Below are 57,671 nucleotides of genomic sequence, written 5' to 3'. Positions count from 1 at the left end.
GCACAGCGAGGTGAGCTGGTCGGGGGCCGCGTCCATCCACTGCGACCAGGCGCGCAGCACCCGGGACGTGCGGGCGGCCGGGAAGCGCAGCGTGAAGACCGTGACCGTGGGCGCCGGCACGGTGCCGAAGGTGAAGCTGGTGACGATGCCGCCGTTGCCGCCTCCGCCGCCGCGCAGCGCCCAGAGCAGGTCGGCGTCGTGGTTGCCGTCGACCGTGTGCACGGCGCCGTCAGCGGTGACGACGGTGGCCGCCCGCAAGTGGTCGCAGGTGAGGCCGTACGTCCGGGCGACCACGCCGATGCCGCCGCCGAGGGTGCTGCCGGCCACGCCGACCGTCGGGCAGGAGCCGGCCGGCAGCGCCCGGCCGTGTGCGGCCAGCGCCGAGTAGAGGTCGATGAGCCGCACCCCGGCGCCGACCACGGCCGTGCCGTCGCCCCGGATCGTGATGCCCTTGAGGGCGGAGAGGTCGACGACGACGCCGTTGTTCGGCGTGGAGAAGCCGGCGTAGCTGTGCCCGCCGGCGCGGGCGGCGAGCGGGACGCCGTGCCCGCGCACCCGCCGCACGCAGGTCCGCACGTCGTCGACGCCGGCCACCTTGGCGATCGCGGCCGGCCGGCGGACACCCAGGGCGCTGTTGTACGGCCGGGCCGCCACCGCGTAACCGGCGTCGCCGGGCCGCAGCAGCGGACCCTTGAGGGCGCGCTTGAGCCCGGCGTAGTCGACCGTGGAGGTGGCCGCGGCGACCGGCTCACCGAGCAGGGCCGCGCTCGCGGCCGCCGCGCCGGCCGCCGCCGTCAGACCGAGAAACCGCCGCCGCCCCATCGAAAACTCGTTCATGTACCGGACGCTACGGACCGGCGGTCCCCGTTACGTCCCACATTCGCGCCATCACGCGCGGAGGAACTTCAGGACCGCCAGGACGCGGCGGTGTTCGCGCTCGTGCTGGACCAGGCCGAGCTTGGTGAAGATCGAGGTGACGTACGCCTCGACGGTCTTGGCGGCCAGATGGAGGTCGGCCGCGACGGCCGCGTTGGACAGGCCCTGCGCCATCAGGGCCAGCACCGCCCGTTCGCGGCCGGTCAGCGTGGTCAGCGGATCGCGCTCGCGGCGGCGGGCGACCAGGCGGGCCACCAGGTCGGCGTCGACGACGGTCTGGCCGTGCGCCACCTTCCGCAGGTCGGCCCCGAACGCGGCCAGGTCGGAGACACGGTCCTTGAGCAGGTAACCCACGCCGCCGTCGAAGTCGGTCATCAGCCGCAGCGCGTGGTGGGCCTCCACGTACTGCGACAGCAGCATCAGCCCGACCTCCGGCGCCTCCCGGCGGATGGCCGCCGCCGTGTCGATGCCCTCGGCCGAGAAGCCCGGCGGCATCCGCAGGTCGATCACGGTGACGTCGGGCGGGTCGGCGCGCACCAGGCCGAGCAGCTCGGCGCCGTCGCGGGCCTGCCCGGTCACGGTGAACCCGACGTCGGTGAGGATGCGGGCCAGCCCCTCCCGGAACAGCACCGCGTCGTCGGCCAGCATCACCCGCACGGGATCACCGTCCGCAACCGGGTGCCGGCCGGGCCGCTCTCGACCGTCAGCCGGGCGTCGAGGGTGGCCAGCCGGTCGGCCAGCCCCTCCAACCCGCTGCCGGCCCGCACCACAGCCGCGCCTTCGCCGTCGTCGCACACCTCGACGAGCAGGCCCGCGCCGTCCAGGGTGACCTCGACCGTCACGGTCGCGGCGCCGGAATGCCGGGCGGCGTTGGTCAGCCCCTCGCTGACGACGAAGTACGCCGTGGCCTCGACCTCGGCCGGCAGCCGCCGCGGCACCGCCAGGCTCAGCCGCACCGGCAGAGCAGACCGGTCGGCCAGGAACCCGACGGCGGCCTCGAGCCCGTCCTGGGTGAGCACGGCCGGATGCAGCCCCCGCGCCATCTCACGCAGCTCGGCCGTGGCCTCGAGCAATTGCCGCCGTACGCCGTCGGCCCGCTCCGCCACCTCGGCCGCGCCCGACGTCGTGGCCAGCCGCACCACCGCGCCGAGCTCCATCGCCACGGTCACCAGCCGTTGCTGGGCGCCGTCGTGCAGATCCCGCTCCAGCCGCCGCCGGGCCGCGTCACCGGCCGCGACCAGGCGCTGGGCGGTCGCCCGGAGCTCCAGGACCAGACCGGCCTGCGCGGCCAGGTCGCCGAGCACGCGCTGCTCCGCGACCGACATGGTCTCGCCGGGCGCTCTGGTCACGGTGAGAGCCCCCTGAAACCGGCCGTCGTGCACCACCGGCGCAACGGCCGGCCCGCCCGGTGTGCCGGGCTCGTCCGGCGGGTTGTGCTCGCCCGGCAGTGGGGTCCCGGGTGGCCAGATCGCCACGGCACGCAGGTCGTCGGCCGGGCCGGTCCAGAGCACCACTTCCCGGGCGCCGACAGCGTCGGCCACGGTGGCGCAGATGCCGTCGAGCAGGCCGCCGGCCGGCGCCGTCAAGTGGGCCGACAGCCGGGACAGGGCCTCGTACGGCGTGGTCCGCCGCCCGTAGACCAGTCGGTCGGCCAGCCGTTGCACACGTTCGCGCACCGGCTGGAACGCGACCGCCACGACACCCGTGGCCACCAGCGACAGCAGCGTGCCGTGCCCGTCGACGAGGCGGCCCGCGCCGACGACGATGACGGCGTAGCCCACTGTCACCACGGCCGCCATCGCGCCGACGACCAGCGACTTGTTGATGACGGGGTCGATGTCGTAGAGGCGGTGGCGCAGGATCGCCGCACCGGCTGCCACGGCCAACAGCGGCGCCGTCAGCGTGCCGGGCAGCGGCGACCGCCACACCGCCAGGCCGGCCACCATCACGGCGGCCGACACCGTCGCCGCGTACAGGAACCAGCGCAGCTGCCGGGCCTCGTCGCCGCGCGCCCGCCGCACCCGCACCACCACGCAGGCGACCCACACCAGTTGAAACAGCAGATAGCCGGCCGGTCGGGCGACACTGTAGAAGGCGTCCGCCGCCGGGAATCCGGCCAGACGGAACGGCGGACCGGCGACCAGGCCCACCCGGGCGTACTCGACCGGCCACAGTGCCGAGACGGCCGAGAGGACGAAACCGACAGCGGCCAGGACGGCGACGACCGGCCGCCAGCCCGGCGACGGGAGACGACCGGCCGGGAAGCACATCACGGCGGCGCCGACCAGCACGAGCACCAGCGGAAGCGGCCAGATCCCCAACCAGCCGATCCAGGAGGCGCCCGGCAGCGGCCCGGCGTGCAGTCCGTACTGCCGTCCGGCGAACATCACCGCGTGGGCGGCGCCGACCGCGACGAACAGCAGGGCTTCCCGGTGGCCCGGGCGGCGGCCGGCCACGTAGAGCCCGACCGCGGTGAACGACACGGCGATCAGCCCGTTGTGGAGGTTGCCGGGGTGCGGCCCGAGCGCGAACCCGCCGGCCACCAGCACGATGGCCGCCGCGCCCACACCCCGGATCACTTCCGTATCGTGGCAGACCCGGGCCGTCTGGGGACCAGGGCTAACCCTGCCGAATGAGCAGGGCCGGCCCCGATGTGCCGCGCCGGGCGCGCGACGACGGTGAAGGCATGGACTCCACACCGCTCAACCGCGTGCTCACCGCGTCGCTGGCCGTCGCGCCCGCCGTCTATCTGCTGGCCGATCTGCTGTACGCGACCCGGGGCTGGGACGATCCCACCGCCGCCGTGGTCCACGTGCTCGGCGCCACCGGCTACCTCGTCGTCCTGGTCCGCCTGGTGACCCTCGGCGACGGCGTCCTGGCCGCCACCCTGCTGCTGGTGGGCGCCCTCGGCGCGGCCGGCAACGTCGCCTACGGCTTCAACACCATCCACGTCGCACTGGGCGGCGCCGACCTGGTCGACGCGTCCGGGGCGGCCACGCTCATCAAGCCGCTCGGCCTCTGCTTCCCGCTCACCCTGCTGATCGGCGCCGCCGTCCTGCGCGGCCGGGCCCCGGCCTGGGCCGTGACGCTGCTCGCGGTGGCTTCGCTCGCCTGGCCGGTGGCCCACATCGCCGACATCGGCTGGCTGGCCGTGCTCGTCAACGCCTCCCTGGTCGTCGTGTTCGGCGCCGTCGCCGTGGCCCGGCCCGGCACCGGGCCGGCCCACGCGCGGGTGGGCCGGCCCGGTGCGCCCGGGGCGGTTCCTACTCCTTGACCGGGATGGACTGCGACTTCAGGGTGGCGATCGTGCCGGCCTGGGCGTCCTCGAGGGCCTTGGTCAGGGTCTCCTGGCCGGTGACGGCCTTCTTGAAGCCGTCGGACGCGTCGGCGTACGTCTTGGTCATCGTCGGGCCCCAGGTGAAGTCGGGCTTGACCTGGGTCGAGGCCTCGGCGAAGACGTCGTAGATCTTCTGGCCGCCGTAGAACTCGACGCCCTCCTTCAGGGCCGGCAGCGACGCGCCCTCCTTCGTGGCCGGGTAGAGCTGGGCCTCCTTGTTGAGCAGGGTCAGAGCCTCGGTCGAGGTGTTCAGCCACAGCGCGAACTTGGCCGCCTCGTACGGGTGCTTCGAGTTCTTGAAGACCGCCGTCGACGAGCCGCCCCAGTTGCCGGCGACCTTCTCACCGGCGTTCCACTGCGGCATCGGGGCGACCGCCCACTTGCCCGAGGTCTTGGGCGCGCCGGCCAGGATCGAGTTGGCCCCCCAGACGGCCGAGACCCAGGTCCAGGCACTGCTTGAGTTGTACGCGTTGTCCCACTCCGGCGTCCACGGCGGCACCGACGACACCAGCTTCTTGTCGATCAGTTTCTGCCAGTAGCCGGCGACCTTCTTGGTCGGCTCGTCGGCCATGGTGACGGTCCAGTTGGTGCCGTCGTTGCCGAACCAGTGGCCGCCCGCCTGCCAGACGAAGCCGGCGAACTGGTTGATGTCGCTCTGCGAGAAGTTGGTGATGTAGCCGCCGGCGGCCTTCACCTTCTCGGCCGCCGCCGCGTACTCGTCCCAGGTCGTCGGGACCGGGATGTTGTTCTTCTCGAACAGGTCCTTGCGGTAGAACAGCCCCATCGGGCCGGCGTCCTGCGGGATGCCGTACACGTGACCCTGCTCGCCGAAGGTGACCTGGTTCCAGGTCCAGTCGACGAACTTGCTCTGCGACTGGGTGACGATGTCGCAGCTTCCGAGGTCGGTCAGGCCGTCCTGGACACGGAAGCTGGGCAGCGCGTCGTACTCGATGTGGCCCAGGTCGGGCGCGTTGCCGGCCTTGAGCTGGTTGAAGAAGTTGGCGTAGGTGCCGCCGTTGCCGTTCGGGCCGGTCTGCACCTTGACCTGGATGTCGGGGTTGGCCTTGTTCCAGACGTCGACGACCTTCTCGATGCCGGGGATCCAGGTGGTGTACGAGAGGGTGACCGGGCCGCCGGCCGGGGCGCACGAGGACGCCGCGGCCGTGGAGTCCGACGAGGAGTCGTTCGACGAACAGGCGGCCAGGGAGACCGCGAGTAATACAGCGATGGAGCCAGCGCGTACGCGCATCAGTCCTCCTACTTAATAGAGCCAGCGCCGAGGCCGCTACGCCAGAAGCGCTGGAGTGAGAGAAATGCGATGACCATCGGGACGATCGAGACGAACGCTCCGACCAGGACCAGGGCGCGCAGCTCCGGATGCTGATTGACCTGGGAGTTCCATGAGTAGAGGCCGAGGGTCACGGGGAACAGCCGCTCGTTGCCGAGCATGATCAGCGGCAGCATGAAGTTGTTCCAGACCGCGACGAAGTGGAACAGGAAGATGGTGACGAAGGCCGGCGCCATCAGCCGTACGGAAATGGTGAAGAACGACCGCACCTCGCCCGAACCGTCGATCCGGGCCGCCTCCAGGATCTCGTCCGGCACGCTGGCCGCCGCGTAGATCCGGCCCAGGTAGACGCCGAACGGGTTGACCAGGCTGGGCAGGAAGACCGACCAGAAGGTGTTGGCCAGCTCGGCCTTGCTGAACATGAGGAACAGCGGCAGCGCGAGCGCGGTGGCCGGCACGAGCACACCGCCGAGCACGATGTTGAAGATCAGTTCCCGGCCGCGGAACACGTACTTGGCCAGGGCGTAGCCGCACATGCCGGCCAGCAGGGTGCCGAGCAGGGCGGCGCCGACGGTGTAGCCGACCGAGTTGAGCAGCCAGCGCAGGAAGACGCCGTCGTTGTAGCGGAACAGGTCGGACAGGTTCGTGCCGAGCGCGAAGTCGTCCGGCAGCAGCGCGTGACCCTCGGTGACCTGCCCGTCCTGCTTGCCGGAGGCGATGAACAGCCACCACAGGGGCGTGAGGAAGTAGAGCGTGAAGACGGCCATGACCAGCATGGCGGCGTACCGCGGGACCTTGAATCCGGTCATCACTGCACGCCCTTGCGCTGGGTGAACTTGAGGAACGAGAACGAGAGCACGAAGGTGGCCAGCGCCAGCACGACCGAGAACGCGGCCGCCAGATGGAAGTTGGGGATGCCGGCGGTGCTGAGCACGGTCAGGTTCGGGGTGTAGGTGCTGGACACCGCGGAGCTGAAGCTGCGGAACACCTGCGGCTCGGCCAGCAACTGGAGCGTTCCGATGATCGAGAACACGGTGGTCAGGACGATCGCCGGCATGACCATCGGGATCTTGATGGACCAGGCCGTACGGAACACGCCGGCCCCGTCGATCTTGGCGGCCTCGTAGATCTCGGTCGGCACGGCCAGCAGCGCCGAGTAGATGATCAGCATGTTGTAGCCGACGTAGACCCAGGTCACGACGTTGGCCATGGCCCACAGGACCAGGCTCGGCGAGAGCAGGTCGACGGCCGAGGTGACTGCGGTGAACGGCGACAGGTTGGGCGAGTACAGGTAGCCCCACATGATGGCCGCGACCACGCCCGGCACCGCGTACGGCAGGAAGTAGACGAGCCGGAAGAACCGGCGGCCCTTGACCAGGCCGGAATCGAGCAGCAGGGCCAGGAACAGGGCCAGGCCGAGCATGACCGGCACCTGCACGGCCCCGAACAGCAGGACCCGGCCGATCGACTCCCAGAACGGCCCGTCGCTGAAGACCTGCTTGTACTGGGTGAGGCCGCCGAAGACGTCGGTGGCCGGGCCGAACGTGCCCTTGCGCTCCACGGTGAACAGCGACTGCCAGACCGCGTACCCGATGGGAATCAGGTAGAAGAGCGTGAACAGGACGCCGAACGGCGCCACGAAGAACAGGATGGCCTTCTTCACGGCTCACGCACCACCCGGACGGCGCCGGCCGGCACCCGCAGCCGTCCGGCCACCGGCTCGCCGGCGATCAGTTCGTGACCGGTGACCGCGTACTCGATCTCGCGCTCGCCGTGGTTGATGACGAAGGCGTACGGCCCTCGCCGCACCACCTCGACCGACTCGTCGTTCGTTTCGGGGGCTCCGGTGACCCGGCTCAGCAGCGTTCGCATCGAGTCCCGGTCGAGCGCGGTCGCGACGTACCACGCGTTGCCGTTGCGGGTGACGGCCGGCACGCCGGGCAACGGGCCGTCGGTGTAGCGGGCCACGACCTCGGCGCCGGTGGTCCGCAGCCGCTCCGTCCACAGCGCGCCGTGGCCGCCGTCGTCGAGCGTCACCGTCGCGCCCGGGGCCAGCGGCATGAACTCCTCGACGGTGACGCCGAGCAGGTCACGGAACGCGCCCGGGTAGCCGCCGGGCCGGATCCGGTCGTCCCGGTCGGCGATTCCGCTGAAGAAGGTGACCAGGATGCGGCCGCCCCTCTCGACGTACTTCTGGATCGCCGCCGCCTGCTCGTCGGAGACGAGATAGAGGCACGGGATGATGACGAGGCCGTACGCTGACAGGTCGCCGTCCGGGCTGATGACATCCGCCGTGACGCCGAGGTCACGCAGTCCACCGTGGACGGCGTGCACCTGGTCGAGGTAGTTGACGGCGGTCGACGGCCGGCCCTCCTGCTCGGCCGCCCACCAGGCCTCCCAGCTGAAGAGGACCGCGGTTTCGGTACGGACCCGGGTCCCGGCCACCTCGGCCAGCTTGCCGAGCACGGACGACAGCTGAAGGACCTCGCGCCACTGCTCGGTCTCGGTGCCCGCATGCGGCAGCAGCGCCGAGTGGAACTTCTCGCTGCCCTGCGACGAGGCCCGCCACTGGAAGAAGCAGACCGCGTCGGCGCCGCGGGCCACGTGGGTCAGGGTGTTGCGCAGCATCTCGCCGGGCGCCTTGGCCAGGTTGACCGGCTGCCAGTTGACCGCGCCGGTGGACTGCTCCATCAGCATCCACGGCTTGCCACCGGCCAGACCGCGGGTCAGGTCGGCGGCGAAGCTGAGCTCGGCCGCCGGATGGCCGAGGCGGTGGTCCAGGTAGTGGTCGTTGGCGATCACGTCCATCCGCGGGGCCCAGCGCCAGTAGTCCAGGTTGCGGATGTGCGCGGTGACCATGAAGTTCGTGGTGACCGGGACGCTCGAGTGCCGGCGCAGCACGGCCGCCTCGGCCTCGTAGTGCCCGAGCAGCTCGTCCGACGAGAACCGGTGGAAGTCGAGCATCTGCGCCGGGTTGCGCAGCGACAGCGCGGTCCGCGGCGGCAGCACCTCGGACCACTCGCCGTACCGCTGACTCCAGAACGACGTGCCCCAGGCCGCGTTCAGGGCCTCCACGGTCTCGTACCGGTCGGTCAGCCAGGCCCGGAAACGCTCGGCGCTGGCGTCGCAGTAGCAGAGCGCGTTGTGGCAGCCCAGCTCGTTGGAGACGTGCCAGAGGGCCAGGGCCGGATGGTTGCCGTAGCGCTGGGCGACCCGCTCGACCAGGGCCAGCGCGTGCTCGCGGAAGACCGGCGAACTCGGGCACCAGGCCTGCCGGCCGCCCGGATAGCGCCGGGTGCCGTCGGCCGCCATCGGCAGGATCTCCGGATGGCGGGCGGCCAGCCACGGCGGGGGCGACGCGGTGGCCGTACCCAAATTGATTTTTATGTCGTTGTCGTGCAGTAGCCCGATGATGCGGTCGAGCCGTTCGAAGTCGTATTCACCGGCTCGCGGCTCGAGGTCGGACCAGCCGAAAATATTGATCGCCACCAGGTTGATCCCGGCGGTCCGCATCAACGCGACGTCCTCGGCCCACACCTCGGCCGGCCACTGCTCCGGGTTGTAGTCGCACCCCAGAGTGATCACAGGCTCTCCTCGTCTGTGCACGTGCACACATTTCTGCTGCGTAAAACCCGCAGGTCAGATGTGTGAACGTGCACACATTAGGTTTCCTCGATAGGGACGTCAAGACCAAAAGATAAGGTCGTTGCGTGAGCGCGACCGAACAGCCGAACAAGCCGGGCAAAAGGGCGACCGTGCACGACATCGCGGCCGCGGCCGGGGTCTCCCGGGGCACGGTGAGCCGCGTGCTCAACGGCGGCTACGTGTCGGTGACCGCTCGCACCGCCATCGAGCGGGCCATCCGCGAGGTCGGCTACGTGCCCAACACGGCCGCCCGCAACCTGGTGATGCAGCGCTCGCAGGCGGTCGGCTTCATCGTCCTCGAACCGCACACGCTGTTCCTGGAGGACCCCAACATCGGCGGCATCCTGCTCGGCGCCAACGCGACCCTGTCCGGCGCCGACTACCAGATGGTCAACCTGGTCGTCGACTCCGAACGCGACACGGCCCGCATCACCCGGTACCTGAGCGGCGGCTTCGTCGACGGCGCGATCATCGTCTCGGCCCGCAGCCACGACCCGATCATCCAGGTGGTCGGCAGCCTCTCCTTGCCCTCGGCCTTCGTCGGCCACCCGCGCGACCTGCGCCCCGAGATCCCGTACGTGGGCATCGACAACCTCAGCTCGGCCGAGGAGATCACCCGCCGCCTGCTGGCCGGCGGGCGCCGCCGGGTCGGCATGATCGCCGCCGCCGTCGACCGCGACTCCGGCGCCGACCGCCTGGCCGGCTTCCGGCGCGCCCTGGGCCCCCTGTTCGACGAGAGCCTGGTGGCCGAGGTCCCGCTGTACGACTTCTCCTGCGGGGCCAAGGGCATGCGGACGCTCCTGGAGCGCGAGCCGAGGATCGACGGCGTCTTCGCCGCCTCCGACGCGGTCGCCGCCGGCGCCCTGGAGGCCCTGCGGGAGGCCGGCCGCTCCGTGCCCGAGGAGGTGGGGGTGGTCGGCTTCGACGACAGCTCGTGGGCCACCCGCACCCGCCCGCACCTGTCCACCGTGCACCAGCCGGCCACCGACATCGGCGCCTACGCGGCCGACATGGTGCTGCGGCAGCTCCGGGGCGAGCAGATCCCGCGGGGTGGCCGGCTGCTCCCCTCCCCCGTCGTCTGGCGCGACTCGGCCTGATCGGTCATCGCGCCGTCAGGGGACGGCGGTGATGATCAGCCGGCCCGCCCGGTGGCGCAGGGCCGAACGGCCGGCGCGGCACAGGCCCTCGTCGGTGACCACCACCTCGGCCGCCTCGAGCGGTGCGATCACGGCTCCGCCGCCGGCCTCCCAGGCGGTGTGATCGGCCAGCACCACGACCCGCCGGGCGGCGGCGATCAGGGCGGCCCCGACGCGCGCCTCGGCCGCACCGGGCGCGGCGAAGCCGCGACGCGCGTCCATGCTGGACACGCCGGCGAAGACGACGTCCACGTTGAGCCCGGCCGCGGCCCGTTCGGCCACCGGACCGGTGAGTGCGCCCGACCGGCTGCGGACACCGCCCAGCAACAGCACCATCCGGCCGGAGCGTTCGTCGAAGGCATCGGCGATCGGGATGGCGTTGGTGACCACGCTGAGGCCCGGCACCCCGGAGAGCTCCCGCGCCAGCAGCAGCGTGATGTCACCGGCGAGCAGCCCGATCACCTCGCCGGGCCGCACGAGCCGGGCCGAGGTACGGGCGATGGCCGCCTTCGCCCGTAGGCCGGCCCCGTGGTCCGGCCCCGGCCCGGCGGCCCGCCGCATCGCCCCGCCCCGCACCCGCCGGACGAGCCCCCGTTCGGCGAGGTTCTCCACGTCGCGCCGGGCTGTCACGTCGGAGACGCCGACCAGCGATCCGAGCCCGGTGATCCGGACCCCGCCGGCCCGGTCGATCTCCGCGAGGATCCGGGCCCGCCGCTGTTCGACCGTCAGGATCGCGGCCATGACTCAGGTCCCGCCCCTCGGGCCCGCGTCACACCGCGGCGAGCCGGGTCGCGTCGGCGCTCTCGTCATCGGGCTGTTCCTGGGCGGCCAGTTCGGCCGCCACCCGGGACTCGTACCGGCCGATCTCGGTCTCCCGCTCGGCCGGGGACCAGCCCAGCGGGGCGGCGATCAGGGCCGCCGTGGCCCGGGCCGCCGTCACGCCGCGATCGGGAGTCTCGATGGAGATGCGGGTACGGCGGGTCAGCACGTCGTCCAGGTGGCGGGCGCCCTCGTGGGTCACCGCGTACACCACCTCGGCCGCCAGGTAGTCGCCGGCGCCGGCCAGCGGCTCCCCCAGCGCCGGCTCCGCGTCGATCAGCGCGAGTACTTCCTCGGCCAGCGTCCCGTAGCGCTGGAGCAGGTGTTCGATCCGGGACACCGGCAGGCCGGCGCGGCGGGCCAGCTGGGACCGGCGGTTCCAGGCCGCCCGGTAGCCGGCCGCGCCGAGCAGCGGAACCTGGTCGGTGCAGGACTCCGGCACACGGGTGTCGAGGTCGGCCACGGCGGCGTCGACCGCGTCGGCCGCCATCACCCGGTACGTCGTGTACTTGCCGCCCGCCACCAGGACCAGGCCGGGGGCGAGCCGGTCGACCGCGTGCTCGCGGGACAGCTTGGCCGTGGTCGCCGCGTCGGCCGACAGCAGCGGGCGCAGGCCGGCGTAGACGCCCTGCACGTCGTCGCGGGTCAGCGGGGTGGCCAGGGCCTTGTTGACCTCGTCGAGCAGGTAGCCGACGTCCTGGGCCGAGACCGACGGGTGGGCCTTGTCGAGGTTCCACGGGGTGTCGGTGGTGCCGATGATCCAGTGCCGGTCCCACGGGATCACGAAGAGCACGCTGGTCGCGGTCCGCAGGATCATGCCGGTACTGCCGGTGATCTTCTCGCGCGGGACGACCAGGTGGATGCCCTTGGAGGCAGTGATCTTGAACTGGCCGCGTTCGCCCTTCATCAGGGACTGGATGTCGCTGGTCCAGACGCCGGTCGCGTTGATCACCGTACGGGCGCGGATCTCCATCTCGGCCCCGGTCTCGGCGTCGCGGGCGCGGACGCCGACGACCCGGCGGCCCTCGCGCAGGAAGGCGATCACCTCGGTCCGGGGTGCGATCTGGGCGCCGTACGCGGCGGCCGTGCGGACCAGGAACATGGTGTGCCGGGCGTCGTCGACCTGGGCGTCGAAGTAGCGGATGGCGCCGACCAGCGACTCGGGCCGCAGCGCCGGGAACGCCTTGAGCGCCTCGGTGCGGCTCAGGTGCCGGTGACGGGGCAGCCCCGCGCCCCAGCCGGAGAGCGCGAGCGTGTCGTACAGGGCGATGCCGGCTCCGACGTACAACCGCTCCCACGCCCGGTGTTGCAGCGGGTAGAGGAACGGCACGGGGCGTACCAGGTGCGGCGCGAGCCGCTGGATGAGCAGGCCGCGCTCGCGCAGCGCCTCGCGCACCAGGCCGAAGTCGAGCATCTCGAGGTAGCGCAGGCCGCCGTGGATGAGCTTGCTGGACCGGCTGGACGTGCCGCTGGCGAAGTCGCGGGCCTCGAGCAGGCCGACGGAGAGCCCGCGGGTGGCCGCGTCGAGGGCCGCGCCCGCGCCGACCACGCCGCCGCCGACGACCAGCACGTCGAGTTCCGGGCCGGCCGACATCGCGGTCAGGGCCGCCGCGCGGGTGGCGGACGACAGTATTCCGGTGTTCATGATGATCTCCGATTTCAGCCGAGGCCGGCCCAGTCGAGGCTGCGGTCGATGGCCGCTCGCCAGCGGGTGGTTCCTTCGTCGCGCCGCCGCTGGGTCCAGGACGGCTGCCAGCGCCGGTCCTCCCGCCAGTTGGCGCGCAGTTCGTCCGGTGAGGTCCAGAAGCCGACGGCCAGGCCGGCCGCGTAGGCGGCGCCGAGCGCGGTGGTCTCGGCGACGGCGGGCCGGCTCACCGGCACGCCGAGGATGTCGGCCTGCAGCTGCATGCACAGCGCGTTGGCGGTGACGCCGCCGTCGACCTGGAGGCAGTCCAGCTCGGTGCCGGAGTCCTGGGCCATGGCCGCCACGACGTCGCGGGTCTGATAGCAGATGGCCTCGAGCGCGGCCCGGGTGATGTGGGCCGCGGTGTGGTAGCGGGAGAGCCCGACGATCGCGGCCCGGGCGTCGGGGCGCCAGTACGGCGCGAACAGCCCGGAGAAGGCCGGCACGAAGCAGACACCCTCGCTGTCGTCCACCTGGGCCGCCAGCTGCTCGCTCTCGCCGGCCGAGTCGATGACGCCGAGCTGGTCGCGCAGCCACTGCACGGCCGAGCCGGTGGCCGCGATCGACCCTTCGAGCGCGTAGACCGGCGCGTCCGCCCCGAACCGGTAGGCCACGGTCGTGAGCAGCCCGTGCGTCGAGCGCACCGGTGTCGTCCCGGTGTTCAGCAAGACGAAGTTCCCGGTCCCGTACGTACATTTCGCGTCACCGGGCGCGAAACACGTCTGCCCGAAGAGCGCGGCCTGCTGGTCGCCGATGGCGGCCGCGATGGGCACACCGGGCAGGACCGAGGACGCGTGCCCGTACGTCTCGGCCGAGGACCTGATCTCGGGGAGGAGGGCCCGCGGGATGCCGAACAGCCGCAGCAGCTCGTCGTCCCAGTCGAGGGTGTGCAGGTTCATCAGCTGGGTGCGGCTGGCGTTGGTGACGTCGGTCAGGTGCAGCGCGCCGTCGGTCAGGTTCCAGATCAGCCAGCTGTCCAGGGTGCCGAACACGACCTCGCCGTTCTCGGCGCGGGCCCGCAGGCCGGGAACGTGGTCGAGCATCCACTGGATCTTGGTGGCGGAGAAGTACGTGGCCGGCGGCAGTCCGGTCCGCTCGCGCAGGAACTCGGCGTCGAGCGAGGAGATGACCGGCGCCGTCCGGGTGTCCTGCCAGACGATGACGTTGTGGCACGGCCGGCCGGTCGCGCGGTCCCAGATCAGGACGCTCTCGCGCTGGTTGGTGATGCCCACGGCGGCCAGGTCGGCCGGGGTCAGGCCGGCGCCGGCCAGCGCGACGTCGACGACCTTGAGGGTGTTCTCCCAGATCTCGGTCGCGTCGTGCTCGACCAGCCCGGCGCCGGGCAGGATCTGCCGGTGCTCCAGCTGGTGACGGCCGATCTCGTGACCGGCCCGGTCGAAGATCATGAAGCGCGTGCTGGTGGTGCCCTGATCGATCGCTCCGACGAAGTCCGCCACATCGCCCCCTTCTCGTGGGAGCGACGCTAGGCAGCGATGTGATCCGGATCAACGCCGACCGTGCGACAATGTCGCACGGTCGGCGCCGTCGTCAGCGCACCGGCGGTGCGGCGCTGCGCAAAGCCGCCTTGAGGCTGCCGCTACCGGTGGAGGCGAGGGACTTGGCCGCCGCCGCCGTCGGGTCCGGCTGCGGAACCGGGTCGCACTTCTTGTCGGAGCGGTTGCCGTGGACCCGGCTCGGCAGGGCGCCGGACTCCAGGTAGGCCGCGATCGTGTCGTCGGTGCAGGCGACGCCGCTGAGCGAGCCGGCGTGCGTGGTGCCGCCGACACCCTCGATCAGGACCGAGCGGGGGAACCGCTTACGGATCTCGAGACTGCCCGCGTACGGCGTGGCGGCGTCGTTGGTCTCGCTGATCAGCAGGATCGGCGGGGCCTTCTTGCCGTTGACGTTCACCGGCTTGCCGACGTCGCCCTTCCAGAACAGGCAGGGCGCGTTGTACCAGGCGTTGTTCCAGGTGATGAACGGGTACTTGCGGTAGATCCGCCAGTTGTCCCGCTTCCACTTGTCCCAGCTGGACGGCCACCGCACGTCGGTGCACTGGGTGCCCAGGTAGACCGCGTAGCCGTTGTCCGCGCCGGGGCCGGGCTCGGAGTACAGCTCCAGCAGTCCGGAGGCGTCCCCGCTGTTGACATAGGCCGAGAACGCGGTGGCCACGTCCTCCCAGCCGTACACGTAGTACCCGGCCGAGACGAAGATGTCGTTCCACTCGTCCGGGCCGATCTTGCCCTCGGCCGGCGCCACGCGGAGCTTCTGGAGCGTGGCGTAGTACTTGGCCTTCACCGCCTTGCCGGTGGTGCCCAGGTGGTACACCGCGTCGTACTTGGCCACCCAGGCGAAGTAGGTGTCCATGTTCTTGTCGAACTGGACGTCCTGGCTGAGGTTGGCGTCGTACCAGACGCCGCGCGGGTCGACGACCCCGTCGAAGACCATCCGCCGGACCTGGGCCGGGTGCAATGTGGCGTAGACCTGGCCGAGGTACGTGCCGTACGAGAAGCCGTAAAAGTTGATCTGCTTCTGGCCCAGCGCCTTACGGATGCTCTCCATGTCGGCCACGTTGTCGGTGGTCTTCAGGTGATCGAGCAGCGGGCCGCCGGCGCGGGCACACGCCTGGGCGTACGCCTTGGACCGGGCCAGCCAGGTCTTCTCGAGCTGCCGGTTGACCGGTACGTAGTACGGCCGGTTGTAGCCGGCGACGTTTCCGTCGCAGCTCAGCGACGGCACGCTGGAGCCGACCCCGCGCGGGTCGAAGCCGATCCAGTCGTAGTCGAGGCCCGCGTTGTCCGGGATCGCGCTCTGGAACACCGAGTAGATGAGGCCGGATCCGCCCGGGCCGCCCGGGTTGACCAGCATGACGCCCTGATAGTCGGCGGCCGGCGACTTGGCCTTGATCCTCGACACGGCGATCTTGATTTTGGTGCCGCCCGGGCGCGCGTAGTCGAGCGGGACGATCACGAATCCGCACTCGGCGCCGCGCGCCTTCAGGGTGGCGTTGGTGCACGCGCCCCAGGCGATGGGAGGCGGCGTGTAACTGGGGGTCCCACTGTGGGCCTGCGCCGCGGACGGGATCATGCTGCCGCCGAGCGCCAGTCCGACAGTCGTGGCGACGGCAGCCGCCAGAAGTCGTCTCATTCCCGGAGACTAGTCATCCAGACCCGGCGATGAAGATGCCCGTTAGGACAGACCTCACGCGGCGATTTCTGGCTGTTCAGGGGGTGGTGATCATGCCGGGTCATTCGGTGCGCAGGGCCACCGCCGTGCGCGTCCGGGCCGCCCACCCCGCCGGGAGCAGAGCGCCGGCCGCGGCCAGGATCAGGCCGGCCAGGGCCAGGGTCAGGAGCAGGGCCGGGGCGTAGACGTCGATGGTGCTGCCGGGCAGGCGGATGCCGGCGCCGCGGGCCATCGCCGGCACCGCCCAGCGATGCACGAGGTAGCCGGCCGGGACGCCGGCGGCGCCGCCGATCAGACCGGCCACGCCGACCGAGGCGATGACCATGACGGCGGTCTGCTTCGGAGTCATACCGATCGATTTCTGTACGCCGATGTCGTGCACCCGGTCGCGGGAGTCGAGGACCACCGCGTTCAGCACCCCCAGCGCCGCCACGGACACCAGCAGGGCCGTGAGCAGGGCGGTGAGGGAGTCGAGCACGATCAGCGTGCCGTCGGCGCTCTCGGCCTCGCTGGCCTGGGCCTCCAGGTGGCGGCTGGTCAGGGAGTCGAGGTACGCGGCGCGGTCGGTGCCCGGCGTGAGCTTGACGTACCACTCGAACGGCGATCGGAGGCCGGGCATGCTGGCGACGTCGGTGTAGAGGTGGTTGTTGGCGCTGCCGTCGAACACCTCGCCCACAATGGTGAACGGCTCGTGGCCGGCGCCGGTGACCGTGTCGCCGACGTGCTTGCCGGTGGCGGTGAGCAACCCGGTCGTGACGACCACCTCGCCCGGAGCGGCATACCAGCGGCCGTCGAGCATCTCGTACCCGGCGGCGCCGGCGTCCCCGATGGTGACGGTGCCGTGGGCGGCCTCGCGCAGGCCGTCGATGGTGATGTCGGCCGGCCCGCGGCCGTAGTAGCTCCCGGTTCCCGGCGTGGCCGCGATGACCGCGCCCGCGTCCGTTCCGATGCCGTCCGGTCCCGGGTACACGACCACGTCGGCCGAGGTGGCGGGCTTCTGGTCGGCCGCCTGGACCAGGCGCAGCGAACTGGCCAGCCCGATGGCGAAGGTGGCCGCGGCCGTGCCGAACGCGATCGTCAGCAGCATGGCCACCAGCCGGGCGGGGCGGGTGAACGGCTGGGCCAGGCCGAGGCTGAGCGGCCTCGGCAGCCGGGACCGGCCGGCCAGACGGGCGGCCCGGCGGCCCCGGCCACTGAGCGGGGTGCGGCCGACCGCGAGCGCGTCGACGGTGCGCAGCCGGGCCGCCCGCCACGCGGCCGGGGCCGCGGTCGCCGAGAGGACCAGCACCGCGGCCACGATCGCGGCGGCGTCGACCCAGGGGGTGACCGACATCGGGACGGTGCCGAACAGGTCGGCCACGTCGGCGGTCAGCGGCACCGCGAGCAGGTCACCGGCGACGATGCCGAGGACGGCGCCGATCATTCCCGGGATCAGCGCCTGGACCAGGCAGGCCCGCACCACCTGGGCCGGGGTCAGCCCGAGCGCCTTCATGACGCCGATGCGGCGGGTGGCCGAGGCGACGGTGCCCGCGGCGACGTTGCCGATGACCAGGGCGGCCAGGGCCAGGCCGATCAGCCCGAACGCGCTCAGCAGGGGCACGAACAGCTGGGTGCGGTGCGCGGCGTCGGCGCGGACGCCCAGCCAGGACTGCGTCCGGGCGTTCGGGCCGAGGGCGGCCTGGTGTGCGCTCATCGCGGCCTCGGTGCCGGCGTCGGCGTACCGGTAGAGCATCTGCCAGCCGGCCGGGCCGAGCGCGGTCGCCTGATCGGGTGTCACCCACCCCTGCGAGGTCTGGCTGATCGACCGGGCCTCGCCGACGACCCTCAGGGTGGGCCCGTCCTTCAGCCTCAGGACGCTTCCGGGCGGAATCCGCAGATGGCCGCGGGCCACCACGACCTCGCCCGTGGCCCGCGCCCAGCGCCCGGACAGCAGGGTCACCTTGTCGACCGGGTCGCGGGCCGGGTCGGCCCGCCCGGCCACCCTGAGGTCCATGAACGGTATGCCCGGCAGGCCCTCGGGACGGACGGCGGCCGTGGCCACCGGGAACGGTCCGGCCGCCCGCTCGGCTTGCGACGCGGTGGCCGCGGCCTGCTCGCTGGTGGTCGTCGAGGCGTCGAAGAACGCGGTGAGGTGCGCGCCGCGCTGGCCGGCGAACGCGGTGGCGAACGGCGCCGAGGAGGCGGCCAGCAGCAGGCCGGCCAGGACGGTCGCGGTGACGGCCATCGCCGTGGCGGCGACGATCACGATGGTGGAGACGCGGCGCCGCTGGGCGCCGCGCACGACGGTCCGGACGGCGCTCATGCGGTCGCCACCCGCCCGTCGACGAGCCGGACGGTGCGGGTGGCGACGGCCTCGGCCAGCACCTCGTCGTGGGTGACCAACACGATGGTCTGACCGTCGGTGTGCAGGTCGATCAGGAGTTTGCGCACCTCCGCGCCCGAGGCGGTGTCGAGGGCGCCGGTCGGCTCGTCCGCGAGCAGCAGCGGCGGCCGGTTCATCAGCGCCCGGGCGACGGCGACCCGCTGCCGCTCCCCGCCGGACAGGCGGCCGGGGTAGGCGCCGGCGTGCCGGTCGATGCCGAGCGTCTCCAGAAGCTCGCCCGCGCGCCGGCGTGACGCGCCGGCCGGGCGGCCGGCGATCTGCGCCGGCAGCAGCACGTTGTCCAGGACGGTCAGGTCGTCGAGCAGGTTGAAGAACTGGAAGACCAGGCCGATGGTCGCCCGGCGGTACCGGGCGGCCGCGGCCTCACCGAGCCGGTCGACCCGGGTGCCGCCGACCGTCACGCTGCCCTCGGTGGGCCGGTCGAGGCCGGCGATCAGGTTGAGCAGTGTCGACTTGCCGCTGCCGGACGGGCCGAGCAGCGCCAGGCATTCCCCCTCGGCGACCTCGAGGCTCAGGTGGTCGAGGGCGGCCCGGTCGCCCTCGTAACGGCGGCTCACATCTACGACGTCAATCATGGCCGGGACACTATGGACGGCCGCGTACCCGGGTCGTCGGCCGTGAGAGCCCCTTTCCGGGCCGGGGTCATCCTCGCGGCGTAGTCCGGAGGTGGATGCGTACGGCCGGCCCGCCCCGACACAATGAGCGGATGCCGCTCCTGCTCGCGCGGGCCCTGCGCCGCTCCGGCCCGCAGCCGCGGATGACCCGCCGCAACTGGGTCTTCGACGCGCTGCTCGTCGTGGTGTTCGTCGCGGTGGCGCTCGGCGGCACCAACATCACCGAGCACCTGTTCGACACCACGAACGACGTGGCGATGATGGTGCCGCCACCGGATCTTCCTGATCTCCCGGACATCCCACCCTCGCACGGGGCTCCGGTCACCCCGTACGAGAATGATCTTCGCGACCCCCAGAGCCCGGGCTGGATCGCCATCGCCGCGATCCTGCCGTTGCTCCTGCGGCGCCGCTATCCGCTGGCCACCCTCTCGGTCATCCTCGGCATCACTGTGCTGTCGCTGCACGGCGTCGAGCCGAGCACCGACATCCTGCGCGTCTCCTTCTACGCCTGCGTGATCGCCGCCTACACCGCCGCCGCGTACAGCCCCTACCGGATGTGGGCCCTGGCCACGCTGCCGGTGGCGGCGCTGCTGTACAGCTCGTTCCCCGACCTGGCGGTGCCGATCGTGCCGGTGGCCTGGGTACCGTTCCTGGTGCTGCTGCCCATCGGGCTGGCCGTCAACGGCATGCGCACCTGGCGGGAACGGGCCGACCGGCTGCGCCAGGAACGCGCCGACGCGCTGCGGGAGGCCGCCCGGCAGGAACGGGCCCGGATCGCCCGCGAGCTGCACGACATCGTCACGCACAACGTGTCCATGATGGTCATCCAGGCCGGAGCCGCCCGGAAGGTCCTCGACAACGCGCCCGAGGCGGCCCGCGACGCGCTGCTCGCGGTCGAGGAGGGCGGCCGGGCCGCGCTCGGCGAGCTCCGTGGGGTGATGGGCCTGCTGTCCGCGGCCGACGACGAGGACGACCTCGCCCCGCAGCCCGGCCTGGCCCAGCTTCCGCCGCTGATCGACCGGGTCCGCGACGCCGGCGTCGACGTCACGGTCACCACCAGCGGCGAGAAGTACCCGCTGCCGGCCGGCCTGGAACTCGCGGCGTACCGCGTCGTGCAGGAGGCGCTCACCAACACGGTGAAGCATGCGGCCGGCGCCAGCGCCACGGTCGACGTCGCGTACGCGCCGGACGGCCTGCGGATCACGGTCACCGACACCGGCGGCCGGCCGACCCCGGAATCGGCCCGGTCCACCGGCCGTGGGCTGGCCGGCCTGCGGGAACGACTCGCCGTCTACGGCGGCACCCTCCAGGCGGCGGCCCGCCTGACCGGCGGTTACCGCGTCCAGGCCCGACTACCGCTGGAGACCCCATGAGCGCAGTGCCGTTACGGGTGGTGATCGCCGACGATCAGGCGCTCGTGCGGGCCGGCTTCCGGATGATCCTGGCCGCGGACGGCATCGACGTGGTGGCCGAGGCCGAGAACGGCGCCGAGGCGGTCGAGGCGGTCCGCCGTACCGGCCCCGACGTGGTCCTCATGGACATCCGGATGCCGGAGATGGACGGGCTCGAGGCCACCCGCCGCATCCTGGCCGTCGCCGCACCGCCCCGGGTCATCATGCTGACCACGTTCGACCTCGACAACTACGTCTACTCGGCCCTGGGCATGGGCGCGAGCGGCTTCCTGCTGAAGGACGTCACCCCGGAGTACCTGGTCGCCGCGGTGCGCATCGTCCGCGACGGCGACGCGCTGCTCGCCCCGGGCATCACCCGGCGCCTGGTCGAACGGTTCACCACGCCGGCGCCCCGCGACGCCCTCCCGCACCGCGACCTGGCCGCTCTGACACCGCGCGAGCGCGAGGTGCTGACCCTGGTCGCGCAGGGCCTGAGCAACGTCGAGATCGCCGGCCGCCTGTTCCTGTCCGAGGCGACGGTGAAGACCCACGTGGCCCGGGTGCTGGCCAAGCTCGGCCTCCGCGACCGGGTCCAGGCGGTGGTCGTGGCCTTCGAGACCCGGCTGGTCACGCCGTCCTGACCCGGGCCCGTGTGACAATGGCGCACGTGCCCGGCATGATTCAGTCCGTCGAGCGGTCGTCGGCCGTGTTACGCCTGCTGGCGGCCGGTCCCGACCGTCTGCGGGTCAAGGAGATCGCCGACGCGCTGGGTCTGCCCAAGTCGACAGCGCACAGCATCCTGCGGACCCTGGAACACATCGGCTTCGCCGAGCAGGACCCGCGGACCGCCCGCTACCGGCTCGGCCGGGGCCTGCTCGAGCTGGGCCGGGGCGGCCTCGACGTGAACGAGTTGCGCTCCCGGGCCCTGGACTGGGCCGACGCCCTGGCCTCCCGCACGGTCGAGTCGGTGCGCATCGGCGTCCTGGACGGCGCGGCGGTCAAGGTCGTCCACCACGTCTTCCGCCCGGACGACACCACGCAGACCATGGAGATCGGGCTGGTCGTTCCGGCGCACGCGACGTCGCTGGGCAAGGTCCTCCTGGCGTACGACGCCCCGGCCGCCGACGCCGTGGTCCGGGGCGGCCTCGACCCGTACACCCGCAAGACCTTGACCCATCGGCGGGACCTCACCGCCGCCCTGGCCGAGATCCGCCGCCAGGGCTGGGGGTACGCGGTCGAGGAATGGGAGCCGGGCCGGGCGGGCATAGCGGCGCCGACCCGGGGCATCGGCGGCCTGGTGGTGGGCGCGATCGGCATCTACGGCCCGGTCGAGCGCGTCTGCGACTCGCGGCTGCGCCCCCGCGCGGCCCTCGTCGAGCAGGTGCGCGCCACCGCCGAGTCGATCTCCCGGGATCTGAGTGGGCGCCCATGATCCTCGCGATCGATCAGGGCACCACCTCGACCCGGTGCATTCTCTTCGACCGGCGGGCGACCGTCGTCGCGGTCGCGCGGGCCGAGCATCCGCAGAGTTATCCCCGGCCCGGGTGGGTCGAGCACGACGCGGCGCGGATCTGGCGGGACACCCAGAAACTCATCAAGCGGGTGATGGCCTCGGCCGGGATCGGGCCCGCCCAGGTGGCCGCGATCGGCATCGCCAACCAGCGCGAGACCGTCGTGGTGTGGGACCGGAAGACCGGGGTGCCGGTGGCGCCGGCGATCGTCTGGCAGGACACCCGCACCTCGGAACTCGTCTCCGCTCTCGACGCGGACTTCGTCCGGGAGAGGACGGGCCTGCCGCCGGCCACCTACTTCTCCGCGCCCAAGGTGCGCTGGCTGCTCGACCACACGCCGGGGCTGCGGGAGCGCGCCGAGAAGGGCGAGGTGCTGTTCGGGACGATGGACAGCTGGCTGATCTGGAACCTGACCGGCGGCAAGCACCACCTCACCGACGTCACCAACGCCAGCCGCACGATGCTGATGGACCTGACGACGCTGCGCTGGGACGCCTCGCTCGTCGATGTGTGCACGATCCCACACGCGATGCTGCCGGAGATTCGCTCCTCGTCCGAGGTCTACGGGGCCGCCGACTCGGTGCTGCCCGGGGTGCCCATCGCGGCGGCCATGGGCGATCAGCAGGCCGCGCTCTTCGGGCAGACGTGCTTCGCGCCCGGCGACGTCAAATGCACGTACGGAACCGGCGGTTTTCTGCTCATGAACACCGGCGCCACACCGGTCCGTTCCACGCACGGGCTGCTCACCACGGTCGGCTACCGGATCGGGAACGAGCCCGTCGCGTACGCCCTGGAAGGGTCCATCGCCATCGCCGGATCGCTGGTGCAGTGGGTGCGCGACGGGCTCGGGCTGATCGGCACCGCGTCGGAGATCGAGACCCTGGCCGGCACCGTCGCCGACAACGGCGGCTGCTACATCGTGCCCGCCTTCTCCGGGCTGTTCGCGCCGCGCTGGCGGAGCGAGGCGCGCGGCGTGATCGTGGGCCTCACCTCGTACATCACCAAGGGTCATCTGGCCCGGGCCGTGCTCGAGGCCACCGGCTGGCAGACCCGCGAGGTGGTCGACGCGATGAACGCCGACTCCGGGCTCGCGCTGACCGCCCTCAACGTGGACGGCGGCATGACCTCCGACAACCTGCTCATGCAGATCGTGGCCGACGTGCTCGACGTGCCGGTCGTCCGGCCGATGGTCGCCGAGACCGTGTCGCTCGGCGCCGCCTACGCGGCCGGGCTGGCCGTCGGATACTGGTCCGACCTGCAGGACCTGCGCAACAACCGGCACCGGGCCGGCCGGTGGCTCTCGGCCATGGACGCCGGCCGGCGCGCCGCCGAATACCAGAGGTGGCGGCGCGCCGTCGACTGCGCGGTGTTGTTCAGCTCCTGAACTGCTCGCTGTGCAGGGCGAAGGAACGATCCAGCTTCGGCATCCAGTACGAGTCCGCGTGGTTGCCGGGGCCGAGCTGGTAGTCGTGCTTCACGCCCTTCGAGGCCAGGGCCACGCTCATGTTCCGGGCCGCCGTGCCGAACCCGTACTCGTCGGAATCGCCGCCGTCGAAGTAGTAGGTGTGCCGGTTGAGCTCGGCCGCCGTCATCGACTGCACGAGCTTGATCGGCTGCAGGTGGGCGTTGGCGGCGCGCTCCTCGGCCGTGCCGACCAGCGGAGCCAGGCTCAGGGCGCCGATGTGGCTGGCGATCGAGCTGAACAGCTCCGGGTGGGTGAGGCCGAGCGTGAAGGCGCCCTGCCCGCCCATCGACACGCCGGTGAGGCCGCGGTGCTCCCGATCGGGAATCGTGCGGTAGACCCGGTCGACCATCGGCAGCACCTCCTTGACGATCATCGACCGGTAGTTGCCGGCCGAGGTGTCGACGTACCAGCCGCTGCCGCCGTCCGGGAAGATCACGATCATCTCGGCCAGGCCCTTGTCCTTGATCAGCTTGTCGAGGACGGTGCCCATGTTGCGGGCCTCCCACTCGATGTTGCTGCCGTTGAACCCGTTGAGCATGTAGACGACCGGGAAACGCTTGGCTGTCGTACGGGTGTAGCTCGCCGGCAGGTACACGTTGAACTGCACCCGCTTGTTCATCGCGGTCGAGACGTAGCTGTCACGGAAGAAGCGGGACTGGTCGCCGAGTTCGACGCCTCTGCGCGGGTCGAAGTGCAGCAGTTCGCGGGTGGGCGGCTCGCCGGCCGCCCAGCTCCGGAGCGTGTCGACCACGATGCGGCCCCGGTCGTCGACGAAGACCTCGGCCTGGGCGTCGGTCAGCGTGACGTTCCGGCCCCGGGCCCTGATCTCGGACAGCCGGCGGGCCGCGGTGTCGCCCTGATGGAAGAAATCCTTGGCCAGGGTCGACGCGTACGCCCGCAGGTCGCCCGCGGCGAGGGCCCGGTGTTGCTTGGTGAGCAGCGCGCAGGCGTACGCCAATTGGCTCTTCGTCGCCGCTTTGCCCCCGCGGAAATGGGCCTTGGTGTAAAGGCCGACCGGCCCGGCGTAGAAACCACCGCCGCCGGTTCCGTCGTACACCCGGACCGCGATGGTGTTGGCGCCGCCCCAATGCAACAGGCCGTCGGCCGGGTAATACTCGCGCGGCACTTCCCAGGTGGAATCGAAATCGGGCGGGAATCCGCCGGTCCGGCCGATTTCGGTGCCGTTGAGGAACGTCTGGTCGGCGTCGTCGATCTGGCCGAGGGTGGCCATGACCGCCGAATCGGTGACGCCGGACGGGCGCGCCGGCAGCGTGAAGGTCTTGCGATACCACGCGAAGCCGTCGTAATTCTTGAGATCGGCCTCATTGTTCCAGTTGTCGGGCACGCTCCACGATTTCCACGCGGCGTCGTCGAACCCGGCGGCCGAGAAGGCCGGGTCGTCGCCGGTGGTGAACTTCCAGCCGCCGCCGGCCAGATCGAATCCATAGTCGACCGAGCCGGTGGTGGCGCACGAGGTGTCGCCGGCCAGCGCGGGCTCGCCCACCGCGACCGCGGCGCCGGCGACGAGGGCCACGGCCAGGAACGCCCGAGAGATCTTGCGTGACATATGACCGCCTGAACAAAGTCAAACACGAAACATGATGGACGCACACTCGCAACATTCCCTTCTTCCTGTCAATACGCTGATACAAGATGACAATCTATGTTCGGTTGTGTTTGGAACCGTTTTCGGAACGGCGGGCGGCTCACCGTTTTAGCATGTCGTGGTGGACAGCACCGAAATTCAGAAACTGGTCGCTCTGGAAGATCGGCATTGGTGGTACCGGGAAAGGCGGGCCCTTCTCGCCCGCAACCTGCGCCGCCTGCCCGGGCCCCCGTCCAAGGCCCTGGACATCGGCGCCGCGGGCGGCGGGAACACCCGCGTCCTGCAGAAACACGGCTGGTCGCCGATCGCCGTCGAATACGGTCACGACGGTGCCGTGGCCGCCCGGAAACGCGCATTGACCACCGTGCGCGGAGATGGCCGGCATCTCCCCTTCAGTTCCGCATCGGTGGACCTTGTCGTCGCATTCGACGTTCTCGAGCACATTGACGATGACGAGCGGGTTGTCGCCGAAATGCGCCGGGTCCTGCGCCCCGGCGGCAGCGCGCTGATCACCGTTCCGTGCGACATGAAGCTGTGGTCCGCGCACGACGTGGCGGTCGGGCACCTCCGCCGCTACACGCGCGACACCCTGCGCACGGTCCTGGAGAACGGCGGCCTCCGCGTCGAACGGCTCTGGAGCTGGAACGTGCTGCTGCGCCCCGGCGCGGCGTACACCCGCAAGAGGTCCACCACCAGCGATCTGCGCAAGATGAACCCGCTGGTGAACGCCGCCCTGAGCGCGGTCATCGTCACTGAGCGCTTCCTGCCCGTGCAGTCTCTTCCGGGGGTATCGCTGATGGCCCGGGCGGTGCGCTTTGCATGAAAATGCGGGAGCGTGCATAATCTAGCCCGTGACCAAGGTACTGTCCTCTCTCCCGGTCGGCCAGCGGGTCGGCATCGCCTTCTCCGGTGGCCTCGACACGTCGGTCGCGGTCGCGTGGATGCGTGAAAAGGGCGCCGTGCCCTGCGCGTACACCGCCGAGATCGGCCAGTACGACGAGCCCGACGTGACCTCCGTGCCCGATCGCGCCCTCACCTACGGCGCCGAGGTCGCCCGCCTGGTGGACTGCCGGTCCGCCCTCGTCGAGGAAGGGCTGGCCGCCCTGGCCTGCGGCGCGTTCCACATTCGCTCCGGCGGCAAGACGTACTTCAACACCACACCGCTGGGCCGGGCCGTCACCGGCACCCTGCTCGTCCGGGCCATGCTCTCCGACCAGGTGCAGATCTGGGGCGACGGCTCGACGTTCAAGGGCAACGACATCGAGCGCTTCTATCGGTACGGTCTCCTGGCCAACCCGTCGCTGCGCATCTACAAGCCGTGGCTCGACAAAGACTTCGTCACCGAGCTCGGCGGGCGCAAGGAGATGAGCGAGTGGCTGCTCGCCCACGACCTGCCCTACCGTGACTCCACCGAGAAGGCGTACTCGACCGACGCCAACATCTGGGGCGCCACCCACGAGGCCAAGTCCCTCGAGCACCTCGACACCGGCATCGAGATCGTCGACCCGATCATGGGCGTCCGCTTCTGGGACCCGTCGGTGGCGATCGCGGCCGAAGACGTCACCATCGGCTTCGTCGAGGGCCGGCCGGTCACGGTCAACGGCAAAGAGTTCGGCTCCCCGGTCGACCTGGTGCTCGAGGTGAACGCGATCGGCGGCCGCCACGGCCTGGGCATGTCCGACCAGATCGAGAACCGGATCATCGAAGCCAAGAGCCGGGGCATCTACGAGGCGCCCGGCATGGCGCTGCTGCACATCGCGTACGAGCGCCTGGTCAACGCCATCCACAACGAGGACACGCTGGCGAGCTACCACACCGAAGGCCGCAAGCTGGGCCGCCTCATGTACGAGGGCCGCTGGCTCGACCCGCAGGCGCTCATGCTCCGCGAGTCCCTGCAGCGCTGGGTCGGCAACGCCGTGACCGGCGAGGTCACCCTGCGCCTGCGCCGCGGCGACGACTACTCGGTGCTCGACACCACCGGCCCGGCCTTCAGCTACCACCCCGACAAGCTGTCGATGGAGCGAACCGACACGCCGGCGTTCGCCCCCGCCGACCGCATCGGCCAGCTGACCATGCGCAACCTCGACATCGCCGACTCCCGAGCCAAGCTCGAGCAGTACGCCCTGCTGGGCATGGTCGGCAGCCCCCAGGGCCTGGTAGGCGCCCTCCCCGCCGGCGGCGCCGAGGAAATCGCCTCCCGCGGCGCCGAGGCACCCACCGAAGACACCCTCCTCGACCAGGCCGCCATGGAGTCCGGCACCGACTGAGCCCACACCCGAGCTGGCGCCCGGCCCCGCCCCGCGCCAGCTCGGCACCATCCCGCGCGAACCCCGACCGCGCGCCCGGCGCTTGGGGCGCTGGCTATCCTCCGCAAGGCCCTCGACCTCGGATCAGCCGGTGACCCCGTCCATGCGCTCGCGGATCAGGGCGGCGTGGCCGTTGTGGCGGGCGCTCCTCGATCCTGTGAAGTAGACCCAGCGCTGAAAGCGGCTGCCCTTGACCCTCGGTAACTCCTGGTCAAGGTCGAAGGCGGCCACCGCCCGGTCCGCGACGCCCTCCTCGGTGAAGGCCTGCTCGGCGCCGGCGGTGGCCACGTCGTCAAAGGCCCGCCACCTCGGCCACGCCCGCTACACCTCGTCCCGCCACGCCCGCCACCTCGCCCCGCCACGCCCGCCACCCCGCTACGCCTGCCACCGCGGCCACGTCCGGCACCTCGCCGCGCCACGCCCGCCACCCCGCCACGCCTGCCACCGCGGCCACGTCCGGCACCTCGCCCCGCCACGCCCGCCACCCCGCCACGCCCGCCACCCCGCCACGCCCGCCATCCCGCCACGCCCGCCACGCCGGCCACCTCGCCGCGCCCGGCACCTCGGCCGCGCCCGGCACCTCGGCCGCGCCCGGCACCTCGGCCGCCACCCGGGCGAGCCGGGACCGCGCTCGGCCTGTGAGGGGACGCTCGCGGCTTGATCGGGTTGTCGGCGCGGGCGGTCAGGTGCGGTTCAGGTAGGCGGCCAGGCCGCCCAGTTCCTCGCTGGCGATGAAGACGGAACGCACGTTGATGATCGCCTCTTCGACGTGGTCGGGGCAGCCCCACGCCGCGTCGCCCCAGGAATCGGCGAGTTTGATCTCGGCTGGGGCGGCGCACGGCTGGGCGCCACCGAGCTGGCAGTGCTCGGGGTGAGGCGCGGCCGCCTGCGCGGCGGCCGCCGCTTTCAGCCGCGCGGCGAGCTCGGCCGCCGCGGTGGCACGCTCATCGGCTTCCCGCGCCGCCTCGGCCAGTTCGTCGTTGGCCGCCTGAGCGCGCGCTTCGGCCCGGTGGCGTTCGATGGCCAGGGCGGCGGTGCCGGCGAAGACGCGGGCGAGAGCGAGGTCCGCCTCCCGCGGCACGCGCGGGACCCGGTGATACATGGCGAAGGTGCCGAGCAGGTCACCGTCGCGAGCCAGGATCGGCGTGGACCAGCAGGCAGCCAGACCGGCCCGCCCGGCCAGTTCCCGAAAGTCGTCCCAGAACGGGTCGGCCGCGATGTCGGTGACGATCACCGGCTCCCGCCGGTGAGCCGCGGTGCCGCAGGAACCCACCCCTTCGCCGGTGGCGATCCCGTCGATGGCCTCGTTGTAGAAATCCGGCAGACTGGGCGCCGCGCCGTGCCGGAGATGCCGCCCGTCAGGGTCGGCGAGCAGCACGGAGACCACCACCTCGTGCGGCGCGAGCTCTTCGATGCTGCGGGCCATCCCGTCGAGCACGTCGGCCAGCGGCGCCTGCCGGGCGATCTGCTCCAGCAGGGCCCGGTGTTCGGCCATCAGCCGCTGGGCCTGCTTGACCTGAGTGGTCTCCACCCCGATCAGATGAACGCCGATCACTTCACCGTCCGCGTTCCGCCGCGGTTCGAGGGTGAAATCGAACGACGCCTCCTCAACCTGGACATCGCGTAACGTCAGGGGGTCGCCGGTGCGATAGACCCGGTCCAGCCGCTCACGGAGACCTGGGCTTTCCCTGAATGCGGCACTCGCCGTCTCCACCACATGCTCCGGCCCGGCCAGCGACGCGAAGACCGCGGTCGACTGCCCGAACAACGCCCGCTGATCTTCGTTCGCTTCCGACATGGACACTTGTCTACCAGCAAGCAAGGTCCTCCGCGCGCCCAGCCCATGCTCCCGGCCGCGTCTCATCCGTTCCGCGTGATGTCCGGGCGGGGAGGGGCGCTGACAATCACGGGCGTGGCGATCACCGGCCGGGTCGGGCGCTGGGTGCGTCGAACGGTGCCCCGGCGCAGTTCGGTTCGCCGGGATGTGGTGGCCGGGCTGACCGGTGCCGTCAGCGGTGTGCCCGACGGCATGGCGGCCAGCGTTCTGGCCGGTGTGAATCCGGTCTTCGGGCTGTACGCCAGCATCTTCGGACCGGTCGGCGGTGGCCTCACGGCGGGGAGCCGGCTCATGGTCATCACGACGACCAGTGCCGCGGCCGTCGCCGCCGGTTCCGCGCTGGCCGATGTTCCCGGCGCCGACCGCCCTCGGGCGCTTTTCATGTTGACCCTGCTGGCCGGGGCTCTGATGGTTCTGGCCGGGCTGTTCCGGCTCGGGCGGTACCTGCGCTTCGTACCCCACTCGGTCATGATCGGTTTTCTGTCGGGGGTGGCCGTCAACATCGTTCTGGCGCAGCTTCCGGTTCTTGCCGGCGCCGCCGCGACCGGGCCGTTCGCCCTGGCCAAGGCGTGGGATCTGCTGCGGCATCTCGGCCGGGTGAACATCGGCGCTCTGCTGGCCGGGCTGTTCGCCCTGGTGGTGCTCGTGGCTTTCCGGCGTACCCGGTTCGCGGCCTACTCGACGCTGGTGACGCTGATCGTACCCAGCGTCGCCGTCGCGGTCCTGCACGCTGACGTGCCCGTGGTCGGCGCCATTCCAGGTGGGCTGCCGACGCCCGTACTGCCCAAGCTCTCGGACTTTTCCTTCAGCCTGCTCGCCGGCGCGTTCGCGGTCGCCCTCGTCGTCCTGGTGCAGGGGGCCGGGGTCAGCGAGTCGGCCCCCAACCCGGACCGGACGCGAGCCGACCCGAACCGTGACTTCCTCGCTCAGGGCGTGGGCAACCTGCTCGCCGGGCTGTTCCGCGGCCAGCCGGTGGGCGGTTCGGTCGGCCGTACCGCGCTCAACGTGGCCGCCGGCGCCGCCGACCGTTGGGCCGCCGTTTTCTCGGGCCTGTGGATGGCCGTACTGCTGCTGCTCTTCTCCGGCCTGGTCGGCGCCGTGGTCATGTCGACCCTGGCCGCCGTGCTCATCGTCGCCGCGATCGGCGCTTTCCGGGCCGCCGACCTGCGGGCCATCGTCCGCACCGGCGCCATCTCGCGGATCGCCGTGCTCGCGACCTTCGTCGCCACGCTGTTCCTGCCGGTGGCCGCCGCCGTCGGGGTCGGGGTCGCGCTGTCCCTGCTCATGCAGCTCAACCGTGAGGCGGCGGACTTGCGGGTGGTACGCCTGACGCCGCGCGACGACGGCGCCTTCGTCGAACAGACGGCGCCGCGACGGCTGGAGTCCCGGGAGGTCACGATGCTGGACGTCTACGGAAGCCTGTTCTACGCGGGCGCCCGTACCCTCCAAGCGCGTCTGCCCGATCCCGCGGATGCCGAACAACCGGTCGTCGTCCTCCGGCTGCGCGGCCGCGCCATGCTCGGCGCCACCGCGTTCGCCGTCCTGTCCGACTACGCGTCGCGGCTGGCCGACGCCGGCGGCCGCCTCTACCTGACCGGCGTCGACCCGGCCGTGCTGCGTCAGCTGCGCCGCAATCGGACGGTCGAAAGAATTGACGGGGTACGCGTCTTCGCGGCAACCGAGGTGATCGGAGAGTCCAGCCTCGAGGCGTACCGGGAAGCCCGTCTCTGGCTCGGCTCCCTTCCCTGACAGGTCGGGTCATCGGCCGCGGCCTCGCTGACCAACGCTCGTCATCGTGTGGCTGTCTGCTAGAACTGCGGGCATGCTCGACAGCGAGACCGCCGCGGTGGTCGATGACGTTCGCGGGAATTTCGGGCCGGAGTTCGTGCCGGCGCGGGTTGCCGCCGAGGATGCGGTTCGGCGATACATCGAGGAGAACCGCGGGCAGTTCGACGCCGAGCGGATCGTGGCCCTCGGCCGCCTGATCAACCGGCATGCCAAGGCCGGGCAGGACCGGTACGACCGGTTCACGCCCGGGTTCACCGGGGCGATCATGAGCAAGCTGGGCAGCGACCCCGCCACCTTCAACCACATGCTCGACCGGCTGTGGTCGGAGCCGATCGACGAGGCCGTGGCCACGCTGGGCGCCATCTACGGCAACCGGCCGCTCTTCGCGCACGCCGGCTCGTCGCTGCCCAGTTTCCTGCTCTACCTGCGTGACCCCGAGCGCTTCGGCATCTGCATGAACGCCACGATGTCCGGTCTCGCCGAGGTGACCGGCGCCCGCTACAAGGCGCGCAGCCCGGAGGACTACGACCGCTTCTGCACCGACCTGCGGGCCTGGCGGGAGCGGCACGGCGTCGTACCCCAGGAAGCCGACGCCGTCCTCACCGCCATCAAGCGGGCCGCCACGCCCGAGACCGGCCCGGCCGAAGAGGTGGCGCTGTCCGGCGGGTTCACCACCGAGGAGGTCGCCGCGCGCGGTTACCTTCCGGTCGAGCAGGTGGACCGGTGGGTGGAGGCGCTGACCATCGGCATGCGGCAGGCCGTCTTCCACGGGCCGCCCGGCACCGGCAAGACCCACGTGGCGCGGCTTCTCGCCCGCCATCTCGCGAGTTCGCCGGACCACATCGAGCTGACCCAGTTCCATCCGGCTTACTCGTACGAGGATTTCATCGAGGGCCTGCGGCCCGACGAGAGCCAGACGGGGCTGCGTTACGCCGTACGGGACGGGGTCTTTCTGCAGCTGTGTCAGCGGGCCGCCAAGGCACCCGACCAGACCTTTGTCATGATCATCGACGAGCTGAACCGGGCCGATCTCGCCGCGGTGTTCGGCGAGTTGCTGTACCTGCTGGAGTATCGCGGGGCCGAGGTGCGGCTGCCGTACTCGCAACGGCGTGTGTCGGTGCCGCGCAACGTGTTCCTCCTGGGCACGATGAACACCGCCGACCGCAGTCTGGCCATGCTGGACTTCGCGTTGCGCCGCCGGTTCAACGCCTTTCCCCTGCTGCCCGACGAGACCGTGCTGGCCAACTGGGCGCAGAGCCGTTCGATGGACAACGCCGAACTCGCCCTCGGGGTGTTCCGGTTGATCCGCGACCGGGTCGGACCGGACGCGCCGGTGAGCCCCGGCCACTCGTACTGGATGACCGAAGCTCTCGACGCGGCCGCCGCCGAGCGTGTCTGGGCCTACCAGCTCCGCCCCTACCTCGCCGAGTACTGGTTCGAGCGGCCCGCCGAGCTGTCCAGGCTGGACGCGGACGTGCGCGCCCTCATCGGGGAGCTGACCTGATGTGCTCGAGCTGATCGAGTACGCCACGACGACCGCCGACCTGACGGCCGCCGAGGCGGGCGAGCTCGCCCAGATGGCGCGGGGATCGCGGCACGGCGAGCGGCCCCGGGTCATCGAGCGCCTGGCGCCGACGATGGTTCCCGGACGGTACGAGATACAGCCGGGCCCGTACGTGGGACGCTTCGTGCTGGGCAGCGGCCGGGTCGTCGACCTCGGATGCCGGTTCCCGTTTCACGACCTGGCGAACCTGCTGCTGTACGGCCGCCGGCCCCTCCTTCTCGAGGAGACGGCCGCGCCCGGTCTCGGCGGTCACAGCTTGATGGATCTCATCGCGCTGGCCTTCGTGCGTCAGGCCGAGCTCATCGCCGGGCAGGGGCTGGTCAAGGCCTATCAGCGGCAGTCGTTCAGCCGGCCGCCCTACCCCGGGGTGCCCATGCCGGCCGTCCACCTCAAGCGGCACGCCGGCCGCCCGGACCGCCTGGCCACGGTGGCGAACCGGCTGACCGCCGACGTGCCCGCCAATCGGCTGGTGGCGACCGCGCTCCGCCGCCTGGGCACCCTTCCGCTCCAGGACGAGAGCGTGACCGCCCGCCTGCGCGGCCTGGTGCCCGTGTTCCGCGGCATCGGGGACACGTCCGGGCCCCTGCCGGAACACGCCGCGCCGGCCCGCTACCGCGGAACACTCGACCTGGCGCGCCTGATCCTGGACGACCGGACGACTCTGCCCACGGGAGCCGGCGTCTCCGGCGTGAGCGTCCTCTTCACCATGACCAGGATTTGGGAGAACTACGTCGAGCAATGGTTGACGGACCGCAGTCCCGGTTCTGTGGTGTCCCCGCAACACCGGATCCCGCTGACCGACGACGGCCCCGGCCCGACCGCCCGCGCCGATTTCGTCGTGCTGGAAAAGGGCCGGCCGACCGGCGTGTACGACGCCAAATACCGGCCGTGGCGGCAATCGCCCTCAACCGACGAGATCTATCAGCTTTTCACTTACGCCCACCGGCTCGGAACAAAGTACGCGGCGCTGGTCTATCCGTCCGCGGACGACCGCCGAGCCACCACAACGATCAGCGGCATCACCATCGACACCTGGGGCGTGCCCCTCCGGCCCGCTTTCGAGCAAGCCGGAGGTCATCCGCGGTGACCCACCGGCCTCACGCGAACGAACATCGCACTGACCAGTCAAGTACTCACGACCATTCGCCACGAGCAGTGGGCCGAATTGACAGCTCTCGTTGCCAGCATCGATCGCGCCATCGACAAAGCGCGGGAAATCGAGTCTGTGCCCGCCTCCCTGTGGGACAGCATCGCGGGCAGCGAGGCCGCACTTCGCAAGCAGCGTGATCTGTACCGGCTGAACGTGGACAGCCACATCCGCCAGATCCACCGGCTCGATCGACGGGCTCGCCGTGAGTACCTCGAGACGAACGCCGAGGCGATCCTCTTCGACGCCCATGCTCTGCTCTCGTCCGTCAAAGCGTGGACCGGGCATCAGGCGCTCCACGCCGGGCGTGCGAGAGCCGCGGGTGCCGAGGACGCGGCCGAGGCTCTGCTCGTGGAAGCCATCGCACGCGACACCGGCGAAGAGCTCAAGTCCGCGCTCGCCGAGACGACGAGGGTCGTCGACGCGCTGACGCGTGAGCTTCGCATTGTCGCCGAGCTACCCGGCCGCGACACATTGGCGTTGCCGGGAATGCGAAAGGACTCGAACGCGACCCGGCAAACCTCGGCCCGTCTTCTCGAGGCGCTCGAACCTCTTGCCGACGCTCTTCACCCGCCGATTCCTCCGCTCGACGTTCCCGAGATCGTCTGCGCATCCCGGGCGCTGGACCACGGGAAGAGCCTGCGCATTCTCCGCTGGTTCCTGGAGGACGGCGAGACGGTACGGGTTCTCGGCTTCCCCGATCAGCTCGACGGCGCCGGTTCGATCTCGTCGATCGTCAGCGGGGCCAAGGGGATGCTGGGCGGCGCCAAGGACAAAATGGCGGACAGGGATCTGGTCGCCGTCACGGATCGCCGCGTCATCACCGCCAAGGCGACCGCGTTCCTCGAGCAGGGCGAGCTCCGCCAGGACATCCCACTCGACCAAGTGCGATATGTGCGGAGCACGGCCCCGGCGGGCAAGGACGGCCGTTTCACGATCGACCTGATCACCCGCGACGATAACATCCGGTGGCTTTTCCCGCGCGACGTCGAGAGCTCAGACGTGGATGCGCTGGCCGCCGTTCTGGCCGAGTCGATGACGATCCCGGAAGGGGAACGCGCCGAGCTTCTGCGGCGGCGGCCCGCCCTCGTCGAAGCCGACACGAATTGACTGAATCAGCTGACCGTCCGGGCGCGTCGGCGCCCGGACGGCGAATCAGCGGACCCGCTCGGCCTTGAATTGCATCCGCGGGTTGGCGTAGAACTCCTGCGCCTCGATCAGCTGCAATTCGCGCTGGCCGGAGCGATACGTCGTCTCGATCAAATCAAAGACGCTTGACGCCGTACGCTCCAGTGCCACCGCCGCGTCCTTGGTGGCCACGTAATGCGCGGTGAACAACGCCGCCGTCACGTCGCCCGACCCGTTCGCCTTGAACGGCAGGTGCGGCGTGTTCACCAGCCACGCACCGGCCGGGTCGACGACCAGCATCTCGATCGTGCCCTCGGGGCGGTCCGGCCGTTCCACGCTCGTCACCAGCACCGTCGACGGGCCCATCTCGCGGGCCAGGTCGGCCGACTCCAGCGTCGACTCGATGCTCGCCGGCTCGGTGCCCGTCAGGAAGCCCAGCTCGAACTGGTTCGGCGTGATGATGTCGGCCACCGGCACCACCCGGTCGCGCAGCAGCTCGGGGATCTCCGGGGCCACGAAGCAGCCCGACTTCGCGTTTCCCATGACCGGGTCGCACGCGTAGACCGCCGCCGGGTTGGCCTCCTTCACCCGGCGCACCGCGTCGACGATCACGTCGCCGATGCCGACTCCGCCCTGGTAGCCCGACAGCACCGCGTCGATCTGCGGGAACACGCCCCGCTCCTCGACGCCCAGCAGCACCTCCGCCACGTCGGTGGGCGGGATCAGCGGGCCACGCCACGCCCCGTACCCCGTGTGGTTGGAGAAATTGACCGTATAGACGGGCACGACCTCGACGCCGATGCGCTGCAGCGGGAACACGGCCGCCGAATTGCCGACGTGACCCCAGGCGACCGCCGACTGGATGGACAGAACCTTCATGCCTCCAGCCTAAGGACCCGGCCGCCGCCATGTGTTCACGGCCCATCTATTGACGCTTTTAAATCGAAACCGCGAAGATCAGCCATGCGCCTTGTACGCCTCGGGGCCGTCTCCGGCCTCGCCGCCCTCATGGTCCTGGTCGCGGCCTCCCCCGCCCTGGCCGACCCTCCCCACAACCTCCCCCAGAACGCCGGCGGATACGAGCAGTCGTTCTCCCCCGCGTACGACTACGACACCGACGGCTGCTACGCCGTCCCCGCCATCGGCCCCGACGGCACGCTCAACGGCGGCCTCAACACCACCGGCGCCGTCAACGGTTCCTGCCGCGACCAATGGGACCTCGACAATTCCCAGACGTACGCCCGCTCGAAATGCAACAACGGCTGGTGCGCCATCGTCTACGCCAGCTATTTCGAAAAGGACCAGGCCGTCGCCGGCAGCGGCCTCGGCGGCCACCGCCACGACTGGGAACACGTGATTTCCTGGGTCAGCCAAACGTCAGATCAGGTCGAGTACGTCACCACGACCCAGCACAGTTCGCAGGTGACCTACACCCGTTCCCAGGTACGGTTCGACGGCAGCCACCCGAAGGTCGTCTACCACAAGGACGGCGCCTCCACCCACTTCTTCCGGCTGGCCAACGGCAACGACGAGCCGCCGGAGAACCACTACCACAATTGGCGCTACCCGGCCCTCGTCGACTGGAACGGATATCCGAGTCTGACCCTGCGCGACAAACTGATGACCGCCAATTTCGGCTCCGCCACCATCAAAATCAAGGAAGGCTCCTTCGAATACCTGCTGAACGCCGCCAAGCCGTCCGGCATCCCCTTCAACCCATACGGTTAGAAACGGCTCCGAACGACCGACACCGCCGGTCCCGATCCCGCACTAAGTTGGGACCGGCGGACGCGAAGCCCCGACTGAGCGTCGCCAAAACCGATTCAATACGGCTCGCAACGCCCGGTCGCTTCCAGGAGAACTCGTGTCCTATCCTTCGCCCCATCATGAGCAGCCCCCGCCCTCCTGGTAGGTGCCGCCACAGAAGAGGCGCAGCAAGCTGCCATGGATTCTCGGTGGCGTAGGCGCCGTGCTCATCCTCTGCGTCGGCGGCACTGTGATCGCCGCAGTTTCCAGCGGCGATGCCAAGGATAGTTTCGCGGATGGATACGCGCAGGGCGCCGCCGCGCAGGCGTCAGCTCAACAGGCCACGCCGGCAGCGACAGCGACGACATCCGCTGTTCCCGCCCAGCCCGCGGAGCTGCGTACTTCCGCCCCGGCGGCCGCTCCGGCCACCACGAAAGCGGTCCCGACAAAGGCGGCCACCACAAAAGCAGCCCCAGCCAAGGTCAAGGTGCCCAAGGGCGTAGGACTGGACTACCAGTCCGCACAGGACTTGTGGCGCGCGGCCGGTCTCGTCGTCGCTCCGGCCAAGGATGCCACCGGAGCGCACCGCCTGCCGGTGATCGACGCGAATTGGGTCGTGCTCGGGCAGGATCTCAAGCCGGGTTCCACGGTCGAGTCGGGGTCTCTCATCACCGCGACGGTGAAGAAGTACAGCGACGACTAACCGCTGTACCCGAAGAGTCTGGCGGCGAGGTCGGCCATCACCTCGCTGGCCCCGCCGCCGATTCCCAGGACTCGCGCGTCGCGGTAGTGGCGCTCGACTTCTGACTCGCGCATGTAGCCCATGCCGCCGTGGAGTTGGACCGCCTCGTCGACCACGTATTTGCAGGCGTCCACGGCGGCGTTCTTGGCCAGGCAGGCCTCGCCCACGACCATGTCGCCGGCCGCGTGCCGCAGCGCCACCTGCCGCGTATAGGTCCGGGCCAGTTCGATGCGCTGCCTCATCTGCACGAGCTTGTGCCGCACCACCTGCCGCGCGGCGAGCGGCTTGCCGAACGTCGACCGGTTCCGCGCATGTTCCACGCTCAGATCAAGGCATCGCTGCGCTATCGAGTACGCGTGAACGGCCACCACGATCCGCTCCGGCACGAACACCTGAGCGATCAGCGAGAATCCGTCGCCGATCAGATTGCCCGCCGGCACCCGGCAATCCGCGAACGACAGTTCCGCCGTGTCCGAACAGAGCCACCCCATCTTGTCGAGCCGCCGCGACACCGTGAAACCCGGCGTGCCCTTCTCCACGACCAACAGGCTGATGCCCGAGGCGCCGGGACCGCCCGTACGCACCGCGGTTGTCACGAAATCCGCCCGCGACCCCGAGGTGATGAACATCTTCGCCCCGTTCACCACATAGAAATCCCCGTCCCGCACTGCCGTGGTCCGCAGCGCGGCGACATCCGACCCGGCTTCCGGCTCGGTGATGCCCAGCGCGGCTATCTTCGAGCCTTCCAGCGCCGGCCGCACGAACCGGTCGATCAGCCCGCGGTCGGAGGAAGCCACGATGTGCGGCAGCGCGATCCCGTGCGTGAACAGCGCCGCGTGGCATCCCGACGAGCCACCGGCCTCCAGGAACGCCTCGGTCGCCACCACCACATCGACGGTGTCACCGCCGTCACCGCCGTGCTCTTCGGGGAACCCGATGCCGTAGAGACCCGCCGCCGCGGCCCGCCGGTGGAGCTCGCGCGGTATCTCACCGGCCCGCTCCCACTCGCCCAGGTGGGGTGTGACTTCCTTGCTCACGAACGACGCCATCGCTTCCCGCAGCGCCGCCCGCTCGCTCGTCTCGAACGGGTCTTCGTACATGGCCGGACCTCCGCTACCATCGCCGCATGACTTCGACGCCCGGCGTGCGCCCTCTGCGGCGCCGGGCCGTGTTCGGTGACCACTCGTACCGCATGGACTTCTACCAGTAGAAGCGGCTGGCCCTTTTCTTTGCCCGCCGACGAATGGAAGACAACCGACATGATTTCTGAGTCCTTGCTGTCCTCGTACGAACACCCGGCTGTCCGCTGGGCGGCCGCCCACATGCCCCTGCTGCACGAGACCATGAGCCGGTCCGGGGCGGCGTTCGCCGGCGTACGTGTGGGAATGTGCCTTCATATCGAACCGAAGACCGCCGTGCTGGCCACTCTCCTCGTCCGGGCCGGCGCCCACGTGCGCCTGACCGGCTCGCCGGGCACGACCAAGCCCGAGGTGGCCGCGGCCCTGCGGGCGATCGGCGTCGAGGTGTACGCCTCCGGCGACGATCCGCAGGTCGACCGGATCCTCGACCTCGAGCCGGATCTGCTGCTGGACAACGGGGCCGACCTGACGCTGGGCCTTCTCGCCCGGGGCGTCCCCCGGCAGTTCCGGGGCGGCACCGAGGAGACCACCACCGGCGGGCTTCGGCTGCGGGAGGGCGGCCACGCCGGCGTCCCCTTCCCCGTGGTGGTGATCAATGACAGCCCGCTCAAGCAGCTGGTCGAGAACCGCTTCGGGGTGGGGCAGAGCGTGGTGCAGGGCTTCATGAACGCCACCAACCGCATGCTGCCGGGCGCGAACGCCGTGGTCGTCGGCCACGGCCCGTGCGGTCGTGGGGTGGCGCAGACGTTGCGCCTGCTCGGGGCGCGGGTGTCGGTGGCCGAGGTCGACCCGTACCGCAGCCTCGAAGCCGCCCTCGAAGGGCACGGCACCGGGCCGGCGGAGGATCTGCTTCCCGGCGCCGACCTGATCTTCCTCGCCACCGGAAGGCCGGGCGTGCTCGGGCCGGCGCAGATCGAGCTTCTGCGCGACGGCGTGGTCCTGGCCGGCGTCGGCCACCGCGGCGACGAGGTGGATCTGGGGCTGCTCGGCACGCCCGGCCCGGACACCGGGGCCTACCACCGGGAGCACCGGCTCGCCGACGGCCGCCGCGTCGTCGTGCTGGCCGAGACCCGGATGATCAACCTGGTCGCGGCCGGCGGCAACCCGATCGAGGCCATGGATCTCGGTCTGACGCTGCAGGCGGCGTCGCTCGCCGCCATCGCCACCGGCACGGTCGGGCACGGCGTGCAGCCGGTGCCGGACGCCCTCGACCGCGACATCGCCGAACGGTTCGCGGCCCACCTGACCTCCTCCTGACGATCGGGTCCGCGGCGACGGGCAGGGTTCGAAACAGTGAGTACGCCGCCCTCCGTGAAAAGGGCGAAGCCCGCCCCGTCGTGACGGGGCGGGCTCCTGGAACATCAGCGCTTCGCGGCGATACGGGTCGGATCGCCGCCGAGGCGGCCGGCGCCCTTCACCGATTTGCCGTCGTTCGCTTTCACGCCGGCGGCGCTGGCCGTGCCGCCGAGGCGGACGATCATCGCGTCGGCGTCGCGGAGCAGCGTGTCACGGACGTCGGTGTCGGTGACCAGTTTCTTGTCGTTGACGAGGGTCTTGAAGGCGGTCAGCTCCTTGATGGCCTTGTCGTCCTTGCCGGAGGCCTCGGCCTTGCGGGCCGCGTCCAGTTTCTTGGTCAGGTCCTTGTGGGCCTTGGCCGAGAGCCGGCTGGTCGCCTTGAACCGGTCCAGCAGGTTCTGCATGTCCCGGAACGAGGTGGTGACGTAGAACTGGACGGTGGTCGTCGTGCGGTTGCCCGCCTTGTCGACCGCGGTGGCGGTCAGGTCGTGCAGGCCGAGCGGCAGTTCGTACAGGGCCAGCAGCGCCCCGTTCGTGTACGCCTGGCCGTTCAGCGTGGCCGTGGTGCTCTGGACGCCCGAGGTCGGGTCGACCGCCTGCCACGAGATGCGCACGTCCTGGCTGTCGCCGTAGAGCTGGCCGTGCGCCACCCCGGACACGAGCAGCGTCGGCTTGGTGCCGTCGATCCGTACGACCGCGGACTTGAGGGTTTCCGCGTTTCCCGCCTTGTCGGTGGAGCGGTACAGCAGCTCGTGCTGCCCGTCCCCCTTGATGTCCACGGGCGAGGTGTACGGGGTCCAGGCGCCGCCGTCCAGCGACCACTCCAGCTGGCCGACTCCGGAGCCGGCGTCGGCCGCGGTCAGCGTGACCGGGATGGCCCCGGCGTGCCAGCCGTTGTCGTTGGCCGGCGCGAAGGACGCCGTCGTGAGCGGAGCCGTGATGTCGATCTTCACCGCGACCGACTTGGCCGTCTCCACGTTGCCGGCCTTGTCGGTGGACCGGAACCGCACCTCGTGCGAGCCGTCGCCGGTGACCGGAATCGGTGCTGTGTAGGCCGTCCAGGTGGTGGCGCTGTCGACCTGGTACTCCGTCTTGTCGACGCCGGAGGCGTCCGCCGCGGTCAGGGTGACCGTGACGTCACCGGTGTGCCAGCCGTCGACCGGTGTGCCCGACACCGACGCCGCGGTCACCGGCGCGGTGGTGTCGGCGTTGGCCGCGGTGAGCCGGAAGTAGTCGAACGCCACCGTCTTCGCCGCGCTCTGGCTGGTTCCGATGCTGTACAGCCCCACCTTGGAGACGGCGGCGTTGGTCAGCGCCGGCAGTGCCGTCCACGTCGTACCGTCGGCCGAGTAGGACGCCGTGTAGGTGTTGCCGGCCTTGGCCAGCCGCAGGTGCCACACGCCCGAGGCCAGGTTGCCGGTCTGGGGCTGCGGATCCTGCACCGTCGCCCCGAGCTCGCTGCGGAACTCGATGCGCCGGCTCACCGCCTGCCCCGCCTCGTTGTCGACGACGAAGTCGAGCTTGACGTAGTTGTCGTCGTCGCCGTAGACGATCAGACCGGCCTGCTGGTACCGCTCGTTGAGGGCGCTCCCGTCGACCTTCGTCTCCACGGTCCAGTCGCCGGACGGCACTTTCTGCAGGATGAAGTTCTTCGGCGCGGTGTTGCCCCCGCCGTAGATGTCACCGGCCGGTGTGTCGATCCGCAGGGAACCGTCGGCGATCCGGTACGCCGTCGGGTCCTCCCGGACGACCGCGTTCCACCGGCACTTGTCGAGGGCCGCCCCGGTGAATTCGTCCGACGGCGTGACGGGTTCCGCCGGCTCGTCCGGCGTCATCTGGAACCAGTCGACCGCCGCGTCCACCACCGGCGCGGTGGTGCCGCCGTTGAGCGCGAACACCCCGACCCGCGGGTTTACGATGCCGGCCAGCGCGGCCGCCCGGCCGACCGCCGTGAAGTTCTGCCCGTCGACCGACGCCTGCGCCGTCAGGTTCGTGCCGTCGCTGATCAGCCTCAGGTAGAAGGTGTCACCGACCGGCGCCGCCGTGCTGTCGCCGCTCTCGTTGCGTGGCGTTCCGGCGGTCTCCCGGATGAACTCGACCGTGCGGGCGCCGTTGAAGAGCAGATCGAGCTTGGCGTAGTTGTCGTCGTCGCCGTACACGATCAGACCGGCCTGCTGGTAGTTCGCGGTGACCGGCAGGGTGATCTTCGTGGTGGCCTGCCAGGCGCCGGTGGGCGCCGGTTGCAGGATCAGGTTGGTCGCGTCGTTCCGGTTGCCGTAGAGGTCGCCCGCCATGGTGGGCAGCCGCAGGGATCCGCCGCCGACCGAGAAGGTCTGGTTCTCCCGCACCACCGACCAGCGTGTGCGGTTCAGCGAGTCGCCCACGAAGTCGTCCGAGCGCGCCCCGAAGCAGGACGTGCTCGGCGCTTCGACCTTGACCGGCACATTGACGTACGCCTTGGCGCCGCGCTTGTCGGTGACGGTCAGCGTGGCCGTGAAGTTCCCCGGCGCGTTGTAGGTGTGGCTGGCGTCCAGAGTGTCGGCCTTGCCACCGTCACCGAAGTCCCAGGCGTACGTCAGCGGGGTGTCGCCTTCCGCGTCGGTCGCCGTGCCGTCGAAGGCGACCGTGACCGGCGCGGTGCCGCCGGCCGGCGTCGCCGTCGCGCTGACCGCCGGCGGTGCGTTCTCGGTGACGCCCCGGCCCAGGAAGTCGATCCAGTTGAGGTTGAACAGCGATCCCGCGCCGCCGGCCGGGTCCTGGGCGACGAAGAACAGGGACTCGGTGTCGGCGGCGGTGACCGGGACCGTGACGTCGGCGTAGGTCTGCCATCCGCCGGTTCCCGGTACGGTCGCCGTGGCGACCAGCGGGCCGTCGGCGGCACCGGACCGGATCTCGATCTGGCCGCCGTTCCCGGCCGAGGCCGCCCGGAAGCGGATCGAGTCGACGCCGGTCAGGCTGGCCGGGTCGATCGACCAGTAGTCGCCGTCCTCGATGAAGCCGATGTTCTGGCCGCCGCCGGCGGTGTCGGTGGTGGTCTCCCGCTGCACGCCGGCGTCGCCGCCGCCGGTGCTGCCGGGCACCCGCCCGGTGGCCGTGTAGTACTCGGCCTGCTTGCGCTTGGGCTGCAACTGCTCGATGGCGCGGCCGGTGAGCGGGGCCGCCCCGCCCTCGCCACCCTTGTCGGTGTAGGTGGCCTCGAAGACCGCGAACACGTCGGCCTCGGCGCCGTGGCCGGCGGCCAGCGCCGTCTGCACGGTGCCGGTGCAGCCGGTGTGCTGCTCCAGCGGGTGGGCGTGCTCGTCGTGGCCGAGCAGCACCTGCAACTGGATCCGGTCACACTCGATGGTGCCGTCCTCCGGGTCGGTCACCTTGATCGTGTACTTGACCTGGTCGCCCCAGTCGAAGAAGCCGCCGTCCGGCGGGAACTCGATGGAGACCGTCGGCGCGGTGTTGCCGACCGTCACCGGCACGTTCGCCACCGCCGTACGGCCCTTGGGGTTGGTGACGGTGAGCTGCGCGTTGTAGTTGCCGGCCTTGGTGTAGGTGTGCGTCGGGTTGGCCTCGTCCGAGGTGCCGCCGTCGCCGAACGTCCACGCGTAGGTGAGCGCACCGCCGTCCGGGTCACGGGAGCCGGCGCTGGAGAATTTCGCCGTCAACGGCACCGGCCCGGAGGTCGGGGTGGCGCTCGCGTTGGCGATCGGAGCCCGGTCGCCGGCGACGTAGTCGATCCGGTAGACGCCGGAGTCGTCGTTGCTGCCGCCGAAGCCGCTGCCCCACTCGATCAGGTACAGCGCCCCGTCCGGGCCGAACTCGAAGTCCATCGGCCGGATGAAGCTCATGCCGGTCAGCAGCTGGTTGATGTCGACCAGGGACTTGCCGTCCTCGGTGACCTGCATCGTGTACATCTTCGACTGGTTCCACTCGCCGAACATGGCCTTGCCGTCGTAGTAGGCCGGCCACTTGCGGTCGGAGTTCAGCGCGGCGTCGTACCGGTAGACCGGACCGGCCATCGGCGCGCCGCCGCCACCGATCTCGGGGAAGCGCGGGTTGCCGCCGTAGTCGTAGTCCACAGTGGCCGCGATGGCCGGCGGCAGGTCGGTCAGGCCGGTGTTGTTGGGCGAGTCGTTCTTCGGCGCCGCGCAGTCGAACTTGGCGCCGCTCGGCCCGGACGGGAACTGGTAGTCGTTGTAGGCGTAGTTCGCGCCGGTGCAGTACGGCCACCCGTAGTTGCCGGGCTTGCCGACGATGTTCCACTCGACGGTGCCCTCGGGGCCGCGGTTCGGGTTGGTGGTGCTGGCGTCGGGGCCGTAGTCGCCGACGTACAGGGTGTTGGTCTTCGGGTCGATCCCGATCCGGAACGGGTTACGGAAGCCCATCCCGTAGATCTCGGGCCGCGTCTTCGCGGTGCCCGGCGGGAACAGGTTGCCGGCCGGCACGGTGTAGGACCCGTCGTCCTCGGGGTGGATCCGCAGCACCTTGCCGCGCAGGTCGTTGGTGTTGCCGGCGGACCGCTGGGCGTCGTAGTCCTGCCGGCCCGCCCGCTCGTCGATCGGCGTGTACGCGTCCGACTCGAACGGGTTCGTGTTGTCGCCGGTGGCCAGGTAGAGGTTGCCGTCACGGTCGAAGGTCATGCTGCCGCCGGCGTGGCAGCAGGTGTTGCGCTGGGTGTCGACCTGGAGCACGACCTTCTCGCTGGCCACGTCGATGGTGTCACCGGTGACGGTGAACCGGGACAGCAGGTTGCGCGGTGTGCTCTCGTTGCGGGCGTAGTACAGATAGACCCAGCCGTTGTCCTTGAAGTCGGGGTCGAGCCGGATCCCGATCAGCCCGTCCTCGTTGCCGGTGAAGACATCAAGGTCGACAGCGGTCACCGTACGGCCGGTGTCGGGCTTGATGATCTGCACGCGCCCGTCACGTTCCACATAGAACACCCGGCCGTCGGCGGCGATGTCCAGCTCCATCGGGTTGCTGGTGTTGCCGTCGAGGGCGACCTTCTCGAAGCTCGGGGTCAGCGAGGCGCCGCAGTCGGCCTCGACCACCCCGGCCGCGGTCTGGATGCCGCCGAGCAGGTGGGAGAGGAACTGCGGATCGGCGTACGACTCGTTGGTGTGACCGCCGCCGGTGTACCAGGCCCGGCCGCCGTCGTAGTCGCGGCACCAGGCCGTCGGGTGGTCGGCGCCCATCGCGCCGGTGCCTGGGCTGTAGCTGGACTCGTCCAGGCTGGCCAGCACGTGCACGTCGCCGCGGGGGTTGGTGCGGAAGTTGTACCACTCGTCGAAGCGCGACCAGCGGTCCGGCAGCGAGGCGGTGGACGGGTGCGCGTGGTCCTCGACCTTCACCGTGGCCTGCTGGTTGGCCGGGTGGTTGTTGAAGTAGGCGCCGACCAGCTTGCCGTACCAGGGCCAGCTGTACTCGGTGTCGGAGGCGGCGTGCACGCCGGCGTACCCGCCGCCGGCCTGGATGTAGCGCTCGAAGGCCGCCTGCTGCCCGGCGTCCAGAACGTCGCCGGTGGTGGAAAGCCAGACGACCGCCCGGTACTTGGCCAGATTGTCGTCGGTGAAGGCGGCGCCGTCCTCGGTCGTGTCAACGGTGAACCCGTTGTCCTCACCGAGCTTCTTGATGGCCGCGATGCCGGCCGGGATGGAATCGTGCCGGAAGGCCGCGGTCTTGGAGAAGACGAGCACCGAGTACGGCTCGGCGGCGGCGACATCCGGGGCCGCGGAGGCGGCCGGCGCGCTGATCAGAGTGGCGGCCAGAACCGCACAGGAGGAGAGGACGGCGGTGAGCACTTGTCGAAGGCGTCGACGGGGCACAGATTCTCCTTGTGTCCGTTGTAGTCGGTCCGGCCCGCCGAATAGCCATCCCGCATCGAGATTTGTTTATTGCTTGTACAAACTTGAGTCCTGCACAACGTTTCAAGCAAGGGTTCAGCGTGTAACGGTTAGGTAACTGAAGGTCAACTTCGCCTCCGTTCCGGCGCGGGAACGCCGGCCCGCGCCTCTCGGCGGGCCGGCATCCCACGGGTGATCTAGGGCAGAACCAGGAGCTGAAGCACCGTGGCCGGCACTCCCGAGCCGTCCGGTGCGGCGATGCCGATCGACAGGTAGCCGTTCTGGGGCACCGACGCCTTCTGCGGGGCCGTGTCCTTGGTCTTCCAGACCACGTTGATGTTGGATCCGACGCCGTCCTCGTAGCCGTCGCTGCGAATCGCGTACGCCCCGGGCACTTCCAGCTTGAGCATGGCCGTCGCGCTCCCCCGCCCGAACTTCACCGTCCGGTCGATGTCGAAGCAGAGCTGACCCTTGGTACCGACGGTCAGATCCGACGTCCGCAGCCGGATGTACTCGTACGGGCCGGTCTTCGGCACCGAGCAGTCCGCCAGCAGCAGCCGCCCGTCACCGGAGATGAGCTTCACCTTCTGCTCGGCGAGGATCCTCTCTGCACCGGGGTAGGCCATGTTGTCCACCATCGACTGCTCGGCCACCGGGGCCGGGTCGTCGAAGGAGACACTTGCCGGGTCCGCCGGCTCAGTGGTGCTTCCGCTCCCGATGACGCCGTTGTTGAGGGCGCACAGGGTTCCGCCGACGGCCACGCAACCGTGGTAAAGCGTGACGTCGTCGATGAAGCCGCGGTAGCCACCGAGGTTGGCCGGCTGGTCGTAGGCGACGTTGACCTGTTTGATCCGCTTGCCGGCGGCAACCCGGCCGATCTGCACCCGCACGTGGTTCCAGGTGTTGAGGGTGAGGTGGCCGCACTGCTTGGAGGGATGGATGTCGACGCCGTTGCTCGCGGTCGCCTTGAGGGAACGAAGCCTCGTGCCGTCGGTGAATTCGAGATCGATGGCCACGCAGGTGCTGTTGTTACCGGTGGCCAGGCTGCCCGAGCCGCCCTCCGGGAAGATCGAGTATTCGAGTACCGTCCGGCCGTCGACCAGGATGTTCGGTGTCGAGGCGAGCTTGAGGTGGGCGTAGGACGAGATGCTGCTGAGGTCCTTGCCGGAGTACAGGACGGACCGCGTGCCGGTCCGCGCCCGCTGCGTGCGGATCCCGAGCTCGGGCCCGCTCACCGAGGCGATCACACCACCGACGTTGTAGATCATGCCGGCGCCGGCGGAGATGTTGGGCACGACAGCCGGATCCGTGGCCTCGAAGCTCGTGTGGCCCGTCCGGCTCTTGATCCAGAGGCCGAGGTCGTCGACGCGGACCGCGGTGGCGGCATGGCCCTGTTCCGCCGCCGAGCCGAGACATCCGGCCGGGGCCGCGGTGGTGACCATCGCGACCAGCGTCGGTACGCCCGACACGGTACGCACGACCGGTCCGCCCGCATCGCCCGGGCAGACGCTCGCGTCACCGGTCGCGGTGAGTGTGACGGTGTCACCCGCGGACTGCACCGCGAACGAGCCGGAATGCGGCCCGTTCGGGAGCCATTGCGTGCCGGTACGACCGGCGCCGAGGACGCTCAGCGTCTCCCCGGCGGCCGCCGGCGTGCCGGCCAGCTGCACCGAGGATGTGGTCGGGCCTAGGTTGCCCTGGTCCAGATGCAGGAGCGCCACGTCGCGGGTGGGGTGGAATCCCACGCTGAGAACCTGGTACCGGCCGAACGTCGTCAGGCGCAGCGGCGCCGAGCCGTCGGTGGCCGGTGCGGCGCCGCTCGCCCGCAGGCAGGTAGCCGTGGTCAGGGCATAGTCGCGCTCGATCTGACTGGCCGTACAGCCGAAGAAGTTCTCGGCCTTCGCCCCGTCGCCGACCACTAGCGGCTGGACGTAGTCGGCAGTGGCATCGACCGTGTCACCGGTGACCGCCCGGGCGCTGGCCGGTACGACCGCGAGGCCGAGGAGCATGAGAGCGGCGGTCAGTGCCGCCCTCGCCGGAGTCTTCGTCAATTTCTCTCCCATGGATCAGTAGGTGTCGGGAATTTCGACGGAGGCGAGGCGCACCGCCTCGGCCGGCGTCGCCGCCGGCCGAGTGGTGGCCTGCCAGGATGTCTCGACCTCGTAGCGACCGGCGTGGTGCCAGATGGCGACCTGACCGTTCTCGCGGTCATCGGGATCGACGGTGAAGCGTGCGAGCGTCTCGTGCGTCACCGACGGGTACAGCCGGCTCAGGCGCGGATCGTCGTGGGCAGCCCGCAGTACCGGCCGCATGGTCTCGTAGCCGGGGTCCCCCAGATGGAACTCCCAGAGCACGTCGAGCAGGTTGCCGTCCTCGCGGGCCTGCTCGAAGCGGCTGGTCTCCAGGAAGGGGAAGGCGGCGATCATCTCCCGGATCGTGCTGCCGTCCCGCCAAGCGGCGGCGGCCCGGGCCAGCAGTTCCAGGTCGTCGCTGCCGCCCCACAACCGGGGCCGGCCGTCGACGCTGACGTTCATGCTGAACACCCGCCGGTTCGCGGCAGTCGCCAGATCTATCCGGCCGCTCGCAGTCGCGACCGACGCGTAATTCAGCCGGAAGAAATCGTCGGGCCAGGAGATCTCCTCGAGGTCGACACCGGCCCGCCGAGCCGCATTGCGCCAGGCCGGTCCGAGGCCGCCCTGCTCGGCGAGATCCGGATAGAGGTGGGTGTCGATCGGGGACACCGATGCGTCGCTCATACGGTTCCCGCCTCGAGTTCCAAGTCGTACCGGGCTCCGTCGAGCTTGCTCTTCCACTTATGGTTCAGCTGATTGATCATGGTCTGGTCTCCCTTGCCGTAAAGCTTCACCGCGTTCCACCAGTCGATCGTCGGAAAGGGGGCGGCGACGTCCGTCTCGTTCGTGAAGAACTTGATGTTCTTCCACGGTTCCCGGCCGACGCCGCCTTTCGAAAAGTCGTAGAAGGCCTTCACCATGGCGAACATCTCGGCCTGGGTGGCGTCCGCGTAGAGGTGGTAGCGCTCCGGCGGAACGTCTTCGATACGCAGCGGCTTGGCGCCTTTGAAGGCCATTGTCAGGAACTGATCGAACGGGCCGATTTGCGAGGTCAGGCCGCCTTCGAAACCCGACATGAGCACGTTGATCGGCGGAGCGCCGGAGGCCCGGAGCCGCACGTTGACCTCATCCTGCCAGTTCCCGTTCCCCTCGAAGTGGTCGTACCGCAGCTTCCGTGCCCAGTCGTAAACCCCGAATTTCTTGTAGCCCAGGGCCAGCGGCTTGAGGCAGGGAACGTCGTTGTGGACCAGGAGCGAGGTGGCGCCGGCCTGGACGTAGTACGAATGGAGTCCGTCGACCGTGAGGTTGTGGACGGTGGTGACGGCGGTGTGCGGGCGCACCGCGGTGATCTGAACCCAGGTCCCGCTGCTGGTCCGGAGCCACTGTCCGGGGGCGAGCGTGCCGGCGTCGCGCCACTCGCCGGGGTCGGCCACCCAGAACGGGTGGTTGACGGTGGCCGTCACCGTGCCGCCGGCGGTGCTGACGTCGACCAGGTCCTTCGCGCCGGATCCGGCGATCAGGTCGGTGACCGCCCGCGGCTCGGTGCGCCCGGTGCCCGGATCGGTGGCCAGGACACGGTCACCCACCCGCACCGCCGCGATCGCCCGGCTCGACCCGTCGGCCATCAGGACGGGCGTGTCCGCCGTGAAACTGTTCCCCTTGCACGTCAGTCCGCCGACGACCATGCGGGCGAAGTTGGATTCGAGAATCTTGGCCGGCAAGCCGACCCGTTCCAGTGCGGCCGGGACCCGGATGCGGCCGATGGACCCCTTGAGCTCGTTGATCAGCCGGGCCCCGCCGACCATGGTGAGGGCTGAGCCCGCGGCCCAGGCGATCGCCTGCTCCTCGATCCAGACGCCGAAGAGACCGCCGACGCCCATGCTGACCTCGGCACCGCCGAGGACGGCGGCCCCGGCGGCGCAGAGAGCCGCGCAGCCGAGGGCCAGCGTGACCATGGCCGTCATGCCACCGACGGCGATGCTGCCGGCCTGGACGTACAGCATCTCCGACTCGATCATGTCGAACGCTCGGTTCGACCCGAACATCGGATTGAAGGTGTCGGCCACACATTTGCGGTGGTAGTCGCTGCCGGACGGGTCCATCAGGTCGCAGAACTTGCGGTTCTCACTGGCGCGGGCGATCTTCATGTCGGTCGGCTCATAGACCTGGAGGCAGCGCCCCATCTTCTCCGGGATGGGACCGGCGTCCCTCAGGCACTCCCGGAACTGTTCCTGTAGCGCCTCGATGTGTGCCTGCTCGATCTTCTTCTGACGATCGTTGACGCGCTTGACCATGGCGTTGTAGACGCCGATGGCCGCGTTGGCCTCCTGGCCGGCCGCGATGGCCGCGTCCCGGGCGCGCCGGGCGGCGCCGATCGCCTCGCCGGCCGAGTCTTGTGCACTGGCGAAGGCGGCATGGGCCACCGCCACCGAGCGGGTGGCGTCCGCCGCCGCGGCCTCCGCGCGCTCGGCCGCCGCGGTGGCCGTGTCGGCCGAGGAGATGGCGTTCTTCGCCGACGTCTCCGCCTTCCCGGCCCATTCGGCGGCCTTCGTGGCATGGCCGATCGCGGTGGTTCCGGAGGTGATGGCCTTGGCCGCCCAGGCGTTGGCCTCGTTGGCGCTGCCACGTGCCTTGGCCGCGACGGACTGCGCCTCCTGCGCGTTCTGCGTGGCGATCCAGGCCGCGCTGATGGCCCGGGCCAGCAGGGCCTGCATCTCCTGGTCGTGCCGGGCGGTGTCGTAGTCGGCCTGCGCGGCCGCGTGCCGGCCGGAGTTCAGGAAATCCTGGAGCATTCCGGGCGGGCCGTCGAGCGCGTTCCGGGCCGCGGCGTACAGATTCGTGCCGGGCGAGGTTTGCGCGAGGAGCTTGTTCACGTTGACCCGGGCGTCGGTCCGGGCCGCGTCGTACTGCCCGGACTCGACGAAGGCCCGTACGGCGGCCTCGTCGCCGTCGAGCGCCTTGGTCGCCTCCCGCACCGTGACGACGTTGTTGTCGTTCTGGGCCTTGGCCAGGATCCGGCCGACCGCGACCCGGTCGTCGGTGGCCCGTTCCGGATAGTTCTGGTCCCTCAGAAAGAGGGCCACGTCGGCGTCCGTGCCCTCCAGCGCCTTGAGCGCGGCCGCCGCCAGATTCGGGTTCTTGTCGTACGCCATCGCCGTCACCGTGGCCCGGTCGTCCACGGCGGCCGCGACGTCGATGCCGGTCCGGACGAAGTCGAGGACCTCGTCGTCGGTGTCGCCGAGGGCGGCCCGGGCCGATTCACTGGTGTGCGGCCCGCTGCCGGTCGCGAGAGCCATCGCGACCCGGCGAGCCGCGACGACCGCCTCCGGCCGCGCGGTCAGCGGGCTGCGGACCTGCGCGATCAACTCGTTGGTCCGCGCGTCGCGTTTGGCCGCCTCGCGTGCGTTCCAGGCGGCCGACTGCTCGTAGTGTTCGTAGATGGCCAGCCCGGCCTTGGCCGCCGCCGCGCCCTGCGAGTCGACGACGGCGATGCGCTCGGCGTCGGCGGCCCGGCCCGCCGCGTAGATGTCGTAGGCCTTGGTCGCGGCACTCACCGAAGCCTCCGCGGACCTCACGGCGGCGTTGGCGGCGTCGGTCGATGTCTGCGCCGCCCGGGTGGCGTCGCCGGCGTGGGCGACCGCGTCGAGAGCACGATCGGCCGCGGCGCGGGCGTCGGCGGCCGCTTTGGTGGCGGCGTCGATGGCGGTGTTCGCGGCCTCGACCGCCACGGCCGCGTACTTGCGGGTCGCGTTCGCGGCCCGCCGTGCCCGGTCGGCCTGGGCATGGGCCCGTTTCGCGGCGGCCTCGGCCGCGGCGACGTTCACACCGACCTGCTTGGCCTTGGCCAGAGCGGACTCGGCGGCCTGGATGGCGATGGTGGCGTCGGCCTCGGCCTGCTGGGCCCAGCCGATGGACGCGCTGGTGGAAAGGATCAGCGCACTCTGCAGGAATCCCACGCTGTCCTCGGCCGCCTTGGCGGCGAGGTCGGCGGCGGTCGCCATCTTCGTGGCGTTCGCGGCGTTCTTCTTGTCGACCGCGGCGTCGGCCGCGGCTTTGTTGGCGCGGTTGGCGGCCCGGCGCGCCAACGAGGCCTGGGTCATGGCCCGCGCGGCCGCGGCGGCCGCGGCCCGGGCGGCCATGACCGCCGCGTCCGAGGCGGCGAGCGCCTTCTGGGCCGTCTTGGCCGCCTGCTCAGCGGCGGAGGCCGCCCGGTTGGCGGCGTCGGCCGCCTTGGTGAGGTTGTCACCGGCGCTGTCCATCGCGGCCAGGGCGGCCTCGGCCGATTTCTTGGCCTCGGCGCCGGCCTTCCGGGCCTGATCGGCCGCCTCCTGCGCGCGTTCGTTCTGGTTGCGGGCCTCGGCGCTGGCCGTCTCGGCCGCGGCCGCCAGGTCGGTGACCGCGGCGGCTTCCTCGTCCCACGCGGCGGCGACGGCGTATCCGCTGTCGATGAAGCCGGCGAGGGCGTCGGCCGAGCCGTCGTCCAGGGCACGCTGCGCCATCCGGCGTACGTTGGATCCGGTCACCGCCTTGGCGTAGATCTGCGAGACGCGGATCCGCTTGTCGAGCTCGTCGGCGTCGCGCCAGCCCGTGCGGAGGAACTCGTCGAGCGGACCCTCGGGCTCGTCGGTCATGTTGAGGGCGGGCAGCGGCGACGCGGTGTCGGCGTCGAGCGCCGCCGTCCCGGCCGCCTTCAGCTGGGGCCCGCCCGCGGCGATCACCTGTTGGACCCGCACCCGCTGGTCGGTGTGCAGCGATTCCTGCCATCCGGTCTGGAGGAAGGTCTCGATCGTGTCGGTGTCGAGGGCCTTCAGGGCCGCGGCGCGCACCGCGGGACCCCCACCGGAGTAGATTCCCAGAGCCAGAACGCGCTCGTCGACGGATTGCAGATCCTCGAGCCGGCCGACGAACGCCCGGACGTCGTCGTCACTACCCAGCAACGCCGCCTCGGCGGCGGGCTTGACCATCGGGCCGCCGTTCATCCACAGCGCGGCGACTCGCGCCCGGTCGACCGGCGTCTCTTCGGGTTCGACCGCACGGGCCGGATCCGGAACTGCCATGAGGCTGACGCTCAACGCGATGACGGCAAGTGCCATCACCGACCGGCGCCCCCGCAACCTAGTCATGGATACAATCCATCCACTTAGGTCGGCGCCCCAGTACCGACGATCAAAGATCCTCGTCAATACAACCGCGGCGGTGACGCTACCGATTACCGCATCGCCTCAATAGCCCGTTCCACAGTGTGGGACGGGTCATTCTCAGCTGTCGCGGCCCGCGACTGCCAGGGTGGGCGTGGCCGCGACGCTCCGTTCAGTGGCGATGACCGCGATGGCCAAGGTGTTCCGGCCGTTGTGACGCAGCGGGCCGGCCGGCAGGACGAAGTCGGTCTGCGGGCCGATGGCCGCCCCGTACTGGCCGAGCTGCCAGCCGTTCAGGTAGAGGATCGCCCGGTATCCGGCCGGCGGCGCCCCGTCGAAGCGCAGCACCACCGAGGTGTCCTGGCCCTTCGGCAGGTCGAGCGAGAACGCGGTGCGCAGCCAGGTGACGCCGGGTCCCTGTGCGGCGCCGGCCCAGGGCCAGCTGTGGTCGGCGTAGCCCGGCAAGGTCCAGCCGGCCCGCTCGCCGTACAGGCCGCCGTTGTTCAGAGCCCCGCGCACCGGATCGATCGCGGCGGTGCCCTGGATCCGCCACGTCACCGGCGCCGCCGAGCCGTTGACGCGGGCCCCGACGAGCCCGCGCGGCTGCCGGAAGCGGTTGTCGTCGGCCGTCCAGTCGTCGTTGTGGCCCATGTTCTGCACCAGCACCGACAGCACGGCCGGAGCGCCCGGCTTGAGCAGACCATCCGGTACGGCGAACTCCCCCGCCCCGGGCGACGGATTGGCCGGCGCGTCGGAGTCGGCCTGGACTCCGCCGGCGGCCGAGCCGAGATAGCGCCCGTTCAGCCAGACCAGATAGTTGCCACGCTTGCCGGTGATCGCGTTGAGTGACACGGAGGTCTCGGCGCCGGTGGCGGTGAACCGTCCCCGGTACCAGACGCTGCCGGTGTGGAACCCGTACTCGTCGCTGAACAACACCGGCTGGGTGAGCGGCACGAACGGGCTCAGGCTGGTGGTCTTGCCGGCCACGGTCCAGCCGGAGTCGTCGAAGCCGGGCGCGGCCTCGGGCGCCTCGGCGCGCTGCCGCCATCCGGTGAGCGCCGGCAGAACGACCGGCCGCGGCCCGGGCAGGCGGCCCAGCAGCGACCCGCTCGGCGTACGACGGGTGGCGACCGGCACGCCGTCGACCGTCACCGCGCGCCCGACGGCGAACACCTCGACCGGCCCGGCCGCGGCCGTGTCGGCGCGCAGCGCCACGGCCCCCGGGGTCGCGGTGGCCGACCGCAGCAACGCCGTGCCCCGCACCAGAACCGGCCCGGCGGCGGTGTCGGCCCGCCAGAACGAGGCCGCGGCGGCGGCGGTGCCGAGCAGAAGCAGCAGCGGCCGTCGCCCACCGCCGTCGATCAGCACCCGGGCCAGTCCGCTGTGCTTGTAGTCGAGCCGCAGGTCGCCACTCGCGGCGTCGAAGACCGAGGCGACCCGCCCCTCGAGAACGGTCACCCGTGGCCGGGACGGGTACCGCAGGACGGTCGCACCCGGCGTGCCCTGGCCGCCGTGGAGCACCGCGACATCCCGCCCACCGATCGCCTCGTGCGTCAGCAGTTCCGAAGTGGACGCCACGAGCCGCTGACCGCCGAGCGCGTATCCGCCGACCAGAACCTTGGCGTCGTGCCCGGGGAGCGTCACCGGAAACGCGTACCGGCCCCAGCCGAGGCTGCTCGACACGGCCGCCGTCCCCGGGTTGCGCACCAGCACGAACTGGGCGCCGTCGTCCGGGTTGGCGCGCGCGAGCGTCTCCAGCCCCGCCGCCGCCGGCGCGGCGACCGGATCGGTCCGGGTGAGCGAGCCGGCCACGGCGTGCAGGAAGTAGCCCTGCCGCTTGTACTCGTCGTACTTCGCGGTGAGCTGCCGCGCCTCGGTGATCGCGGCGCCGTAGTCGTACGAGGTGTAGACGTCGTTGGGCTGGGCCAGCCACCCCCAGTTCGTACCGCCGAAGCCCATGTAGTGGCTGAACGCGGTGGCCCCGCCGGCGATCAGGTTGCTCTTCGGGAAATAGCGGGTGTACGCCACACCGGTGAGCTCCCGGCAGGCCTGGTACCCCGCGTTGTTCACATCGATCGCACCCGCCTGGTACTCGGCGGCGAACACCGGCGCGTCCTCGCGGACCCGCTCGGTGATTCCCGCACCCCAGGCACCCCAGACGGTCGCCGCGTTGCCACAGTCGAAGGACTGCGGATAATCGTCCACACCCGGGATCTGCACGGCGCCGTCCCCCGAGGCCCAGGTCGAGGTCCACGAGGCCGCGTCACAACACAGGTTCGTGGTGATCGGAACGTCGATGCCATCCGCGCGGGCGACGTCCTGAAGATCCTGCATGTACGCGGCGTCGGTGTTCACCGCATATTCGTTCTCGACGTTGTAGAGCAGCACCGGCCCACCCCGCGTGACCTGATGCCGGGCGATGATCGGATTGATCTGCCCGAGCCATTCCCGGTAGGCGGCGGTGTAGCCCGGCGCACTGCTGCGGGCCCGCCCCGGCACAAGCTTGAGCCATCCCGGAAAGCCACCGCCACTGGTCTCGGCATTGATGTACGGCCCGGGCCGCGCGATGACGTAGAGCCCCACCTGCGCCGCGGTGCGAAGCAGCCGATCCACATCCCGAACACCGCCGAAGTCGTAAACCCCCGGCGCCGGCGAGTGGAACGCCCAGTCGAAGTAGACCGAGACAGCGTTGAAGCCGGCCGCTTTCTCCTTCTCGAGAATGTCCCGCCAAAGCTCCGGACTGGGCAGCCGAAAATAGTGAAACTCAGCCGCCTGAACCAGCACCCGCCGCCCACCAACCATCACCGAGTACGCGTCATAGCCAACCCGCTGCCCCGCCTCCGCCTCCGCCTCCGACGACTGGACCTGCACGGCCTGCGCCCGCGCCGCCGGCGGCACACCGGCCAGACCACCCCCGGCGAGCGCGACAACCAGAACGAGCAGCATGCGACCAACCCTCATGCCGATCTCCTTCACGCTCATCATCGACATCCGTCAATAGATGATGGCATGAATCACCCTTGCTTGGGAGCGCTCCCGACCGGAGGCCTCGTGCGGAGCGGGGCGAAACGACTCGACCGGCCACTGTCAGAAGATCGCCCGGCGGCGTACAGAGCGAGCCGGCGTCCCGCGGCAACCGCGAAAGCACGACATCCAGCCAAGCGATCCCAGCAAGTCCGACCAAGATGCCCGCCGCAAAGCCAAAGGGTCGAAGGGCGGCCGCCACCTTCGACCCCGAGACCTACCGCCTGCGTCGCGCCGAGGAATGTGGCATCAACCAGCCCGGGGAGCGGCCGGCCCGGGACGGGGCAATCCGAGGGTGACCGGCCCCGGGGGTGGGGCGGTGACGGTGGCCCGTGGGGTTACTCGGTGGCGTGGGCGGCTGCGGCCAGGATCGTGTCGATGGCGGCTTGGGGGGCCGGCCGCGATCAGCCACCGGTCCGGCTCGGGGAGGTCCTGGGCGAAGGAACTGTGCACCGTCGCCGGCTTCGAGAAGGCTTCCGCGTCGCCCTCGGGGCGCCCGGGTGGCCGGCGATGTCGAAGACCGTCGTCGGGTCGGGGACGTCGAACGCGGAGCCGGAACCGCCGAGGATCTGGGAGACGGTTTCGCCCTCGTCGGGGATGAACGCGTCGACGTAGAGTAGCGGTCGTGACACGTGACGCGCGTCTCCCCGTACGTACTTATTGATATTGATCTATTGCTTTGTCAGGATGGCGGGATGACGAGTGCGCGGCGCGTGGTCTCGGCAACGTCCGTTCTGGTGCTGGCTCTGGCCGGCCTCTTCACCGCCACGCCGGCCTCGGCGGCGCCGCCCGGTGATGTCGATCCGGACACGCCCTGGCGCATGCGGCACTGGCCGCAGACCCAGCCGTGGCAGGTCGAGGAGGCGGCCGCGCTGAGCAAGAGAGGCGGGCCGCCACCGATCGACCCCCAGCGCTACGAACTGCCCGACACCATGACCTGGTCGGACTACAAGCCGGTGCCGGGCACGAACTGGGCCGACCCGGCCGTACGCGGGTCGGAGCGCAACTTCAACGGCGCCCTCGTGCTCGTCGACTACCCGAACCAGCCGTTCGTCGTCACCCAGCCCGCCAACTCCACGATCTACGGCAACCCGTCCGGCGTACAGAATCTGGACCGGTCCGAAGTTCCGCGGTTCTACCAGGACTTCCTCAACAAGCCGGGCCGGCTCAACCGCGGCCACACCATCCACGAGTACTGGATGGAGGATTCGCACGGGCGGTTCGGGATCGAGCTCAGCGCGTACGGCGTCTATCAGATGCCCGCCGAGAGCCACGAATACGGCATCGAGGCCCAGATGCAGCGCGGCCAGGGCTGTCCGGCCGGCGACGTCTGCAACCGCAACCTGCGTACGGACGCCCGCGCGGCCTGGATCGCCGCCGTCGGTGAGGCCGAGGCGGCCAAGTACGACTTCGTCTTCTTCCTCTCGGCCGGCCAGGACGAGTCCGCCACCTGGCAGGAGTTCGGGCCGATGAAGTTCGCCACCAGACAGGACGTGACCGACGAATGGGGCCCGCCGGACGCGGCCCTGCCGAACTGGAACGCCACCCGCTACGTCGACTGGACCTCCTGGCAGGCGTCGGCCAACATCTGGCCGAACGCGACACAGGGCAGTTCGCTGCAGGCCGAGAGCTCGGGCATGTCGACCTACGCGCACGAGTTCAGCCACATCCTGGGCGTCGGCGACAACTACAACAACCCGTACAGCGTGCCGGCCCGCCGCGACTACAGCGGCCCGTGGGAGATGCTCAGCCGGGGCACGTTCAACGGCCCGGGCGGCCCGCACAGTCGCTGGCTCATCCCCGGCACGTCCGGTTCGTCGATGGGCGCCCAGCACATGCTGCGCAACAAGATGAAGCTGGGCATAGCTGACGACGTACTCCAATTGTCTCGATCCGCCTTGGCCGCCTCGGGCGTCGTGGTGACCAGCGTGACCGCCCGATCCGTCGACTCGGTGGGCATCAACGTGGCCCT

40 protein-coding genes (2 of these 40 cut by a window edge) are annotated in these 57,671 nt (G+C 70.8%); 16 read left to right on the top strand and 24 right to left on the bottom strand.

The features are described from left to right. The 3 genes in view from ACGFJ7_RS21905 to ACGFJ7_RS21895 are tightly spaced (at most 51 nt apart) and all read right to left on the bottom strand, a layout consistent with a single transcriptional unit that may run on beyond the window. Positions 1-837 carry the 5' portion of an FAD-binding oxidoreductase gene (locus tag ACGFJ7_RS21905; RefSeq protein ID WP_392643436.1) on the bottom strand. It extends 624 nt beyond the left edge of the window, so only the first 837 of its 1,461 coding nucleotides appear in the window; its start codon is at positions 835-837; its stop codon lies off the left edge, out of view. A 51-nt stretch (positions 838-888) separates the two neighbouring features. Continuing rightward, positions 889-1,524, bottom strand: coding sequence for a response regulator transcription factor (locus ACGFJ7_RS21900; RefSeq protein ID WP_360256621.1), 636 nt, complete (start codon positions 1,522-1,524; stop codon positions 889-891). After that, the gene (locus ACGFJ7_RS21895; RefSeq protein WP_392643434.1) at positions 1,524-3,455 is read right to left on the bottom strand and encodes a sensor histidine kinase; all 1,932 of its coding nucleotides are present in this window, start codon (positions 3,453-3,455) and stop codon (positions 1,524-1,526) included. The genes ACGFJ7_RS21900 and ACGFJ7_RS21895 overlap by 1 nt, the downstream gene beginning before the upstream one ends. A 107-nt stretch (positions 3,456-3,562) precedes the next feature. On the opposite strand from ACGFJ7_RS21895, the gene ACGFJ7_RS21890 reads away from it, so the two are divergent. Beyond that, complete coding sequence (locus tag ACGFJ7_RS21890; RefSeq protein ID WP_392643433.1) at positions 3,563-4,150, top strand: hypothetical protein; 588 nt, start codon at positions 3,563-3,565, stop codon at positions 4,148-4,150. Here ACGFJ7_RS21890 and ACGFJ7_RS21885 read toward each other — a convergent pair. Genes ACGFJ7_RS21885 through ACGFJ7_RS21870 form a run of 4 tightly spaced genes read right to left on the bottom strand, consistent with a single transcriptional unit; the run spans position 4,140 to position 9,086 of the window. Next, a complete protein-coding gene (locus tag ACGFJ7_RS21885) occupies positions 4,140-5,462 on the bottom strand; it encodes an extracellular solute-binding protein (protein WP_360256418.1) in 1,323 nt (440 codons plus the stop codon). The two genes, ACGFJ7_RS21890 and ACGFJ7_RS21885, sit on opposite strands and share 11 nt — an antisense overlap. A gap of 8 nt (positions 5,463-5,470) precedes the next feature. Continuing rightward, entirely contained in the window at positions 5,471-6,310 is an 840-nt protein-coding gene (locus ACGFJ7_RS21880; protein WP_360256416.1) for a carbohydrate ABC transporter permease, read from the bottom strand. Next, positions 6,310-7,164 carry a carbohydrate ABC transporter permease gene (locus ACGFJ7_RS21875; RefSeq protein ID WP_392643430.1) on the bottom strand — a complete coding sequence of 285 codons (855 nt, stop codon included), beginning with the start codon at positions 7,162-7,164 and terminating at the stop codon, positions 6,310-6,312. Before ACGFJ7_RS21875 ends, ACGFJ7_RS21880 begins: the two co-directional genes overlap by 1 nt. Further along, the gene (locus ACGFJ7_RS21870) at positions 7,161-9,086 is read right to left on the bottom strand and encodes a beta-galactosidase (RefSeq protein WP_392643429.1); all 1,926 of its coding nucleotides are present in this window, start codon (positions 9,084-9,086) and stop codon (positions 7,161-7,163) included. Before ACGFJ7_RS21870 ends, ACGFJ7_RS21875 begins: the two co-directional genes overlap by 4 nt. Positions 9,087-9,211: 125 nt before the next feature. On the opposite strand from ACGFJ7_RS21870, the gene ACGFJ7_RS21865 reads away from it, so the two are divergent. Continuing rightward, positions 9,212-10,243, top strand: a complete 1,032-nt coding sequence (locus ACGFJ7_RS21865) for a LacI family DNA-binding transcriptional regulator (RefSeq protein WP_392643427.1) — start codon at positions 9,212-9,214, stop codon at positions 10,241-10,243. Between the two features lie 15 nt (positions 10,244-10,258). Here ACGFJ7_RS21865 and ACGFJ7_RS21860 read toward each other — a convergent pair whose 3' ends face one another. From ACGFJ7_RS21860 to ACGFJ7_RS21835, 6 genes are all read right to left on the bottom strand, one after another. Next, complete coding sequence (locus tag ACGFJ7_RS21860; protein WP_392643425.1) at positions 10,259-11,023, bottom strand: DeoR/GlpR family DNA-binding transcription regulator; 765 nt, start codon at positions 11,021-11,023, stop codon at positions 10,259-10,261. A 28-nt stretch (positions 11,024-11,051) separates the two neighbouring features. After that, a complete protein-coding gene (locus ACGFJ7_RS21855) occupies positions 11,052-12,746 on the bottom strand; it encodes a glycerol-3-phosphate dehydrogenase/oxidase (protein WP_360256406.1) in 1,695 nt (564 codons plus the stop codon). Between the two features lie 14 nt (positions 12,747-12,760). After that, positions 12,761-14,242 (bottom strand): glycerol kinase GlpK, encoded by a 1,482-nt coding sequence (gene glpK / locus ACGFJ7_RS21850; protein ID WP_360256404.1) that lies wholly within the window; start codon positions 14,240-14,242, stop codon positions 12,761-12,763. A 91-nt stretch (positions 14,243-14,333) separates the two neighbouring features. After that, positions 14,334-15,932 (bottom strand): alpha/beta hydrolase, encoded by a 1,599-nt coding sequence (locus ACGFJ7_RS21845; protein WP_360256402.1) that lies wholly within the window; start codon positions 15,930-15,932, stop codon positions 14,334-14,336. A gap of 100 nt (positions 15,933-16,032) precedes the next feature. Beyond that, positions 16,033-18,273 (bottom strand): ABC transporter permease, encoded by a 2,241-nt coding sequence (locus tag ACGFJ7_RS21840; protein ID WP_392643422.1) that lies wholly within the window; start codon positions 18,271-18,273, stop codon positions 16,033-16,035. Then, complete coding sequence (locus ACGFJ7_RS21835; protein ID WP_360256398.1) at positions 18,270-18,929, bottom strand: ABC transporter ATP-binding protein; 660 nt, start codon at positions 18,927-18,929, stop codon at positions 18,270-18,272. Before ACGFJ7_RS21835 ends, ACGFJ7_RS21840 begins: the two co-directional genes overlap by 4 nt. Positions 18,930-19,060: 131 nt before the next feature. On the opposite strand from ACGFJ7_RS21835, the gene ACGFJ7_RS21830 reads away from it, so the two are divergent. From ACGFJ7_RS21830 to glpK (ACGFJ7_RS21815), 4 genes are read left to right on the top strand one after another with little or no spacing between them, the layout of a single operon-like run. Beyond that, positions 19,061-20,341 (top strand): sensor histidine kinase, encoded by a 1,281-nt coding sequence (locus ACGFJ7_RS21830; protein ID WP_392643420.1) that lies wholly within the window; start codon positions 19,061-19,063, stop codon positions 20,339-20,341. Continuing rightward, on the top strand, positions 20,338-21,000 hold the full coding sequence (locus ACGFJ7_RS21825) for a response regulator transcription factor (protein WP_360256393.1): 663 nt from the start codon (positions 20,338-20,340) through the stop codon (positions 20,998-21,000). Before ACGFJ7_RS21830 ends, ACGFJ7_RS21825 begins: the two co-directional genes overlap by 4 nt. Before the next feature lie 26 nt (positions 21,001-21,026). After that, entirely contained in the window at positions 21,027-21,791 is a 765-nt protein-coding gene (locus ACGFJ7_RS21820; protein WP_360256389.1) for an IclR family transcriptional regulator, read from the top strand. Then, complete coding sequence (glpK, locus tag ACGFJ7_RS21815) at positions 21,788-23,254, top strand: glycerol kinase GlpK (RefSeq protein WP_392643418.1); 1,467 nt, start codon at positions 21,788-21,790, stop codon at positions 23,252-23,254. The genes ACGFJ7_RS21820 and glpK (ACGFJ7_RS21815) overlap by 4 nt, the downstream gene beginning before the upstream one ends. Here the strand turns inward: glpK (ACGFJ7_RS21815) and ACGFJ7_RS21810 are convergent. Continuing rightward, the gene (locus ACGFJ7_RS21810; protein WP_392643416.1) at positions 23,244-24,902 is read right to left on the bottom strand and encodes an alpha/beta hydrolase-fold protein; all 1,659 of its coding nucleotides are present in this window, start codon (positions 24,900-24,902) and stop codon (positions 23,244-23,246) included. The two genes, glpK (ACGFJ7_RS21815) and ACGFJ7_RS21810, sit on opposite strands and share 11 nt — an antisense overlap. Before the next feature lie 160 nt (positions 24,903-25,062). On the opposite strand from ACGFJ7_RS21810, the gene ACGFJ7_RS21805 reads away from it, so the two are divergent. Continuing rightward, complete coding sequence (locus tag ACGFJ7_RS21805; protein ID WP_360256382.1) at positions 25,063-25,764, top strand: class I SAM-dependent methyltransferase; 702 nt, start codon at positions 25,063-25,065, stop codon at positions 25,762-25,764. 28 nt (positions 25,765-25,792) lie between these two features. After that, positions 25,793-27,208, top strand: a complete 1,416-nt coding sequence (gene argG / locus ACGFJ7_RS21800) for an argininosuccinate synthase (protein WP_360256380.1) — start codon at positions 25,793-25,795, stop codon at positions 27,206-27,208. Between the two features lie 123 nt (positions 27,209-27,331). Here the strand turns inward: argG and ACGFJ7_RS21795 are convergent, their stop codons facing one another. The 3 genes from ACGFJ7_RS21795 to ACGFJ7_RS21785 form a co-directional block, all read right to left on the bottom strand. Continuing rightward, positions 27,332-27,535 (bottom strand): DUF664 domain-containing protein, encoded by a 204-nt coding sequence (locus ACGFJ7_RS21795; protein ID WP_392643414.1) that lies wholly within the window; start codon positions 27,533-27,535, stop codon positions 27,332-27,334. A gap of 4 nt (positions 27,536-27,539) precedes the next feature. After that, a complete protein-coding gene (locus ACGFJ7_RS21790; protein WP_392643412.1) occupies positions 27,540-27,857 on the bottom strand; it encodes a hypothetical protein in 318 nt (105 codons plus the stop codon). Positions 27,858-27,929: 72 nt separating this feature from the next. Further along, on the bottom strand, positions 27,930-29,045 hold the full coding sequence (locus ACGFJ7_RS21785; protein WP_392643411.1) for a GAF domain-containing protein: 1,116 nt from the start codon (positions 29,043-29,045) through the stop codon (positions 27,930-27,932). Between the two features lie 114 nt (positions 29,046-29,159). Here ACGFJ7_RS21785 and ACGFJ7_RS21780 point away from each other — a divergent pair, with 114 nt between their 5' ends. The 4 genes from ACGFJ7_RS21780 (at position 29,160) to ACGFJ7_RS21765 (ending at position 34,693) form a co-directional block, all read left to right on the top strand. Next, the gene (locus tag ACGFJ7_RS21780) at positions 29,160-30,833 is read left to right on the top strand and encodes a SulP family inorganic anion transporter (RefSeq protein ID WP_392643410.1); all 1,674 of its coding nucleotides are present in this window, start codon (positions 29,160-29,162) and stop codon (positions 30,831-30,833) included. A gap of 73 nt (positions 30,834-30,906) precedes the next feature. Next, positions 30,907-32,376, top strand: coding sequence for an McrB family protein (locus tag ACGFJ7_RS21775; protein WP_392643408.1), 1,470 nt, complete (start codon positions 30,907-30,909; stop codon positions 32,374-32,376). Position 32,377: 1 nt separating this feature from the next. Continuing rightward, positions 32,378-33,523 (top strand): hypothetical protein, encoded by a 1,146-nt coding sequence (locus ACGFJ7_RS21770; protein ID WP_392643407.1) that lies wholly within the window; start codon positions 32,378-32,380, stop codon positions 33,521-33,523. A gap of 138 nt (positions 33,524-33,661) precedes the next feature. Beyond that, entirely contained in the window at positions 33,662-34,693 is a 1,032-nt protein-coding gene (locus ACGFJ7_RS21765; protein WP_392643405.1) for a hypothetical protein, read from the top strand. 45 nt (positions 34,694-34,738) lie between these two features. On the opposite strand, the gene pdxY is transcribed toward ACGFJ7_RS21765, so the two are convergent. After that, positions 34,739-35,590: a pyridoxal kinase PdxY gene (gene pdxY / locus ACGFJ7_RS21760; protein WP_360256366.1), complete on the bottom strand. Its 852-nt coding sequence runs from the start codon at positions 35,588-35,590 to the stop codon at positions 34,739-34,741. Positions 35,591-35,674: 84 nt separating this feature from the next. Here pdxY and ACGFJ7_RS21755 point away from each other — a divergent pair, with 84 nt between their 5' ends. Both ACGFJ7_RS21755 and ACGFJ7_RS21750 read left to right on the top strand, forming a co-directional pair. Beyond that, entirely contained in the window at positions 35,675-36,439 is a 765-nt protein-coding gene (locus tag ACGFJ7_RS21755) for an NPP1 family protein (protein ID WP_392643403.1), read from the top strand. Between the two features lie 184 nt (positions 36,440-36,623). Then, positions 36,624-37,160 (top strand): hypothetical protein, encoded by a 537-nt coding sequence (locus ACGFJ7_RS21750; protein WP_392643401.1) that lies wholly within the window; start codon positions 36,624-36,626, stop codon positions 37,158-37,160. On the opposite strand, the gene ACGFJ7_RS21745 is transcribed toward ACGFJ7_RS21750, so the two are convergent. After that, on the bottom strand, positions 37,157-38,299 hold the full coding sequence (locus ACGFJ7_RS21745; protein WP_392643399.1) for an acyl-CoA dehydrogenase family protein: 1,143 nt from the start codon (positions 38,297-38,299) through the stop codon (positions 37,157-37,159). The genes ACGFJ7_RS21750 and ACGFJ7_RS21745 overlap by 4 nt on opposite strands. Positions 38,300-38,458: 159 nt before the next feature. Between ACGFJ7_RS21745 and ACGFJ7_RS21740 the strand changes: the two genes are divergently transcribed. Beyond that, complete coding sequence (locus ACGFJ7_RS21740) at positions 38,459-39,595, top strand: adenosylhomocysteinase (RefSeq protein WP_360256357.1); 1,137 nt, start codon at positions 38,459-38,461, stop codon at positions 39,593-39,595. A 104-nt stretch (positions 39,596-39,699) separates the two neighbouring features. Here ACGFJ7_RS21740 and ACGFJ7_RS21735 read toward each other — a convergent pair whose 3' ends face one another. From ACGFJ7_RS21735 to ACGFJ7_RS21715, 5 genes are all read right to left on the bottom strand, one after another. After that, positions 39,700-45,447 carry a ThuA domain-containing protein gene (locus ACGFJ7_RS21735; RefSeq protein WP_392643397.1) on the bottom strand — a complete coding sequence of 1,916 codons (5,748 nt, stop codon included), beginning with the start codon at positions 45,445-45,447 and terminating at the stop codon, positions 39,700-39,702. Positions 45,448-45,662: 215 nt separating this feature from the next. Further along, complete coding sequence (locus ACGFJ7_RS21730; RefSeq protein WP_360256352.1) at positions 45,663-47,516, bottom strand: trypsin-like serine protease; 1,854 nt, start codon at positions 47,514-47,516, stop codon at positions 45,663-45,665. A gap of 15 nt (positions 47,517-47,531) precedes the next feature. After that, positions 47,532-48,221, bottom strand: a complete 690-nt coding sequence (locus tag ACGFJ7_RS21725) for a DUF6193 family natural product biosynthesis protein (protein WP_392643396.1) — start codon at positions 48,219-48,221, stop codon at positions 47,532-47,534. Further along, positions 48,218-52,594 (bottom strand): polymorphic toxin-type HINT domain-containing protein, encoded by a 4,377-nt coding sequence (locus ACGFJ7_RS21720; RefSeq protein ID WP_392643395.1) that lies wholly within the window; start codon positions 52,592-52,594, stop codon positions 48,218-48,220. The genes ACGFJ7_RS21725 and ACGFJ7_RS21720 overlap by 4 nt, the downstream gene beginning before the upstream one ends. Positions 52,595-52,795: 201 nt before the next feature. Continuing rightward, the gene (locus ACGFJ7_RS21715) at positions 52,796-55,636 is read right to left on the bottom strand and encodes a beta-galactosidase (RefSeq protein WP_392643394.1); all 2,841 of its coding nucleotides are present in this window, start codon (positions 55,634-55,636) and stop codon (positions 52,796-52,798) included. A gap of 758 nt (positions 55,637-56,394) precedes the next feature. Between ACGFJ7_RS21715 and ACGFJ7_RS21710 the strand changes: the two genes are divergently transcribed. After that, positions 56,395-57,671, top strand: the 5' portion of a protein-coding gene (locus ACGFJ7_RS21710) for a M6 family metalloprotease domain-containing protein (protein ID WP_360256339.1). The gene runs 715 nt beyond the window's last position; 1,277 of the gene's 1,992 nt are visible here — the first part of the coding sequence; the start codon lies at positions 56,395-56,397; the stop codon falls past the right edge of the window.

It is taken from the genome of Actinoplanes sp. NPDC048988 (genome assembly GCF_043197815.1).
Classification (GTDB): domain Bacteria; phylum Actinomycetota; class Actinomycetes; order Mycobacteriales; family Micromonosporaceae; genus Actinoplanes.
Note: the sequence above shows the minus strand (reverse complement) of the source record. Positions and strands in the feature narration are given on the sequence as shown.

What these genes read in the sequence shown, in the direction of transcription:
- ACGFJ7_RS21900 (WP_360256621.1), bottom strand. Translation starts at nt 1,524, where the DNA reads ATGCTGGCCGACGACGCGGTGCTGTTCCGGGAGGGGCTGGCCCGCATC.
- ACGFJ7_RS21745 (WP_392643399.1), bottom strand. Translation starts at nt 38,299, where the DNA reads ATGTACGAAGACCCGTTCGAGACGAGCGAGCGGGCGGCGCTGCGGGAA.
- ACGFJ7_RS21715 (WP_392643394.1), bottom strand. Translation starts at nt 55,636, where the DNA reads ATGAGGGTTGGTCGCATGCTGCTCGTTCTGGTTGTCGCGCTCGCCGGG.
- ACGFJ7_RS21845 (WP_360256402.1), bottom strand. Translation starts at nt 15,932, where the DNA reads ATGAGACGACTTCTGGCGGCTGCCGTCGCCACGACTGTCGGACTGGCG.
- ACGFJ7_RS21835 (WP_360256398.1), bottom strand. Translation starts at nt 18,929, where the DNA reads ATGATTGACGTCGTAGATGTGAGCCGCCGTTACGAGGGCGACCGGGCC.
- ACGFJ7_RS21860 (WP_392643425.1), bottom strand. Translation starts at nt 11,023, where the DNA reads ATGGCCGCGATCCTGACGGTCGAACAGCGGCGGGCCCGGATCCTCGCG.
- glpK (WP_392643418.1), top strand. Translation starts at nt 21,788, where the DNA reads ATGATCCTCGCGATCGATCAGGGCACCACCTCGACCCGGTGCATTCTC.
- ACGFJ7_RS21825 (WP_360256393.1), top strand. Translation starts at nt 20,338, where the DNA reads ATGAGCGCAGTGCCGTTACGGGTGGTGATCGCCGACGATCAGGCGCTC.
- ACGFJ7_RS21740 (WP_360256357.1), top strand. Translation starts at nt 38,459, where the DNA reads ATGATTTCTGAGTCCTTGCTGTCCTCGTACGAACACCCGGCTGTCCGC.
- ACGFJ7_RS21885 (WP_360256418.1), bottom strand. Translation starts at nt 5,462, where the DNA reads ATGCGCGTACGCGCTGGCTCCATCGCTGTATTACTCGCGGTCTCCCTG.
- pdxY (WP_360256366.1), bottom strand. Translation starts at nt 35,590, where the DNA reads ATGAAGGTTCTGTCCATCCAGTCGGCGGTCGCCTGGGGTCACGTCGGC.
- ACGFJ7_RS21855 (WP_360256406.1), bottom strand. Translation starts at nt 12,746, where the DNA reads ATGAACACCGGAATACTGTCGTCCGCCACCCGCGCGGCGGCCCTGACC.
- ACGFJ7_RS21890 (WP_392643433.1), top strand. Translation starts at nt 3,563, where the DNA reads ATGGACTCCACACCGCTCAACCGCGTGCTCACCGCGTCGCTGGCCGTC.
- ACGFJ7_RS21880 (WP_360256416.1), bottom strand. Translation starts at nt 6,310, where the DNA reads ATGACCGGATTCAAGGTCCCGCGGTACGCCGCCATGCTGGTCATGGCC.
- ACGFJ7_RS21840 (WP_392643422.1), bottom strand. Translation starts at nt 18,273, where the DNA reads ATGAGCGCCGTCCGGACCGTCGTGCGCGGCGCCCAGCGGCGCCGCGTC.
- ACGFJ7_RS21725 (WP_392643396.1), bottom strand. Translation starts at nt 48,221, where the DNA reads ATGAGCGACGCATCGGTGTCCCCGATCGACACCCACCTCTATCCGGAT.
- ACGFJ7_RS21830 (WP_392643420.1), top strand. Translation starts at nt 19,061, where the DNA reads ATGCCGCTCCTGCTCGCGCGGGCCCTGCGCCGCTCCGGCCCGCAGCCG.
- ACGFJ7_RS21775 (WP_392643408.1), top strand. Translation starts at nt 30,907, where the DNA reads ATGCTCGACAGCGAGACCGCCGCGGTGGTCGATGACGTTCGCGGGAAT.
- ACGFJ7_RS21785 (WP_392643411.1), bottom strand. Translation starts at nt 29,045, where the DNA reads ATGTCGGAAGCGAACGAAGATCAGCGGGCGTTGTTCGGGCAGTCGACC.
- ACGFJ7_RS21755 (WP_392643403.1), top strand. Translation starts at nt 35,675, where the DNA reads ATGCGCCTTGTACGCCTCGGGGCCGTCTCCGGCCTCGCCGCCCTCATG.
- ACGFJ7_RS21720 (WP_392643395.1), bottom strand. Translation starts at nt 52,594, where the DNA reads ATGGCAGTTCCGGATCCGGCCCGTGCGGTCGAACCCGAAGAGACGCCG.
- ACGFJ7_RS21810 (WP_392643416.1), bottom strand. Translation starts at nt 24,902, where the DNA reads ATGTCACGCAAGATCTCTCGGGCGTTCCTGGCCGTGGCCCTCGTCGCC.